Raw genomic sequence first — 41,319 nt, forward strand, 5'->3', positions numbered from 1 at the left:
AACTTCCCTTTACACCGAATAGGTATCTTCTTTACCTTTGGACAAGCCTCACACTTAAATGTCAAAAACCCATTTGATAACTCTCCACAGTGTAAAAACTTTTCCACTTCTTCGATGATGACCGGACGCATCTTATCTTTGTTTTCTTTAAGAAATCTAGACCAATGATCACTGAATATGGCTTTTAAAATATTCATTTGAACTGGAATATTATCTTCATGTGCCATACTATTATCTTAACTCTTTTCCTTACTTAATTTCAACTCCACATAAGACTCTAACCCTTGGTATATCAGCAAAAATTTTATACTTTCCTATACTATAAAATAAGCTTTTCTGACTCCAAAAGCGCCTGTTTAAGCGCCGTGTTATCCTCAAGCCTTAAATCTCTTCTAAACCACATAACAGCTACCATTGTCTTCCTCCTTTGAGTTATCCAATTTATTTTATCACACATCGATTTTCTTATCCTATCATTCACGTTTAGAATTTTTATATCATGGTTTCACTGATTTGGATTGTTATTTCTAATTTGAATCAACTAGTCTCAGACGGCTAATTATGTTAAAGTAACGGAGACAAAAGTAACAGGAAAGAGGAAATACACATGACACATTACGATGTCCTTGTCATTGGTGGCGGAACAAGTGGAATGATGGCTGCAATTTCAGCGGCTGAGCATGGCGCTACTGTTGGACTAATTGAAAAAAACAAATTTGTTGGACGTAAACTTTTAGTGACTGGAAACGGCCGCTGTAACGTCACTAATAATAGAGATAAAGAAGAAATTATTGCACATATACCAGGTAATGGGCGTTTTTTATATAGTGCCTTTTATCAATATGATAATTACGACATCATGAACTTTTTTCGTTATCGAGGTATTGCTTTAAAAGAAGAAGACCATGGGCGTATGTTTCCAACGACAGATAAATCCAGAACAATCGTTAATGCCTTAAAACAGATCATCGAAGACTTGAAGATCGATTTATATACAGAAGCCCCTGTGGAAACCGTTCTATATGATGACGAAAAGGTGACCGGTGTCAAACTCAAAGACGGACGAGAGTTTCATGCGACATCTGTTGTTTTATCTACTGGCGGACGTGCCATGCCAAGAACTGGGTCCACTGGTGATGGTTACAAATGGGCAAAAAAAGCTGGTCATACAATAAAAGAGCTTTATCCTACTGAAGTGCCTTTAACTTCCGAAGAACCCTTTATTGTAGAACGTACACTTCAAGGGTTGTCTTTAAGAGATATTGATTTAAAAGTATTAAATAAAAAGCAAAAAAACGTTGTCACGCATCGAATGGATATGATTTTCACTCACTTGGGTATTTCAGGTCCAGCTGTTTTACGTTGTTCCATGTTTGCACTACAAACCATGAAACGCGACAAGTCGGATGCAGCTACGATGGCAATCGATTCGCTCCCCGATATGACTCTGGGCGAAATGAAACAACGCTTTTCTCAATTAAAAAAAAATGAGGGCGACAGAAGTATTAAAAACGTTCTAAAGCAATTTGCTCCAGAGCGTTACATTCTGTTTGGCTTGGAACGTCATGCGATTGATAGTGACAAGGCCTTTAAAACCTTAACTCCAAAAGAAATTGATCAGATCATTACTTTTTTGAAGGACTTCCGCTTTGATATTCACGGTTCACTACCGATTGAAAAAGCATTTGTTACAGGTGGCGGCGTGCACACAAAAGAAGTAAACCCTAAAACTCTTGAGAGCAAGAAAAAGAAAAATCTTTATTTCACTGGAGAAATCTTGGATTATAATGGGTATACAGGTGGCTATAATATCACAGGAGCGTTTATTACTGGTCGTGTGGCTGGTATGCATGCTGCGGAAACTTCCTTGAGTCATTCATAATAGAAGGGATCGTTGGTATATGGATCATAAGCTCAGAAAATCGTCAAAGGATAAATCTTTACATGGCGTCTGTGGAGGTATTGCAGAATTTTTTGGGATATCCTCTCTTGCCATTAGATTAATTTTTATCTTTTTGCCTGCCAATGTTTTTATCTATATCATTTTGGCAAATACAATGGCTGAGAGTGAACGAACACTTTATTAAATAATCAAAAAGCCCCGTTTGAGATAGATAGTATCTCAAACGGGGCTTTTTGATGATATTAGTTAGATTTAGTGGTGTCAGTCACTTTTAGTTATTAGTGATTTCTGTTGTCAATTCAATAATGCGATCAACAGATTCATCTAGGTAGTTAATGGTGTCTTTCAGCGGTTGGTCCGTTGTGATATCGACACCGGCTACTTTTGTTGCTTCGGCAGGGGCTTTTCTTCCGCCTAGAGCCAGGAATTCCAACCAACCGTCTACACTTGCTTCGCCACTCTTGATTTTAAGGAAAGCTTGCGTTGCAATCGTTAGGCCAGCTGAGTAAGTGTAAGGATACAGCCCCATGTAATAGTGAATTTGACGCATCCAAGTCAGTTCAGCGCCAGCTTCCAATTCTACGGAATCTCCCCAGAATTCTTCCAGCACATTACGTTTCAACTCACTTAATTTATTTGCATCGAAACTTTTTCCTTCGTCAATCAAACGATAGACTTCCCGCTGATAGGCGGCTTCAAGTAAGTGTGTCACAAAATTATGGAAATAGGTTTTGGATATCATTTTTGACAGCACATTACGTTCCATACGCGGATCTTTAGCTTCTTCTTTAAGATAATCAGTAAGCAGCAATTCATTATATGTTGAGGGTGCTTCGATCAGATATAGTGATGGGCTAGCACTTGTTAATGGGTTGTTCTCATTAGACAAAATACCTTGACCCGCATGGCCAAACTCGTGGAAAAGTGTGTATGCATCTGACAATTGCCCGGTGTAAGAAACCATAACAAAAGGATGTTTGCCATAAGTTGTCGAGCAGAAAGCACCTGAGCGTTTACCGTGATTCTGAGCAAAATCAACCCAGCGTTCAGGGTAGGCACGTAGAATCATGTTCACATAGTCTTCTCCGAGTGGAGCCATTGCTTTTTTGACCAAGTCTTTTGATTCTTCCACACTGACAGGTGTTGTATAGTCTGGATCCAGATCCACTTTCAAATCAGCATAAGTCATTTTATCCATACCGTGAACATCTTTCAAATGTGTAACAAACTTGCGCATGACTGGGGCAAAATCAGTCATAATTGTATCAATCTGACGGTTGTATAATTCTTGTGAGACTTCCTGTTCCTCTAATAAATAGTCGAAAATAGAATCGTAGCCACGCATTGTTGCTAATGTTTTTTCGGTTTGAAGCTTTGTATAATAAGCGGTTGCGACAACATTTTTATATTGACCTAAAGTCTCGTTAAACTTATCGTAGGCCGCTCGTCTGATTTTAGGATCTTCAGAGTACATATACACTTCTTCATACAGAACGAAGCTTAAAGGATATTCTTTTCCATCCACTTCAAAGGTTCCATAATCAGCATCAGCAGATCTTGCCTGTTCAAAAATTTCTTCTGGTGAATCAAGGACAGGTGATAACTGAGCTAAAGCTTCTTCCACTTTAGGGTCTAGTTTTGCTAACTTGGACTTTTTAATCTTTCTAACATATGCCTCATAGGTTGGTTCGATTTCAACAATGGCATTAAGCATCGTTTCATCCAAGTCCTCTATTTGTGATTGGAAAAAACTCATCTTAGCACTTGCGCTAGCTAAAATGTTTGATGTATAACGTGCTTGTTCTTGCGCCTTGCTATCTGATATATCGACAGATACTGGAAGGTAACTGTATTGCCCAAGATGAGACGCCTTCGCTATAATTTTTTCATAAGCTTTAAGGGCCTCAACGACCGTATTGACACCCGTTAGATGCCCATCATATTTAGTTGAGAATGCTTCAACCTCTTTAGGTAGGGCGTGAAGTGCCGTTTCAAATGCCTCTTGGCTTTCAAATATCGCACTTAAATCCCACTTTAATTCTTCAGATATATCTGAACGTTTTTTTACTTCTTCTGACATTATTTTCTCCCCTTTATTATTTTCCCATGATGACATTGCGTCATATTCATAGCAAACTATTTCCTAACAGCATTAGTATATCACGATTTATCGCTATTATGTGAGATTTTATTCATTTTATTTCGTCATATTAAATCTGTTTTATCATCTTTTTATAATATTTCCCATTATAAAGTCTCTAGATGTTAAGTCATTAGTCCAGAGACTTTTTTTGGATTGATTAATAACCTGCTTCGTAATCAACTTTATTTATTTCAGGGGTGTTGCCCTCTTTGAATTGACGCAAGTTCTCAATAAAGATTGGAAATACTGCGGCATTATAGCCTTCAAACTTTCCTGCGATATGAGGAGTAAGCAGTACATCTTCTCTTTCGAAAATAGGATGACTCTCTGGCAAAGGTTCTTCATCCACTACATCTAAGGCCGCATAGGCGATGAATTGCTTGTTCAATGCTAAAAGTAAATCTTCAGTGACAACAGATTCCCCACGTCCGACATTTACAAAAACAGCAGAAGATTTCATCTGTTTAAATTTCTCTAAATCAAACAGGTTTTTTGTTTCATCTGTTAGCGGTAGAATATTTACAATAAAATCAGCCTTGGGTAATACATCTAGTAGTTGATTTTGAGTGACCAGTTCATTCATGTAATCAACCATTTCGCCGCTTCTATTTACTCCAATAGTCTTCATACCAAAAGCTTGAGCGACCTTCCCAGTTTGCTTTCCAATAGAACCCGCACCTACAATCAACATCGTTTTCTGATTGGTCACCATTAAATTTTCAGTAGGACTCCAATTCTTTTGACGTTGTTGTATAAGGGAGTAACCAATTTTTCGTGTATAATTCAAAATCATCCCCATTATTGATTCCGCAATTGCATTCTCGTGTATACCACTTGCGCTAGTTAATGTGACCCCTTGTTTCTCCAACTTATTTAAGTCAACATAATCAACACCAGCAGAAGTCAATTGGATCCATTGAAGTCTGTTCTTTGTATCATCGATTAATTCTGTCATTTCTTTTTCATTCCAACCAAGAACAGCTTTAATCTCTGCATTATCTTTTACTTCAGAGATTGATTCAACAATATCATAAGCAGGAGCTATTTCTTTTATTTTCATTCTTTGGTCATCTTCTAGCGAAATATAGGTTAATATTTTGTCAGGCATTATCGCTCTCTCCTTTATTTCGTTTCATTACGTTCCATCATTAATATCTCAAGTGTTAATTCTCTATTTCATGAAAAGCTGCATAGACTAACCGTTTAGGTATTTTTCTAATAAGTGCGACTTCCTTGATTGCTTTTTTACTGGGTAACGCCTCATTTGCCATAACACTCTCAACATGCTCTTTTAATGTCCAATTGTTCCAAGGATTTTCTTCATCATCAATCGTTTCATTCCCTTCGACAATAATGACAAATTCTCCACGAATTTTCTCATGATTTAACCATTCTAAGACTTCACCTATCGTTCCCCGTATAAACTCTTCAAATCTTTTAGTTACCTCGCGAGCCAAGACAACCTTTCTCTCATCACTAAACGCAACTTTCATTGTTTCTACAACTTGTTTGATCCGATGGGGTGATTCGTAGAAGACTAATGTTTCTTTACGTTTATTCAATTCTTTCAACTCAGCAAGGAGATCTTTTTTCTTGCGAGGTAAAAAGCCTAAAAAGTAAAAGGGCTGTGGCGATAAGCCTGACGCAATTAAAGCTGTCAAAGCAGCATTGGGTCCTGGTAAAGGAACGACAGTTAAGCCTTCATCAATGGCTGCTTTTACTAAATCTACGCCAGGATCACTAATTGACGGCATCCCTGCATCACTCACTTGAGCCACTGATTCACCATTTTTCAATTTTTCTATTAGTTGTGGTGTGCGCTCTTTCGAATTATGTTCATGAAAACTAATCTGAGGTGAGTCTATATCAAAATGATTCAGAAGTTTTTGCGTATTTCGCGTGTCTTCTGAAGCTATCAAGGAAACATCTTTCAAAATAGAAACCGCACGGAAAGTCATGTCATCTAGATTTCCAATGGGTGTAGGTACTAGATAAAGAATTCCATGATCCTGTTGTTCAAAGCTTTTCTGAGTGTTTATCATGTTCTTTGGACTCCTCTCTGATGACACATATGTGTTGTTCTTTTAAAGGCTCTTTTACACCTTGTTGTATTAAATATTTATTTTTTTGTGTACGTGTCTGTTTTTTAAAGGCCGCTTCAGCTTTTGTTGCTTCGCTTCGGGTTCTGTAAGCTTCAGCATAAATCATTCTCAATGGCCGTCTCTTTTTAATACGGGTATATTTAGCTCCGACGCCATCATTATGCTCTTTCAGTCGTCTTTCAAGATTTGTTGTATATCCACCATAAAGAGTGCCATCATTACAATACAACACATAAAAATAACTCGTCTTTACTTCACTATTCATTCCCATAAATCATCCTTCTTACTTCAGGAAAATAATTCCCGTTATCATCAAATACGTACAGTGGCGGTAATACTTTTAAGCCCGTTTCTTTTCCATGTTTAATTCCTTCAATGAGGAGCATGTTTGCTTCCTTGCCCTCTTTTGGATAGACAAAACGAACACGTTTGGGAGCAATTCTTTCTGCTCGCATATCATCCATGATTTCCAAAAAGCGCTCGGGTCTATGTACGAAATAAGCTTTCCCTTTAGTTTTTAAAAGATCTGCCGATACCTTCATCAACTCTTTTAATGTCAAATGGATTTCGTGGCGTGCAATCGCTAAATGTGTATTAGGATTCTTTCTACTATCATCGGTAACTTTAAAATAAGGTGGATTACAGGTTAGGACATCCACTGAATCTTTTTTTATGTAGTGCTTCGTTTCTTTTACATCAGCTTGTATCATCTCAACCTGTTCATCCAAGTTATTTAGCTGGATACTTCTTTGAGCCATATCGACTAATCTATCTTGGATTTCTAAAGCTGTTATTTTACTTTTTGTTTTTTGGCTTAACATCAAAGCGACCGCACCGTTCCCTGAGCACAAATCAATTACTTTTGCTCGATTATGCGTCGGGACTTTTGCAAAGTCTCCCAGAAGAACGGCATCGAGTGAAAATGAGAACACTTCGGAACTTTGGATTATTTCTAAACCGTATTGCATAAGCTGATCGATACGTTCATCCTGCTTTAGTTGTATTTCCATCAATGATACCTTTCTTTCTCTATTAATTTTATTAAGTATACCAAAAATCGTGGTTCAGTTTATCTTTTCATATAAAATAATAGCCATAGAATTGACAAAAGCCACTCAAAAGTGAGTGGCTTTCTATGCTTAAAAATAAATATTTCTAAAGTGAATCTTTCTTATTCCTATTCATATCAATACGACTAGGTTTCTCATTTATACGACGTAATCCCTACCTCTATCGCGTCCTTACAACTCTATAGTTGCGCCAGTGTGAATAAATTTCTTTAAAACGTGTTAATATTATATTTCATATTTACTTTCAACGTGCTTTCAATTATATCATTTTTTGGTTTTTTTGCAAATATCAGGCCTCAGACAGATTAATTTGCTTAGAAAATGATAGATTATAGGTCATTTACTGGGATCACCATTAAGACTACCACGAATGTGCGTCCTACTTCGGCTTAATCAGATAACTTGTCGCATCCACTTTACCGTAACATGCTGTATCCTTTTTAGCACTGGCATATTTATGGCTAACTGGCATCTCTTTCAGCGATTTTATTTATATTCTCCATTTTTCCATAATGTCACTGTTCCAGACCCTATCGTTTTCTTAACATCAATAATTCTTTGATTCGCGCTTCCTCTGAAGGCTAAACTCAAGTCCATCTTATCTTTTTCAAATCGTCCATCCACAAGAACATCTATAACTTCCAATAGTTGCTTCTTATCTTCCGTTCCTTTTAAAAGTTCTTCCCATGTGTAACCTGTCCAAGACCAGATATCTTTGGTGTCACCAAAGCGCTCTCGAATTTTTTTACAAAGTGAAAGGGTGACATCTGTATTTAGAAAGGGTTCTCCACCAAGAAGCGTTAATCCTTGGCAATAATCAGCTTCTAAATCAGTTAAAATTTGTTCCTCTAGAGCCTCAGTATATGGGTTCCCATAAGAGAAATTCTGTGCCGCTTTATTGTAACAACCCTTACAGGCAAAAGGGCAGCCACTTACATACAAACTGCACCTGACCCCTTCTCCGTCTACAAAATTATAGGGTTTGTAATCAGCAACATAGTTTTTACTAAAACGTTTTGACGTCCAGGAAATCGGATCAACTGACATCGTGATCAAACCCTTTCATATGCTTGGTACGTGAGGATATCTCTTTATGACGTCCTTCTACCATAGGTCTTTTTTGCGGGTTGCCAAGGTAACCACATGTCCTTTTTACCACATCACATGTTTGTGGATCAGTATTACCACACTGTGGACATTCAAATCCTTTTTCTGTTGGTTTGAAATCTCCCTCAAAATCACATTCGTAGCAATGATCAATGGGCGTATTTGTTCCAAGATAACCCACCCGATCATAGGCATAATCCCAAACAGCTTCTAACGCTTTTCTATTCGCTTGCAATTTAGGATACTCACAATAATGAATAAATCCTCCGCCCGTATATTTAGGGTAATCTTTCTCGAAATCAATTTTTTCAAAAGGTGTTGGACTTTTACGTACATCATAGTGGAAACTATTTGTATAATAGCCTTTATCCGTTATGTCATTGACCCGACCAAATTTTTCAGTATCCAGCTGACAAAAGCGGTCCGTCAAACTTTCACTTGGCGTAGAATAGACACTGACATGTAAATCACTTTCTTCACTCCACTCATCAGCATGAGCTTTCAGTGCTTCTATAATTTCCAATGTAAATAGCTTCGCTTCGTTATTCTCTTCCCACTGACTGCCATAGAAAAATGCAGCCGCTTCATATAAACCAATATAGCCAAGTGATAATGTTGCGCGTTTATTTAGAAAGAGGTCAGATACCTTGTCCTCTTCAGCTAGTCGCTTACCAAACGCACCGTGTTTATATATGATTGGTGCATTGGCAGGTTCTGCTTCGATCACACGTCTTGCCTTATAGAGCAAAGCATCTTTAACAATGGATAAGCGCTCCTCTAGCAATTCATTGAATTTATTTTTATCTCCCTTTGACTCCATAGCAATTCTTGGAATATTTAAAGAGACAACACCTAAATTCATGCGTCCTGCCGATATATCTTCTCCCTCTTCATTCTTCCAACCTTGAAGAAAAGAGCGACACCCCATTGGACATTTGAAACTACCTGTAATTTCAACTATTTTATCATAGCTCAAAACATCCGGATACATGCGTTTCGTTGAACATTCTAAGGCCAACTGCTTAACATCATAATTCGGATCATTTTCGTAAAAGTTTAGTCCTTTTTTCAAAGTAAAAATCAACTTTGGAAAAATAGCCGTACGTTTCTCTTTCCCGAGTCCTTCGATACGTATTCTTAAAATAGACTTTTGTATTTCTCTTTCTATCCATGATTTTCCAAGCCCAAAGCCTAAACTGGTAAAGGGGGTTTGTCCTTGGCTTGTATACAAGGTGTTTATTTCATATTCTAGACCTTGCATGGCATCATATATATCTTTTTTTGTTTTCTCGTATGCAAAAGCCTTTTGTTTTTCTTCAGTACTAATCCATTCTTGCGCTGTTTTTAAATGCTTTTGATAATTTAATTCGGCGTACGGAGCCAACACCTCATCTATCCGGTCAAAGCTACATCCACCATATTGACTTGAGGCTACGTTAGCTATGATTTGTGCGGTTTGTGCTGCTGCAGTCTGGATGGAACGAGGCGATTCAACTTGTGCATTCCCGATTTGAAAGCCGTTCTCAAACATATTTTCAAAGTCAATCAAGCAACAGTTACTCATCGTAGTATAGGGAGTATAATCGAGATCGTGATAATGAATATCTCCTTTTTCATGCGCATTAGCAACATGTGGGGGCATCAAATCCAGGCCAATTGCTTTAGCTACAATACCAGCTGTTAAATCTCTCTGGGTATTAAAGACCTTACTATCCTTGTTAGCATTTTCGTTTACGATTGACTTGTCATTGTTTTGAAGGTTTTTTATCATACTGTTAACATTTCGCCTAGCATCACGTTTTTGTCTTTTATCTTCTCTAAATTGAAGATACTCTTCTAGCAACTTATCGTATTCACATTCTTCTAAAGTATCTATAACTACTGTATCGATCATTTTAGAGTCAATAGTAATTGTGGGAATTCCAGCTAATTTCTCTTCTATTTTTATAACTACCTGGCTTCTTTCTTCAACAATCGAACGATCTCCGTTGATCTTGCCTTCTGCTCGTTTCAATGCATGTATAAATTTATCATGTTCATATTTCTGGAGCCTTCCATCGCGTTTCGTCACTTTTTCTATACTTATACTGCGTGCTTTTTCCTTATCTATAAGTTGGGTATTTTTCATTTGCGATTCCTCCTTCAAAACTGCCGGACTTATTCAAACTTTCACAAAGTTAGTTAAAAAAATATAACATTCAACTCAGTTAGAAGTGAGCGGGACCAAAAGCCCCACCCTCTTTAACCTTTCCATTTTTAAAAATATACTCCAAAAATACTGTCCTGCTGCTTACTTCACGACTAATACACAATAATTTTACACATGCGTCGTGAAATGTAACAGGTCTAACTCCGTGGTATCCCATTTTCTTTCAACGAAAGCGGAATATTACTTCATCCACACTTCATAGTCACTATCTTCCATTGATTCAACCATCCCTACCAAGTAACCATTCCCCACTTGAGAGAAGAAATCATGGTTGCTTGTTCCTGTAGAAATGCCATTCATAATAATCGGATCGACATCTTGGGCCGTATCAGGAAATAACGGATCAAAACCAAGATTCTGCAGGGCTTTATTTGCGTTATATCTTAAAAATACTCCTACATCCTCTGTCCAGCCAATCTCATCATACAAATAACCAGTATATTCTATTTCATTTTCATAGAGTTTGAACAACAATTCATAAGACCAATTCTTAAGTTCTTCCTGCTCGGCCTCATCCAATTGGTTGTAACCTATTTGAAACTTATAGCCAATATACGTCCCATGTACAGACTCATCGCGTAAAATCAGTTTGATGATTTCAGCAACGTTCGTCAGCTTACTATTACCTAGATAGTAAAGTGGCGCATAAAAGCCTGAATAAAATAAGAAGGATTCCAAAAATACACTAGCTACCTTTTTCTGTAGATCTGTTCCATTCTGATAGATATCATTAATTATCTCTGCTTTTTTCTGAAGCATCTCATTCGTATGCGTCCAATCAAAAATATCATCAATCTCAGATTTAGTATTCAATGTACTGAAAATGGCACTATAGCTTTTAGCATGCATAGATTCCATGAACTCAATATTGTTATATACAGCCTCCTCATGTTGCGTTTGGCTGCTTTTCTTTAATTCTTTAATTCCATCTTGGGACTGCAATGTATCGAGTAAGGTCAATCCTCCAAATACTTTTGCAATCATATCTTGCTCATTGTCAGGAAGCTTGTTCCAGTCGTTTATGTCATTTGATAAAGGAATACGTGTGTCTGTCCAAAATTGCTCCACAAGTTTTTCCCAAGTCAATTTGTCAATCATATCATTGATACGATTCCAGTTTATTGCTTGATATGCTTCTGTCATCATTGATTCTCCTTACTTAGGCGCGTTCTATTGAAGGCACGTTAAACTGTTCTTTTTCTTTCTATTAAATCGTACAACTCTCACAGTCATTAGATCCGATTTCTTCTTCATCATCTGTAAATGTACGGACATAATAGATGGACTTAATCCCTTTTTTATGTGCGTAATGTCTTAAAATAGTTAAGTCACGTGTGGTCTGCTTATCTGTACGTCCTTCTTTCCATTCATATACCCCCTCTGGGATAACTGAACGCATAAACAAAGTAAGACTCATGCCCTGATCAATATGTTTTTGTGCAGCTGCGTAAACATCAATAACTTTTCGCATATCCATGTCATAAGCACTCTTATAATAAGGCATTGTTTCATTCGACAAATGCGGGGCAGGATAATATGTCTTCCCGGTCAACTTCTCCTGACGCTCTTCAACTAAGCGTGTGATCGGATGAAGGCTAGCTGAAGTTTCATTAACGTAACTGATAGACCCTGTGGGCGCTACTGCCAAACGGTTTTGATGGTAGAGTCCGTGTTCTTTGACATCTTTTTCAAGTTGTTTCCAATCTTCTGTATTTGGAATTGAAATATTGCGACTACTGAATATTTTTTCAACTTTTAAAGAATCAAATTCAAATGATCTTTCAGTGTATTTATTGAAGTAGTCACCTGAAGCATAAGCTGATTTCTCAAAATTATGAAACGTTGTTTGACGCTCTTTAGCCATTTCATTACTTGCTTTTAAGGTGTAATAGTTGAGAAGCATAAAGTAAGCATCTGTAAACTCAATAGATTCCGGCGACCCATAATGCATCTGATTTAAAGCAAAGAATGTATGCATCCCCATCGCTCCAAGTCCAATCGTGTGATACTTGTCGTTTCCATTTTTCACGGTCGGAACAGCATCGATGTCTGAATGATCCGTTATATGCGTAAGCGCTCGAACCATTGTGTTAATTGATTGCTCGAAATCAGGCGTTTCCATTAGATTGGCTACGTTTGTAGAACCCAAATTACAACTAATGTCTGTTCCCATAACCTCGTATTCCTGATTATCCTTAATTATAGAAGGTTCTTGAATTTGTAACACTTCACTGCATAAATTACTCATAGTGATTGTCCCATGAATCGGGTTTTCTCTATTTGCAGTATCAATATTGATAATATACGGATAACCGGATTCTTGTTGTAATTTTGAAATTTCATTTTCCAATTCACGTGCATCAATTTCTGTTTTCTTGATTTCAGGATTCGCTACCAAGTTTTCGTACTCTTCACTTATATCAACATAAGCAAATGGTTTGCCGTAAATTCTTTCTACGTCATAAGGACTGAAAAGATACATTGATTCATTTTCAGCAGCTAATTCATAAAACTTATCTGGTACAACAAGACCTAAAGACAGTGTTTTAACACGTACTTTTTCATCCGCATTTTCTTTCTTTGTCGATAAGAACCTTAATATATCTGGATGGAAGACACTCAGATAAACGGCCCCTGCTCCATTACGCTGGCCTAATTGGTTGGAGTAACTAAAGCTATCCTCAAGTAATTTCATTACAGGCAAGACTCCACTGGAAGCATTCTCTATTTTCTTGATTGGGTCGCCAGTTGCTCTTAAGTTAGACAAGTTAACCCCAACACCGCCACCAATTCTAGATAATTGAAGCGCCGAATTTATAGCACGCCCAATACTATTCATGTCATCTGTCATCTGAATAAGGAAGCAGGAAACAAATTCACCACGTCGTTTACGGCCCGCATTCAAAAATGTCGGTGTCGCCGGTTGATAGCGTTGGTTAATAATTTCCATCGCAATATGGTGTGCGAGTGTCTCATCCCCGTCTGCTAGGAATAGAGCATTGAACGCCACCCTGTCTTCAATACGTTCAAGATAACGATTATTATCATCTGTTTTAAGTGCATACTGTGTATAAAACTTATATGCCCCCATAAATGATTGGAATTTGAAATTCACTGAATATAATTCATCAAATAACTTCTCAATAAATGACATTGAGTATTTTTCTAGAAACTCTTTTTCAATAAAGTCATTTTCTGTTAGATAAAGGATTTTCTCTTTTAAACTCGCAAATTGAACAGTATTTGGATCAATATGTTCAGCAAAGAAAGCCTTCACTGCTTCTTTATCTTTGTGTAGTGGAATTTGATTATTTATCGGTCGATTAAGTTCATTATTCAATTTATAATAGGTTATTTCTGTGGTCTCTTTATTCATTGTATCTGTTGATGCCAATGTTGTTCACCGCTTTCTTCAGTTTGGAAACGTCCGCTTGATTGCCTTGAAATTCGAATGTATGAAGTAAGGGAACGTTGTAATCTCGCGCAATATCTTTAGCTGTAAAAGCAAAGAGTTTACCAAAATTAATATTTCCCCCACCAGCAACGCCTTTAAACCATTCAATGTTCGATCCGGTTTCTAAAAAGTCGTTCAAAATTTCAGTCACTTCTTTATCATAGGCAGGTGTTACAATAATAAACGGCTCATTTATTTCAACAAAAGGATCTGCTGGATTCAACTCCAGCACATCCATGTTTAGTTTATCTACAAATTTTCTTGTTTGTCCAGTCAACGAAAAATAGATAATGACCATTGATTTACGCCAATCTATTAAGCATTTCAGGTCTAAAACCATTAAATGCTTCAATGCCCTCTGCTATAACAACAGGCAAGGAGCTAAAGCCCATTTTTTTAACTTCGTCAACGGCTTCAACGTCTTGATCGATATCTTTTTCTTTAAATGGAATACCTTTATTTTCAAGATATTTCTTTGTAAATTGACATTGCATACAGTTTGGCTTTGAATAAACGATGATTGATGTGTTTTTCATAAAAATTACCTCCATTAAATTTTACAATAAAACGATAATTTTTTATCGTTTCTAAAAGTTTATCGCAGTTTTTTTCTGCAAACTTTCTTTCAACTGATAATTCTATTTTACATCAGTCAGATTTAAACGCAAGGGGAACATACTACATATATAACATTCGTCTCAAGCAAAACACTACATGTAGTGTTTTGCGCATATAAAAACCTCCCTTTTAATACAGCTTTACTGCATTAAGGAAGGTTCATAATTATTATATTCACATACTTTTTATTCTCTATCTTCTCTCTCCATAAATGACATCTAAGCAAAAGGCACACGGTTCGTCGCCATCTCTTCTTGATCCATAAAATAAATTGCAGACATGAAAACCATCTTCGTATATTTTTTCAAGATTTAATCGAGATTTTGTTAAGCCAGTATCTGTCATTTGTTTTTCAATTGACTGTTGTTTTGTAATTTCTGCCAAACGATCTCTGAGATGTTGGTTCTCCATACGCAGCACATTATTTTCTTCAGTTAATTGAGAGAGTTCTTCTTTGATTGTTTTGACTATCTTCAATGTGGCTTCTGTTTGGGATTCCAACTCAGTAAACGTATCATACAATTCTTTTTTTTCCATTTTTCACCACTTCTTTAATCTACTTAAACTATTTGTCAGTGATGTTTGGACCGAAGAAATGTCCTTTCACATCTTTAACTAGCATACCAGATTACCATGAAAAATCCAAATAGACATTCTCAGTTATTTAACTCTTAAATCGTCTTATTCATGACCGCTAACATCTGTAAAGTAGCCTGTTCAAACACTCCCTGGGCTGCCACATTCCGATCTAAATATTTTTTTCCATTTAAAATAATTTCCATTAAATCTGCTAATGTTCCAGCACTTAAACGCTCGGCTTCAGTATGAATTGTTTTTTGGTGTTTTAAATAACCTACATGATAGTCTTTGGAGATTTGACTATTTAAAATATCTTGTAATATAACTAAAAACAGATCCAAGGCCAAGTGATATTCTGATTTCCCTTTAACTAAAGGCATGATATCTGTATGAACATAAATAAATGCTTGCTCATCTTTCTTTGATAAATGAGTATACCATTTCCACATGGCATCAATAAGGCTAGTAAGTGTTTCATTTTCTGAAAGCTCAATTGCTTGATTAGTATCACTTGTTAGCTGACTGAGAACGGCAGCTTGTTCTTGCGTAAGCCCTTCTTTTAGCAACGTTTGGATACGCTGTTCTTTTGACAATTGAGGAAAGTGAATCAATTGTACTCTAGATAATATCGTTGGTAATAAACGATGCTTGGCTGTTGTGATGAGAATAATAGTAATATCACCATCAGGTTCTTCAAGGAATTTCAATAAGCTATTAGCGGCTTGTGTTGTCATTTTCTCAACATCTTTTACCACAATTAACTTTTTAAGTCCTTCCATACCACTTTTGGTAATTTCCTGTTTCAATTCTCTTATTTGATTTATTTTAATAGAAAGGCCCTCAGCTTCTATTTCTACGACATCAGGATGTTGATGTGATGAAATCCTTTGACAGACATGACAAGTCTGACAGGGCCCTTCAGAATAATTTGGACATAAGAGACTTTGCGCAAGCCATAATGCTGTTTCGCTTTTCCCTGTACCAGCAGCGCCTTCAAAAAGATAGGCATGTTGTATTGTTCCTTTTCCGATTAATTTCGAAAAATTTTCTTGAATTTCTGGTTGCTTAGCTCCCTTGGTAGACATAATCCGTCTCCCTTACTTCTAAAATTGTAAAAACTGATCGATTGGTAATACAAAAATTGTTGCTCCACCGACTTCAACATTGACCGGATAAGTTAAATCTGATTCCAAAGTGAAGTCGTAAGAAGGGGGACTCATCATTGTCTGACTACGAGTTGAGCAGTTCTCTTTTATGAGTTCCAGTGTGTCTTCTACTTTTTTATCATCAACACCCACTAAAAAAGTTGTATTCCCTGCTCTTAAAAATCCGCCTGTCGAAGATAGTTTCGTCGCGCGTACACCCTTTTCAGCAAATCCATCAGCTAGGCGCTTACTATCCTGGTTTTGAACAATTGCAACGACTAATTTCATCTTATTTGCCTCCACTCTTGTTATTATTTTTATACTCTCTTTTCAAGAACATTCCAAACATCTTGGAACACCTCATCTTCAGTTTGACTCGCATCCACACATACAAAGCGGTTGGGTTCCTCTTCAATTAAGGTTAAATAACCTTGCCTCACTTTTTCATGAAAAGCCACTTCTTCTAATTCTAAGCGATCTTGCGTTCTGTTTGAATTTTTATCTTTTATGCGATTCAGTCCTACTTCGGCTTCAATGTCCAAATATATAGTTACATCTGGTTTCTGTCCCTCAATCGCAAATTCATTGATAGCTTTAACTTCCTCAATGCCTATTCCTCTCGCTTGCCCCTGATAAGCTATAGAGCTATCAACAAAACGATCACATAAAACGATATCGCCTCTTTTTAGTGCAGGAATAATTTTATCTATAATATGCTGACGTCGTGCAGCTGCATACAACAACGCTTCTGTTCGATCATCCATCTCTGTATGTATTGGATCTAGCAAAAGAGCCCTTATTTTTTCAGCTATTTCGCCACCGCCTGGCTCTCTTGTAACGACTAACGGTGTTGCTGTGGTTTCCTGTATTTTTTTACTTAATCGTTTAACAATACTCGATTTCCCAGCACCATCTGGTCCTTCAATTGTAATAAATAGTCCGCTCACTAAACTTCCTCCATCTACTATTAAGTTCTATAACCATTATACGTCAGATTACCTCTTTTTTCTATGTTTTAAAACATCGACTTAAAAAGCTGATGCTTGCATCTTATAAACGATCCTTAATTTCTTTGCTAAGACGTATATTTTTATATCAGTCACTACCATTCCACCTAACGTTGATTAGAGGATTTTTCGCAAAAAAACAGGCTGAAGATTATTGTCTTCAGCCTGTCATTCTATTTAATTATTAGTTAGAAAATTTCTTTTTGAACAATATCAACGCTGCGCCAATAGCCGTTGAAAATGCACCTAATAATAAATACATATATGTGTTCGTAGCGGTAGAAGGTAGTGATTCACCATCTTTATCTTCTCTTGGTTTACCGTCAGTTCCGTTGGCTCCGTCAGTTCCGTTGGCTCCATCAGTTCCGTTGCCTCCGTCTTCACCTGGTTTGCCGTCTGATCCATCGTTTCCGTTGGCTCCGTCGTTTCCATCAGCTCCATCGTTTCCGTTAGATCCGTCGTTTCCGTTGGCTCCGTCGTTTCCGTTAGATCCGTCGTTTCCGTCGTCGTCTGGTAAATCTTCACCCATTAAGTCTGTAATTCTTCCTTCGATTTCTGGGTCAACTGTACCACCAAGATAGCGGTCTTCAACCATATAGTCAATCAACTGTTGCCAGTCTTCTTCACCAATGTCTCTGACACGACCATCTGCAAAGGCTTTAGCAAAGGTTTCAAATCCATCTCCACCTTGGCCTGTAAAGCCGTTTGTCGTTACTTGATACATTTTATCAAGTTTAATTTCTGTTAATTCACCGTCTTTATCAACGTACATCTTAACAACACGGTTGCCCGCTTCTTTCTTGCTATCATAGTAATATTTCATACCTGATACGTGCAGGAATCCACCGTTTTCTTCTGGTGCTTGTCTGACTGCGTGCTCAAGCAACTCTTTAATTTCTGCTCCAGAAAGTTCTGCAATCACTGGGTTATTACCGAATGGCAATACTGAGATTACTTCACCTGTTGTAATTGGTCCTTGGTCGATCGAGGTACGAATACCACCACCATTTTGGAATGCAATAACTGCTTCTGGGAATTTTTCTTGAGCTTTTGCAAGCATTGCATCAGTAACAAGGTTACCTAGGCGTGTTTCGTTTGCACGAACACTCATTTCATCGCCTTCACCATGTCTTGGGTTTTCAAGAGCTGTAACAGCGACTGCACCTGTTTCTTCGTTTGCAATTTTATCAACTTGGTCTTTATATTCTTGCATGACTTTGAGTGCTTCTTCATCGTCTTCATAATTTTCCATAGCTAGTAGTTCACCATTATGACTAACGATTTCTCCATCAGCATCAAATTCAACATTTAAAGTCCCTAAGTTTTCTGCATATTGACCACCTTGGACAATAACCGTTGGTGCTTTGTCATTGCCTTTTTCATCCTTCTCTACAACTTGAGGTTTAGGTATTTCTGTATGAGAGTGTCCCCCCACAATGATATCAATACCAGGAACTTCTGCTGCGAGACGCATGTCATTACCAATATCTGGAGCTGTATCATATCCTAAGTGGTTAACTGCCATAACTTTATTAATTCCTGCATCTTCAAAGGCTTGTACTGCCTCTTCTGCAGCTGTAATGAAGTCTGAGAAATCAACATTATTTGGACTAGAAATATTCTTAGTGTCTTCTGTCGTTAAACCAAAGATACCAACTTTTTCACCATTGATTTCTTTGACAATTGTTTCATAAATCTTGCCATCTTCAGGATCTTCTGCCAATGTTTCTTTGGACTCATAACCTTTTAACTTATCATCTTTGGAGAAGTCAGCGTTGGTTCCTAAGAATGGGAAGTTTGCCCCATCTATAAAGTCAGCTAATGCTTGATGCCCTTCGTCTGAGTCGCCTAAGTCAAATTCGTGGTTACCAAAGACCATTGCATCGATATTCATTAAGTTCATTAAAGCTAAATCTGCTTGTCCTTCAAACTCATTGAAATACAATGTGCCTGAGAAGGCATCTCCAGCGTTAACGAGTAAAGCATCTGGATTTGTTCCTCTAAATTCATCGATTGCAGAAATCATACTTGGATAATTCTCAACTCGTGCATGCGTATCGTTCATATGCATGACTGAGAGTGAGTAATTTTCATCAGAAGTCCCATCATCAGGCAGGTTGCCACCTTCTAGATCAGTAATTCTTCCTTCGATTTCTGGATCAACTGTACCGCCAAGATATTCTTCTTCAACCATATAGTCGATTAACTGTTGCCAGTCTTCTTCACCAATATCTCTAACACGGCCATCTGCAAAGGCTTTAGCAAAGGTTTCAAATCCATCTCCACCTTGACCTGTAAAGCCGTTTGTTGTGACCTTATATGTTTTATCTAGCTTGATTTCTTCGAGGTCACCATCTTTATCGATATACATTTTAACAACACGATCACCTGCATCTTTTGTGCTGTCATAGTAGTATTTCATACCTGATATGTGTAAGAATCCACCGTTTTCTTCTGGTGCTTTTCTTACTGCATGCTCAAGTAATTCTTTGATTTCTTCTCCAGATAGGTCTGCTATAACTGGGTTATTACCAAATGGTAATACTGAAATGACTTCACCCGTTGTAATTGGACCTTGATCGATTGACGTACGAATACCGCCACCGTTTTGGAATGCAATAACCGCTTCTGGGAATTTTTCTTGAGCTTTTGCAAGCATTGCGTCAGTAACTAGGTTACCTAGGCGTGTTTCGTTTGCACGAACACTCATTTCATCGCCTTCACCATGTCTTGGGTTTTCAAGATCCGTAACAGCTACTGCTCCTGTTTCCTCGTTTGCAATTTTATCAACTTGGTCTTTATATTCTTGCATGACCTTTAATGCTTCTTCATCTGCGACGTATGGTGTTGTCACTTCACCAGTGTCTCTGTCTTCTTCTGGTAATAACGGTTCTAACATCGCTTCAAACTCAACAATCTCACCAGTATCATTGAATTCAATGTTTAATTTTCCAAGGTTTTCAGCATATTGGCCTGCTTGAACAATGACTGTTGGTGCTTTGTCATTACCTTCATTATCTTTCTCAACAACCTGTGCCTTAGGTAGTGCTGTATGAGAGTGTCCCCCCACGATAATGTCAATACCAGGAACTTCTGCTGCGAGACGCATGTCATTACCAATATCTGGAGCTGAATCGAATCCTAAGTGATTAACTGCCATAACTTTATTAATTCCTGCATCTTCAAAGGCTTGTACTGCCTCTTCTGCAGCTGTAATAAAGTCTGAGAAATCAACATTGTTAGGACTAGAAATATTCTTAGTATCTTCTGTCGTTAATCCAAAGATACCTACTTTTTCACCATTGATTTCTTTGACAATTGTTTCATAAATTTTTCCATCTTCAGGATCTTCTGCCAATGTTTCTTTGGACTCAAAACCTTTTAACTTATCATCTTTGGAGAAGTCAGCATTCGTTCCTAAGAATGGGAAGTTTGCCCCATCTATAAAGTCCGCTAATGCTTGATGTCCGTTGTCTGAATCGCCTAAGTCAAATTCATGGTTACCAAAGGCCATTGCGTCTATGCCCATTAGGTTCATCAAAGCTAAATCTGCTTGTCCTTCAAACTCATTGAAGTACAATGTGCCCGAGAAGACGTCTCCAGCATTAACAAGTAATGCATCGGGATTCTCTCCTCTAAATTCTTTAACGGCTGAAACCATATATGGATAATTCTCAACTCGTGCATGCGTATCGTTCATATGCATGACTGACATTGCAAAGGTTTTTTCTTGTGCTGATGTATCACCTAATACTAGTTGTGCTAAGACAGGATCATGGTCACTTGCTCGACCGTGCATATCCGTATAATCAGAGTTTACATTAATCATGTCAATGTCTGCTGTATCAGCCATATTGTTTGATACTAAAATATGGTCTAGAACTTGTGAGTTACCCTGATAGACATAGCTGTAACGTCTTTCTTCAGGAACTTCTTCCACTAAGTTCGTTAACACACCGCCTTCTAGTATTCGTAATGGTTCAGATGTTTCAAAATCATTCATATCACCAAGAACTACGATATTCTCATCCGGACTATCGGCTAAGATTTCATCTACGAACGTATTAACAGATTGTGCTAACTGCTTACGTTCATCTCTACTTCCCATTACTGGTGGCTGATTTTGACCAAAGAAGCCTTGGTCCCCTCTTTTTGAGTTCAAGTGGTTAGCGATAACAACGACACTATCACCTTTGAATTCAAATTCAGCTGCTAATGGTTTTCTTGTGCCTGGGAAGTCTGTTGGAGAGACACGACCAGGGTTAAGAGTAAGCTCACCGTTTTCATAACCGACAGCATCCGTTGACCCACCTTTGTCTTTATCGATCATTGAAACACGTTTTGGATTGTAAAGGAAGCCTACACGGATATTTCCGCTTGGTTTACCTCCATCTTTATTGTATTCAGGATCAATATTTGCAAATTCATAAATTGGTCCACCAGCTTCAACAATTTTATCAATTAATCGTTGATAACTTTCGCTGGCTTCTGCTGTTTTTGAATCTGAACCTTGGTTAGACATGATCTCAACAATTCCAATTATATCTGGTTCATTCATATCTTTTACGAATGTTTCAGCAATTTTCGTTGCTTTCGTTTCTGATGTTTCACCCACATTTGCTGAGAAGTTCTCAACGTTATATGTGGCAACAGATAGCTTATCTTCATCTTTTTTGATTGTTGTTTCAGTATTAGGCATTTCAGTTTGAACTAAAGCGTCTTCCACATCGCCTAAATCGGCATAAACTTTATAGTTGCCAAACCCATAGTTTACAACACCTGTAAGAGCTTTTGTAAACTTATCTCCAGTTTTAACTTTTAAGTCTCGGGCAGGCCCATTTGGCTGAACTTTAAATGGAATCAACCCAGTATTTGGCGTGTCATCCATTAATCTAATTCCACCGTTAGCTGTAACATTGGAAGGATTGTAATCTTCTGTTACAACAAATAAATCCCCATGATCTTGAGGTGCTACAGCTTTTGAAGGTTGAACTTCAACGCGCATACCTTCTAATGTTTCCCAATAGTCCAGCGCATAAGCTTCAGGATCAAAATTATCTAATGTTCCTTCTTTTATTTTATCCGGTAAATCGGTTGAAGAAAGTTTGATAGCCTTTGGCAATTCAACATTTGATTCTACAACATTAACAATTCCGCCTTTATCATCGCGGGCATTGATTTCTGTAATTGGAAGATCATCTTCTTCTTTACTTCCATATCCATCGATTTGATATTCAGAAACCGTACCCGTTACTTGTACAAGGTCTCCAACTTCATAGTTACTTCCAGTTCCTAAATATACAACGAGCCCTTCTGACGTGTTCTTATCGCCATCATCTTGACCTTCCGGTGTCTGCATATGGAAATATTGAGCACCTTTTATATCATAAACATATGTCACAACACCTTTGACGTTGTAAACTCTTTCCCCTTGCATTGGAGAGTAGTGTTTAGATCCTTGTATTTCATGTATTTTATTTCCTTCTGAAATATCTACCGCAGTATAATTAAATTCAGCAAGCTCACTCATACGATCTTCAACTACAGCAATAGCTTGAATAGTCATATCTTTATCAATTGTAATTGGGCCTGTATACTCTGTACTTGATTTAGTTGGATTCGTTCCATCCGTCGTATAATAAATCTTAGCCTCATCAGTTGAAGAGCTTAAGACTACCTCAGTACCTGCAGGTATATTGCCGCTTTGCGGACTTGCAAATACGGGTTGAACAATACTTGAATCTTGAATCACGTCTTGTGCATCACGTGGAATCAATTGAACACCATTGAAATCAGAAACAATGCCAGTGATTGATTCATAGGTAGTTCCTTCAGTTAAACCAAGAACATCATTCTCGTCATAAATAGTAAATTCTGTTCCAGTTTCGTCTTTTCCTGTATTGTTTTTACCACCAGCTTTTACAATTTCAATATTCTCCATAACAGCTAATTCTGACTGATGAGCACCAAGGTCAGCAGCCTTAAGTTTAATAGGTTCAGGGACGCTCGATTTTTTAACGTCTTCTTCAATTGTAGCCCCTTGAAGTTGTAACAAACCATTATAAGTATTTAAATTCCCTCTAACAGTAATTTCGTCCCCTAATTCTACATCAAGAGAAGTCGGTCTAACTGCAATAGCGCCTGTATCATCCTGAATTTGAATCGAGTTTTTTAACTTAGCAGTTACTACACCCTTTGTTTTAACTTCTCCCGTTTCTTGCTTACGCACTTCTGCAAGTGTTAAAAGGTCTAGCTCTGGTGGTGCAGGAATCTCATCTGGATTAAGGATTTCTATATTTGAAACTTCTTTCAATCCATTTGAATCTCCAAAATATGCCATTAACTTCCCAGAAACTTCAACTTTTGCTTTCCCTTTATATCTAGGGTTGGATGCTAAACCATAATTATTACGGTCAGCGCCATCTAATTTTACTCTGATCCATTTCGACGAATCTGATTCCTCTGGATTATCAGCAAGAACAATATTAGTATCTGATTCAGAACCAGGATCCGCTAATTTGTTACTACCTGTAGCATTCCCAATAATATAGCCTTCAACTTTTGCTTTAGCCTCATCGTTACCACGCGCAATCGCTTCAGCTACAGTGATTGTAGATTCAGCAGCAAGTAACTCTGGCTTACTTTCTTCTTGTTTTGTTTCTTCAGGAGTAACTTCCGGTGTTTCAGTCTCTACTTTTTCTTCATCTTTTTTAACTTCGGTTTTCGCTTTATCCTCGGTTACCTCAGTCGTATTAGACTCTTTCTCTCCTTCAGCATATGCCGATATTGGCGCTGCCGTCTGTGCAAATGAACTCAACAAAAGCATTGTTGCTAGGGAAAAACTATACTTCTTTCTCCAATTCTTGCGCATTCAATTCTCTCCTTAAAGTTATTTACTCTGCTATTTATTATGTACGATTTACTGAACCTCAAAACCCTCCTTTATAGCTATATTGACATAGTAAATATATAGAGTTTATAAAAATACGTACTAATCACAAAACTGTATCCCTTTACATTTAGAAGGTTTCACAGCTTTATTGAAAAGCGATTATATGTACTCATTTAAAAATATAATCGTATAATTACTGTTTATAATCACCCGTATCTAATAGTCTAGTCTACATGCTTATCTTTGTCAACGTTTTCATAAAAATAATTATATAACTCTAATAAAGTTAGACACATTCTTTACGCAAAGTTGAAGTATCATTTTTTAACTAAAAAAGCCGATGATAGTCATCGGCTTCAGTAAACAATGTATTCAATTCAGAATATCTCCATTTATTTTTCTTATCCGAGCCTCTTTAAATAAATAGAAATACAATGATTTTTGTAAATCATAATGTGCTTGCCATTCTGGATGCTTATCAACAATTACTTTTTCGATATGCTGACACTCATCACAGAGTCTTTTTTGCGATTGTATTAAGTCGATAAGCTTTTCGTCGTACGTTTGTTGTAATTTTTTATTTCTATTAAACAATATTCTCTTACACCTACATTTCCCTTCGGCCTTCTACAGCTTTCAATAAGGTCACCTCATCAGCATATTCAATATCACTGCCGATAGATAAGCCATGTGCCAAACGAGTGACTTTAATACCGGATGGTTTAATAAGACGCGAGAGGTACATGGCTGTTGCTTCACCTTCAACTGTGGCATTGGTCGCAAGGATGACTTCTTTAACTTCATCTTTTTGTAGACGCTTAATTAAAACAGGTATATTGATATCCTCTGGCCCAGTCCCTTCTATAGGTGACAATACGCCATGTAACACATGATATAAGCCTTTGAAATCTTGCATTTTTTCCATCGAGATTACATCTTTGGTGTGTTCTACCACTAAAATAACAGATTGGTCCCGGTTTTTATCTTCACAAATATCACAGGGATCATTTTGTGTCATGTTTCCACAAATAGAACAATTCTGTAAATCTCTTTTCACACTGATCAATGATTTTGCAAAGCGTGTAACGTCTTCCTCTTGCATATTGACCGTGTAAAAAGCTAAGCGTGCTGCTGTTTTTTCTCCAATTCCTGGTAATTTCATATAGCTTTCCATTAGTTGTGCGATTGGTTCTGGATAATGCATAGCTGTTTCCTTTCTCAAAGAAAGCCCCAAATTTAATTGAGGCTTTCATTCTTTATCTGAATGTTTACATTCCAGGTATACCTAGACCTTTAGAGTATTTACCCATGGTTTTTTCTGTTTCCGTGTCAATTTTTCCTAAAGCATCATTGACAGCAAGTAAGACTAAATCTTCGATAATCTCTGCATCTTCCGGATCAACGATTTCCTCTTTGATTGAAACATTCTTACATTTCTTATCTCCAGTAAATGTTACGGTTACCAAGTCGTTATTCGCCGTTCCAGTAAATTCTTTCTCATTCAACTCAGCCTGACTTTGTTCCATTTCTTTCTGCATTTTTTGCATTTTTTTCATCATACCTTGCATATTTCCCATTCCACGCATGTTCATCATCCTTTTCTTTAATTTAGTCGGTGATTGTTACGTTTTCTTTCCCAAAGAGATTAACTGCCTCACTAACCACAGCATCCACTTCTTCTGTTTCTTTTGGTGCTTGTTCTTTTTCTTGGTTATCCGTTTCTTCTTGACCATCATTTTTCATTTGATCAATAAATGCCTGACGTACCTCCAACCATTGATTAGAAGGAACGGTTGCCATGTCCGCCCGATGTCCGATAACTTTTTCTAAGTAATCGCCCACCGCATCAATCAATATGGTATCATTGGCGGCTCTCTCACATAGAATATCATAATCGAATGTAACGACCAAACCATTTGGGCTTGCGGCGACTGGCTTAGATGTGTTCATTATTGCTTTTTGACTAGTCGATAAGGCATTAATCAGATCAGGCCAGAGATCTTTCAACTTAGCCAAGTCATTTCTTGTCGCATGCTCTAGTATACCAAAAACCTGATGTCGATTAACTTTAAATACAGTTTGACCTGCATTTTTTCTTGCAGGTTTACGTTTTGGTGTTTTAGTTGCTTCATTGTTTACACCATTTTGCTGCATTTGCTCAATGACTTTTTGCATTTGATTCAATCTGTTTTTAAGCGTTCTTAGTTCCTGACTTTCATCAGTATCTCTTGTAGTCGTTGGGGCAGAGTCCGTTGCTATTTCTGGTTTAACTTGAGCAAGTCGAACCGTTGCAACTTCTAAGTATACCTCTGCATGCGTCGAGATGCGCATTTCTTGCTGTGTTTGGTTCATGATTTCTATAATATCATAAATTTTTTCAGGCTGAGCCTCAGCAATTAGTGTATTAAAACGATCATCTACTTTACTCATTTTCAACAGATTCTCATCTTTTGTTTTCTGGTATATGAGAATGTCACGTGAAAAGAGTATAACGTCGCCGACTAAGCGATTTGCATCTTTTCCTTCTTGCATCATTTGATGAAGCAGTTCCAGTCCTTTTTCAGTGTTATGATTCAAGGCTGCTGAGATATAGTCAATCATCAATTCTTGCGTGACACTTCCTGTTATCCTCAGCGTATCATCAAGGGTAACTGCGCCATCAGAAAATGAGATGACTTGATCTAAAATACTTAATGCATCTCGCATGCCGCCTTCTGCTGCTTTAGCAATACTCATAAGCGCATCAGGATCAAATTCAATATTTTTTTCATTTAATATATAGGTCATTCTTTTAATAATATCTTGAGCTGAAATACGTCTGAAATCAAATCGTTGCGTTCGTGATATGATTGTTAACGGAATCTTATGTGGTTCTGTTGTTGCTAAAATGAAAACAACATTCATGGGTGGTTCTTCAAGTGTTTTCAGTAAGGCATTAAAGGCACCCATTGAAAGCATATGGACTTCATCTATGATGTACACTTTATACTCTGCCTCTGTCGGTGCGTAATTTGCTTTCTCTCTAATGTCACGTATTTCTTCTACACCATTGTTACTTGCGGCATCGATTTCAATAACGTCACCAAGTTTACCTTGTGTAATTGATTGACAAAGGTTACATTCGTTACACGGTTCACCATCTTTTGGGTTTTTACAGTTCATTGCTTTGGCAAATATTTTTGCAGCACTTGTCTTCCCGGTTCCCCGTGGTCCAGAAAACAAATAGGCATGACTCGTATTCCCATGACTCAATGCATTTCTTAAAGTTCTAGTCACTGCTTCTTGGCCGGCAATATCCTTGAATTGCTGAGGCCTCCAGACACGATATAATGCTTGATAGCTCATGTTTCCCCTCTTTTCTCAGTAAATCAGTCTCTTAACCATTATAGGTCAATTTCTGTTTAATTCCAAAGTTTATTTTAATATTTTAATCTTGAAAGTATAAAGTTGATAGTGTCTTTATTTTCCTGCTTTTTTCTATTCTAAAAAATCACTGACTGCTATATACGCAAGGGTTGGCGCTTAATTAAACACACATTCTTTCCCTTTTAGAACATAGTTTGGTAAACTAGTTCCAACTTAAGATCTTAATTAAACTTAATTTCCAAAATAGACTACTGAAGCATAAAGGAGTAACCGCCGATGAAAAAGCATAAAGAATCAAGTCGTTCTCAACTTATCGATTGGCTTCTACGTGTGTTGAAAGGCACACTTATTGGATCTGGAGCGATTCTTCCGGGAGTCAGCGGTGGCGCCTTGGCAGCTGTTTTTGGTTTGTATAAACCGCTTATCTTATTTATTTCAGATATTACCAATCAGTTTATGAAAGGAATAAAGTTCTTTCTCCCTGTTGGTATCGGCGCGGTTCTCGGCGTGTTTGTCTTAGCTTATCCTTTAAATTACGGTCTAGATTACTACCCTGTTCACATTCTTTGGGCCTTTATTGGAACAATTATTGGAACTCTCCCTACCTTGTATCGTGAAGCAGGAAAAAACGGAAGAAAGGCTCATCATATTTATTTAGCTGTTATTTCAAGTGTGGTTATGTTCATTCTATTGTTATGGGCAAATAAAAACCTTGATTTACAGGTTGAGCAAAACAGTGTGACTTGGTTACTATCGGGTGCTATTTTTGCTTCTGGCTTTATTGTTCCAGGGTTAAGTCCTTCAAATTTTTTAATCTATCTGAATTTATATCAGCCTTTAACGAAAGCTATTCGTGTGTTAGATTTTTCAGTTTTAATTCCCGTAGCTGTTGGAGCAATCATTTGTATCTTTCTTTTTGCAAAAGCTATTCAATATTTATTAGATATTGCTTATGCTACTGTTTTTCACTTTGTCTTTGGTGTCGTTGTTGCTTCCACTATAATTATTGCTCCATCAGCTGATATGTACAACGGGCTTTCTGTACTTGATTATGGCGTCGTTATTCTGCTTTTCTTTTTAGGGTTAGCCCTTGGCTTCTGGATGGGACGTTTAGAAGATACTTATAAAAAAGATTAGGCTCGCTATACTAAATGGAAAAGAGATACCCCTAACAATTGTTAGGGGTATCTCTTTCTATGAATATGTTTCAAGTATTCATGGCTATGTAATCACATGACACATGACGGAACGATACTTAGTGCTGCTTCCTTCCGGACCTGACACGGTTCGTATGTCCGCCATTGCCATGTGGCCTCTCGGCAATTACTATAATAGCACAGGTAGGATTTTTTTTCCAGGGTAAATTTAAAAAGAACATCCAAAACCATTGATCGCTCTAATAACTCGCGAACTGCTCTTCGATGCAATAATCGGAATGATTAAAAAGACGGATAATAGTACGAAAACTGCTGTGATAACTGTTTCTGGTAGAAAGTAAGTAATAACTTGAAGGATCATGAAATACAGAATATAAAATCCGATACTAAATACTGGACACATCAATCGTTTCATTCTTGTCACTCCTTATGATAAAACAGTTTACCATCTCTATTCGTCTTTGACCAGTCTTACTAGGCTATAGATAAATAGAATGTTGGAATCTCAAAAGCTATACATTAAATTTAGTAATGACAAACCAAGCCTAGGACTTGGTTTTTTGATTATATATCGTCATTTTTGATTTTCGATATTCTTTTGTACCCTTCGGAGTCTTTTTTAATCCTTGAAGGGCGCGCATTTGCTGTTTATGTGACCTTCGCTACTTTTTACAACTCGGGAAGGGTACACATTTCATGTTTGTGTGACCTTCGCTACTCTTTACAACTCGGGAAGGGTACGCATTTCATGTTTGTATGACCTTCGCTACTCATTACAACTCGGGAAGGGCGCGCATTTCATGTTTGTATGACCTTCGCTACTCATTACAACTCGGGAAGGGCGCGCATTCAAAATAAAAAATCAACTCACAAGAAAAGAGGCTGAAAAATCAGCCTCTTTCCTATTTATATTATTGACTATTATTTTTACGTGCTTTTCTATTACTTTGCATGATACTCCATGATCGTTTGATTGTTCCCAAGAGATTCGTGTCTGAGTATATCAATACATTTGAGCGATAGAACGCTAAGGAAACGAAAGATATTAGTATTGCGAATCCAATTGTTCCAATGATTGATAACCATATACCCAATGTTGAAACGGTTTCCGCAGCTATTCTAAATGGCATAACGAAAGGCGTGAACAATGGAATATATGAAAAGACTTCAACAAATGTATTATCAGGAGAAGTAAAGGCGAATATCCCTATATAAAATCCGATTAATGCCATAAACACAATAGGCGTTACTGCTTTATTTACATCTTCCATTTTAGTAGCTAGTGAGCCAAAGAAGGCAGCTAAAACGACGTACATTAACACGCCTGCGATAAAGAAGATGATTGTAAACCCTAGGAGTTCTTGAAGTATAGAGGCTAAGTCTATTTGGTTAAGAGCACTTTGCACGATATCAGCATCTTTGAAGTAGATATACGCACCGAAACCAATCACAGCATAGATAGTTATTTGTGTTAGGAGCACAAGCATCACTCCGGTTAATTTTCCAAAGAAGTGGTTTGTTGCACTAGCACTCGATAAAATAATTTCCATAATACGCGTGCCTTTCTCATTTGCGACCTCTTCTGCAATAATCCCAGCATATGTCATAATAAATATCATAATAGCTATACTCACAAAGTACGCACTACCTTGCTGCACAATCGTATCTGAAAAATCTTCTTCCGTCAGTGAGCCTTCTTCAATATCCACATGTTGCTCAACCAAAGTCACTGGTTCAGATAATTTTGCTACGTCTTCTTGCCCTAAATTCAATTCATCAGCTCTTAACATTGTCTGAAAATTAGATAAACTTTCTTGAATAATGCTTGACTGATCTGAAAAATCGTCCGTATAAACAAGTTCGGCGTTTACCGTCCCATTTTCTACTTCAGCAGTTAAATAGCCACTAATTGACTCATCAAGCAGAGCTTCTTCTGCTTCGGATTCTTCCTTAATGTCATCATCGATTTGGAAGTCCCAGTCTTGTGATGAAAATATTTGGTTAATTGTTTCGTTTTCAGATATTACAGCAATCTGTGTATCAGGTTCTGTCTGTTCCTCTTGAGAAAAGTAATAGGTTATACCCGCTACCACAGCTACTAGAACTAAAGGAGATAATACCATCGCTATAAATCCAAATGATTTGATATTCTTTTTATAAACCTCTTTAGTGATAACCCAATATTTATTCATTGTTTTCACCAGCCATTCGTTTGAATATTTCTTCTAAGGTAGGTGGTTGTTGACTAAATGTTGGAATATAGCCATTTTTAGTTGCTTCATTAAATATTAATTTACCATCTTCTGTATCCGTCAAGTACACTATATCGATATTATCGCTTGTTTTCTCTACCTGTTTCACTCCTGGGAACTGTTTAAGGTCTTCGTGCGATAAATCAGATTCTAAGAACAACTTAGTTCTCCCGAATTGCTGACGGATATCTTTAACTGTTCCGTTTAGTACAGGCCTACCATCCTTCAGCATGATCAAGCTATGACACAGCTCTTCTACGTTATTCATATTATGACTTGAAAAGATAATGCTTGCCCCATTTGCCTGAGCTTCACGAATGCCATCTTCAAGAAGCTCAGCGTTGACTGGGTCAAGTCCGCTAAAGGGTTCATCTAAAATAATTAATTCCGGCTGATGTATCAACGTCGAGATTAACTGAACTTTTTGCTGGTTACCTTTTGATAATGTTTTGACTTTATCTGTTTTTTTACCTTTTACATCAAACTTTTCCAACCAGTGATCAATTAAAGGTTTGATTTCACTTTTTTTCTTTCCTCGTAATTGTGCAAAATACAGCAGTTGGTTTTCAATCGTTACCTTTGGATACAAGCCACGTTCTTCTGGCAGGTAACCAATTTTATTAAAGGTTTCTGTCGTTAGGTATTTATTATTCCAAAGAACATGACCGTTGTCAGGTGTCAATAAGTTTAGAATGATTCGAAATGTTGTTGTTTTACCAGCACCATTTTGACCGATTAAACCCATGATTTCTCCTGGCTTTATATTGAATTCCAAATCGTCCACTGCCGTAAGCGAGCCAAACGTTTTCTTTATATTTTTTACCTCTAGCATGTCTCTCCTTCTTTCTATTTAAATGTACTTATTTATCTTTGTAAACCATTACTATTATAACATTGTATTATAATTTACGAAACAATTAAGCTAGTAAAAAGCCAAGACTATTTCATTCTTTCATCACTAACTTTTCATATTTTGACTGAATCGCTTCATTCATTGGTGCTGATTTATTTTCCACCCATACGTTTATAATATATCCATCCTGAATAAATGCCAGGGATAGCTATCCATGTAATTATACCATACGTTGCTACGTCGTTTACCTTTACTCCAAGTAAAAATGCCGTCAGCATAATAATGATTATTGGAAATGTAAGATAACCTAACCATCTATGAGCGACTCTCCACGTTTCTTCATCCCTAATCGTCCATGGAAGTCTAAGCCCCATATAACGATTAAATGGTAACTTAGGTGACGTATTACCTATAATTCCCATAATGACTAATACCACTATAAAGGTTATTCCTCTGTCATTATTTGATAATAGTAACTGGGCTTTTGGATACCAGAGTATAAAGGTAAATAATGCGGCGAAAAATAAAATGAAGAATCTGTTTAGTCGTCTCATTGTTTTTACTTTGGGATTAGTTTCAGAAAGCTTGGCAATACGTGGTGTAAAAATATCTAGTAAACCTAACGCGATAATTACCGCTACACCAATCAGGATAATGCTCGATTGACTTTTCTCTTGTATAAATGATAAAGCAATAATTGCTACGGATAAAAGTGTGATCGGCCAAATAATTGTTGTTTTTTTCATATTTACTACTCCTTTTCGAATAAATCCATAAAACCACTTACTGTTTCTTGAAGCACGGTCAGATTAATCGAATATATTCGGTATAATCCCTGTTTCTCTGCACTAACTAACTCTGCTTCTTTTAAAATGTCCAAATGCTTGGATATAGCGGGCTTAGATATTTCAAAGTGTTCAGCTATTTCTCCAGCAGACCTATCTCTATCTCGAAGCAAACTAAGTATTTCTCTTCGAGTCGGATCCCCTAATGCTTTAAATACGCCCCCCATTTTTCTACCTTCTTCCTTGTTTTTATACTCTGTTTAACTATTTAGCTAATTAGTTAAACAAAGTTTAATACTTTACGTAAAATAAGTCAAGCATATCATTACTCTACATAAGCACATTTAAATGCGATAGCATCCTTACTATGAAAAGTTGAATCTGATCTCCTCAATAAAAAAAGAGAGGACGTTTGCCTCTCTCATTTGACTACACAGTTTAATTATCCTTCAAGAATTTTTATATAAAACGTACGGGTTCTAGGTCCATCAAATTCTGCAAAGTAAACACTTTGCCATGTTCCAAAAATAATTTTTCCTTCGTGAATAATCAATGACTCACTCGCCCCGACAAGCGATGACTTCAGATGCCCATCAGAATTTCCTTCCATATGAACAAAATAATCATGGTTTGGGAAAGTGTCATTTAATGCTCGTTTTAAATCTATTCTCACATCAGGATCTGCATTCTCGTTTATTGTTATCCCCGCAGTGGTATGCGGACAATAGACAAGCATTATTCCTTCCTTGATGCCACTATCTTCTAGTGCTTCGTTGAGGTAAGTATCTAACGACTTTAGTTCTTGTTTATCTCGTGTCGATAATGAAACCTTTTTTACATAGCTCATCCTTATTCCCCCCTCTATCTTCTTTATTAATCATAACGAATTTTATAGTTTAATCAAAAAGGAAGGTTTTGTATCATATTAGGATACTGTTTCTATCCATCCCTCTGGAGCCTTTATGTCACCGAATTGTATTCCTGTTAATTCATTATATAATGCCCTTGTTACAGGGCCAACTTCATTTTCTGAATAAAAAACATGAAAATCATTCTCTACTTGGAGGCCGCCTATTGGTGAGACTACGGCCGCCGTTCCACAGGCACCAGCCTCTTTGAAGCGATCCAGTTCATCAATATAAATATCGCCTTCTTTGACTTCCATATTTAATCGATTCTCCGCCAACCACATTAGAGAACGCTTAGTAATACTGTTCAGAATGGACGGGGATTGAGGTGTTATGAATGTATCCTCTTGAGTGATACCAAAAAAGTTAGCCGCACCGACTTCTTCAATTTTAGTGTGTGTCGCCGGGTCAAGATATACGGCATCACTGAACTGACGCTCCTTTGCTTCTTTTCCAGGGAGAAGACTCGCAGCATAATTTCCACCCACCTTGGCTGCTCCTGTACCTTTGGGTGCTGCTCGATCATAAGTACTGACGTAAAAATTTGACGGTTTCAATCCTCCTTTGAAGTATGAACCAACCGGTGTGACGAATATAGAAAAAAGATACTCTTCAGCTGGTTTGAGTCCAATGTTGTCCCCAACCCCAATCATAAATGGACGAATATACAAAGCGCTGCCCGTTCCATAAGGAGGAATAAATTCCTCATTTGCCTTAACAACTTTTTTTACAGCTTCAACGAAGGCATCCTCTGGGTAATATGGCATTAACAACCGTTCACAACTACGCCTCATCCTTTTGGCATTTTCAAAAGGTCTAAATATATTGATTGTCCCATCTTTTGTCCGATAAGCTTTCATCCCCTCAAAACATTGCTGCCCGTAATGTAATGCTGGTGATCCTTCAGAAATATGTAATTTATTATCTGTTGTAAGCGCGCCTTCTTCCCACTGCCCTTCTTTAAAACGGTCTATAAAGCGGTAGTCTGTTTTGATATAAGAAAAGCCTAAAGTATCCCAATCTAATTTTGGTTTGTTGCTATTGTTTTGCATTATGTTTAATTCCACCCTCTCTATTTATACACTTTATAATTATAACAAAAAATTAGCGCGGTTTTCACTTTGGAAATATAATTAAACGAATGACCAAAATTATGATAAACTACAGTAAAAGGGATGATATTATGAAAATTGGTTTTATTGGATTTGGAAACATGGCTAAATCCATCGCATCAGGTTTATTGGCAAATAATATATTGGAAAAAAAAGAACTTTCCTTTTCTACACGTTCAAAAGAAAGCCGAATGGCCATTGAACAAGAATGGGAAATAAATGGTTTAGCGTCAAATCAGGCAGTCTTGGATTGTTCAGATGTTGTTTTACTATCCGTAAAACCTTACCAAGTCGATCAGGTTCTGAATGAGCTTTCTATACCTTCCAATGTTTTGGTACTATCTATTGTTGCTGGTTTTGGAAGCGAACAACTCAATCAATACATTCCAGCGGAGCAAATTATTAGAACAATGCCTAACTTAAACGCACAGGTAAATGAATCAATGACTGCCCTTGTGGAAAATGATAAGATCTCTACTGCAGACATGGAAAAAGCGAAACTAATCTTCAATGCGATAGGTGAAGTGGTCGTCATACCAGAAGACCAATTAGGTATTTTTATTGCATTAGCGGGAAGTTCACCAGCGCTTGTCTTTTTATTTATCGACATTTTATCTCGAACTGCTGTAAAATATGGTATGCCAAAAGACAAAGCAACCCAAATCACTTCTCAAGCCGTTTTGGGTAGTGGCAAAACAGCTAAAGACGCTTCAGACTCGCCTTGGAATTTAATTGATAATGTTTCTTCTCCTGGTGGAATAACTATTGAGGCTATTTTAAATCTACTCGGATCTGACTTTTCTTCTTCACTTATTAAGGCCGTTGATGAAATGGTTCAGAAGAACGATGATATGACTAATAACTCCAATAAATAAGGCAAAGACTCTTTATCTCCAAGGTTTACTCGGATAAAGAGTCTTTATTCTTTCTTTTTTCCAATTTTTTTCTTTCTCTGAGATCTTTGAAAAATGTAGTCAATAAAGATCGGCACTCTTCCTCCATAATGCCACTGTAAACCTCGCACTGATGATTTAGACGATCATCCTCTAAAACATGCATCAAGGTCTTAGCGGCGCCACCTTTAGGATCTTCAGGACCATAATAGACACTTTTTAATCGCGAAAGAACAGCTGCCCCACTACACATAACACAGGGTTCTAGCGTAACGAATAAATGACAGTCCTCAAGTCGCCAATTACCCAATGTTATATTTGCTTCTTCAATAGCTATCATTTCTGCATGAGTCGTTGCACGTTGAGAGGTTTCCCTTTGATTATACCCACGTCCAATTATTTTATTATCCTTAACAACAACTGCTCCTATGGGTACTTCATCAATGGCTTTGGCCTTTTCTGCTTCTTTAATTGCCTCATTCATCCATTTATTTATTTCTATTTCTGTAAATTCTGTCATTTTCTCGCTCCATTTTATACATACTTCTATAGTAATTACGTTTCTAAACATTCTAGATAGTGGTAAACTAAGAATAGCATATTCAAGGAGGAAATACAGTGGATTTTTCCAAGTTAAAAAAATTATATCCTGAAGCAATGTTAAGTAAAAAACCTTTCATAAAAGGGAATACATTCCGTATTTCTTATAAAAACCAATGGATTCATATCCCAACAGAGCATATAAGTCATAGAGAAATGAACATACTAAATCTATTAAAAGAAGAAGCTCAAACAGATAGTTTCCCTATTTCTCAATCAGAATGGTTTCATTTTTTAGATGGCAGCCTAGAACATCCCCCAACAACAGACATCCCAGTGCGCTTAATTCAAATTGTACTGGAAAAAATAAACACTGACTTCGCTTATTCTACTTGGGTAGATGCTGTAGGACATATTTTTGAATCTGTTCTTGACGTCTTCTTTGTTTCTGAAGATACCTGTTTAATTATTCAAAAACATACATCAAAAGCTCTTAAGCAAAAAGAATTATTTGGTATGTTAAAAACACTGGAGGATGATTTTTCAATCCGTGCCAATGCCTACATTGGTCAATTTTGGGAATCTGATCCTCATTTAAAGACTATATTCAGAGAGGAACGTCACATTTTTCAAGAAGAATACCGGCATCTTGATTACCGTATGAATTCTCTTTCAGATGTGGCATTAAGGTATTTCACAAAAGACGCTGTCTCTCATAGCACATTGATGCTCTCCTTGAAAACAAGTATTGAAAAACAACCTGAGTGGAAAGAATTAATTTTTGCTTTATGGGAGAACCAAGGAAATGTCACGGTGGCAGCTAAACAGCTTTTTATTCATAGAAACACGTTGCAGTATCGAATGGATCGTTATTATGATTCAACAGGTTTGTCATTAAAAAATATGAATGACTTACTTTTAAGTTTTTTAATCATTTCATAATTAGTGTAAACAAAGAACAAATCACAAGTTCTTTCCCGGAATCACTGGAATAAATAAGCAGGTGATTACTGTTGTTGTCTATTTTCACTCAACGAAAAGGCTTGTTTACTCTGTGTGGCACATTTGAATTAATACGTCGGAAACGTAAAAGAGGCGGAGACTATATAGTCTCCGCCTCTTTATTTTTTTATCTTTTAAGCTTGTTCATAACTTTTTTTGATTCTTTTTTCTTATCTTGCACATAATCTTTAAGATCATCCGTCATATTTGAAAACTTACTTTCTAAATCCTTCACCTTGTCGGCAGTACCAAGGAGGTTATTGATTTCATCATCAGATAAGTTGTCTACGACATTTCTAGCTTTTTTATTTCCGTTAAATTTACTGCCAACGTAGTGTTTTGCTTTCTGGCGATTAACTACCGACTTTGTTTTTGTCTTGGCTTTATCTGAAGTAAACAAGAGTGTAAGTAAGCCAAATATGAAGGCTACCCCAACACCGATTAATATATTTTTTTGATTATCATCTAACTGCTTATTTTCGTCCATACTCTCTTCATCCTTTCGTCAATTGATTGATTAATTACATCTTAACAAAGATGGCCCTATAAAACTAAACATAACTATTCGTTTTATACAAATTAAATCTTCCACTCAATTGTCTAGTGATCAAACAACTCGTTACAATGCTGATATTCTTCTATTTATTCGCTACAGATTTCTTTCCAGCATTCTTTTTTGATTCCCTAACTTTCAAGGTGATTTCGCCCTTTGTTGCTCCGAGAGTAACTTTATCTCCAAGACTTATATCACCGGCAAGTAAAGACTCACTCAAGCGATCCTCAAAATTGTTTTGAATAGCACGTCTAAGCGGTCGCGCTCCATATTCAGGGTCAAAGCCTTCACTGGCAATAACATCCATTGCAGCTCGCGTAATTTTTAATTCAATCCCTAATTCGTTTATTCGGTCCACAACATTTTTAGTTAGCAATTCAACAATTTCTCTCAGCTCATCTTTTTTCAGCGACTGGAAAACAATGGTGTCGTCTACTCGATTTAAAAATTCAGGACGGAAAGAACTTTTCAATTCTTCACGAATGCGTTTTTCCATAGCATCATGATCAAACCGCTTATCTACAGCACCAAAGCCAACAGATTTTTCATCACGTAGAGCTGTTGCACCTAAGTTTGATGTCATAATCATGATGGTATTTTTGAAGTCTACTTTTCTTCCTTTACCATCAGTTAAAAGTCCATCGTCTAAAACTTGAAGTAAAATATTAAAGACATCTGGGTGAGCTTTTTCTACCTCGTCAAGCAAAATGACTGAGTAAGGTTTTTGACGGATTTTCTCTGTCAACTGTCCTCCTTCATCATAGCCTACATATCCTGGAGGTGAGCCAACTAAACGACTTGTGCTATATTTTTCCATAAATTCAGACATATCCACCCTAATTAATGCTTCTTCGCTACCAAACATTGCTTCAGCAAGTGCTTTCGCTAACTCTGTTTTCCCAACTCCGGTAGGCCCAAGGAACATGAATGAGCCAATTGGTCTATTTGGATCTTTCAAACCACTTCGTGCGCGTCTGATTGCTTTTGAAACAGCAACGACAGCTTCTTCCTGCCCGATAACTCGCTCATGAAGCACCTCTTCAAGTTTCAAGAGACGTTCACTTTCTTTCTGCTCCATTTGGTTAACAGGAATTCCCGTCCATTGAGATACAACTTCGGCTATATCAGAAGATGTCACTTCCAATCGATCATCGGTTTCTTTTTCACCTTTTTTAATAACTTTTTCAAGTTTTTTTCGTTGACGCATTTCTTTTTCTCTAATTTGTGCAGCACGTTCAAAATCTTGAGACTGAATAGCCTCCTCTTTTTGTTTGACTAAATCGTCTAGCTTTTCTGTTTCTTTTGATAAAGTCGTCGGGGTATCGCTATTATCCATTCTTACTTTGGAAGCCGATTCGTCCATCAAGTCAATCGCTTTGTCAGGTAACTGTCTAGACGTTATATAGCGTACCGAAAATTGAACAGCTGCTCGGATTGCAGCATCTTTTATTGAAACATCATGATGCTCCTCGTAGCGTTCTCTTAATCCAAATAAAATTTCTTCTGCTTCCATTTCTGTAGGAGGATCTACTTGAATAGATGCAAATCGTCTTTCAAGTGCAGCATCTTTTTCAATATGCTTTTGGTACTCATCTAATGTGGTAGCACCAATCGTCTGCAACTCTCCACGTGCGAGAGCAGGTTTCAAGATGTTTGAGGCATCAATAGCGCCTTCTGCACCTCCTGCACCTATTAATGTATGCAACTCATCAATAAATAAAATAACTTTGCCATCATGATAGATTTCATCAATGATTTTTTTCATGCGTTCTTCAAACTCACCGCGATATTTCGTTCCGGCTACAAGAGAGCCCATATCTAAAGTCATCAATCGTTTATCTGCTATAACTGGAGGAACTTCTCCTGCGATAATTTTTTGAGCTAAACCTTCAGCAATAGCGGTTTTACCCACTCCAGGTTCTCCTACTAAAACTGGATTGTTTTTTGTTCGACGGCTTAAAATTTGAATAATACGTTTTACTTCCTTATCTCTTCCAACAATTGGATCTAAACGTCCTTCGCGAGCCTGCTGGGTTAAATCTCGGGCTAGCGAATCTAACGTTGGGGTCCCACCATTTGTATCTTGGCTTCCTTTTGAACGATTATTATTTAATTTACTGCGCGTACTTTTCATTTTGGTTCCTAGCTTTTTAAGTACCAGTTGTCTGGCCTTCGCTAGGTTAACATCAAGGTTATTTAAAATTTTTGCAGATAAAATGTTTTCATCTCTCAAAAGCCCTAATAATAAGTGCTCTGTTCCTACTAATGGTCGTTTCATTCTTCTAGCTTCATCTGTAGCATATTTAATAATTTGTCTTGCTCTTGGTGAGTACGGTAAAATTGCTTGTTTTTTTACAAACTGTCTTGAACCATAAATTGAAAAATGTTCGATTTCATCTCTAACATCTTCTTCATTTATACCTAACTCTCTTAACGTTATTCCTGCAATACCTTCATTTTCAATTACTAATCCTAGTAAAAGATGTTCTGTACCAACAGTACTGTGACGGAAAGATTGGGCTTCCTCTTGGGATATCAATAGTGCTTTTTTGGCTTTATCTGTAAATAGTTCATTCATATTGGCTAGTCCGCCTTTCTCTTGTTGGGTTCTTCATAACATAGATTAACTAACATCGATCGTAATAAATTGGCACGAACACGATTATCAGTCACTCGGTTGCCCGTATAAAGTGACTTGTCCATGGCCACTATCATCAATTTCGCTTCACGTTTAGTAATAATCTTGTCATCATATAGTCTCTGGACAACTGATTTTGCATCTCTTTCAGTAATGCTATTTCCTACGATTTCAACCATAGTATTCAACATATCTAACTCATCAAGTACTTGAACTTTGATAATCCGAATATATCCACCACCACCACGCTTACTTTCTACAAGATAACCTTTTTGTATCGTAAAGCGGGTGTTGATAACATAATTGATTTGCGACGGAACACAATCGAAAAGCTCAGCTATTTCACTACGTCTGATTTCTACTTGCTCTTTTTGTTTCAATACTTTTTTCAAATAAGCTTCAATAATATCAGTCATATTTTTATTTTCCATAATTTCAAAGAGATTAACTTCATACTTTCTCTTTAGGCTACCTCCTTTATTTCTAATTTTATTCTTGACTATCTTTGACTAATAGTAATTATACCAAGAAACACTTATAATTAAAAGAGAGATGCTACTCGGAACCGATATACATTATTCCCCTTGTTTAGTTTACAAATTTAGATTACAAAAAAAGCCTTAGAATAATCTAAGACTCTTTTATATCTGTAATAATTAAACGCGCCCTAAAGGACTTGAACCCTCAACCGCCTGATCCGAAGTCAGGTGCTCTATCCAATTGAGCTAAGGACGCATTGTAATGGACTGTTACGCTTAAGAATGAGCCGTGCAGGATTCGAACCTGCGACCCTCTGATTAAAAGTCAGATGCTCTACCGACTGAGCTAACGGCTCTAAAATTAAAATGGAGGTTAACGGGCTCGAACCGCTGACCCTCTGCTTGTAAGGCAGATGCTCTCCCAACTGAGCTAAACCTCCATATTCCTTTTTAAAATAAAAAAAAGAGCTGCACGGCAACGTCCTGCTTTCACAAAGGGAAACCCTTCACTATCCTCGGCGCTGGGAAGCTTAACGGCTGTGTTCGAAATGG

General features: G+C 37.2%; 37 protein-coding genes, 3 tRNA genes, 1 other RNA gene and 1 pseudogene. 5 read left to right on the forward strand and 37 right to left on the reverse strand.

Features of this window, described 5'->3' with window-relative positions; translation table 11 throughout:
- The coding region (locus BMX83_RS05180; RefSeq protein ID WP_177170507.1) for a transposase zinc-binding domain-containing protein at nucleotides 1–227 on the reverse strand (227 nt) is incomplete at its 3' end.
- Nucleotides 228–322: 95 nt separating this feature from the next.
- Nucleotides 323–415, reverse strand: a pseudogene (locus tag BMX83_RS05185) (deoxyribodipyrimidine photo-lyase); the annotation flags it as partial.
- Between the two features lie 192 nt (nucleotides 416–607).
- Here BMX83_RS05185 and BMX83_RS05190 point away from each other — a divergent pair.
- Together BMX83_RS05190 and BMX83_RS05195 are read left to right on the forward strand one after the other, a co-directional pair.
- Nucleotides 608–1,882 carry a BaiN/RdsA family NAD(P)/FAD-dependent oxidoreductase gene (locus BMX83_RS05190; protein ID WP_091634308.1) on the forward strand — a complete coding sequence of 425 codons (1,275 nt, stop codon included), beginning with the start codon at nucleotides 608–610 and terminating at the stop codon, nucleotides 1,880–1,882.
- A 19-nt stretch (nucleotides 1,883–1,901) separates the two neighbouring features.
- On the forward strand, nucleotides 1,902–2,087 hold the full coding sequence (locus tag BMX83_RS05195; protein WP_091634311.1) for a PspC domain-containing protein: 186 nt from the start codon (nucleotides 1,902–1,904) through the stop codon (nucleotides 2,085–2,087).
- A gap of 87 nt (nucleotides 2,088–2,174) precedes the next feature.
- On the opposite strand, the gene pepF is transcribed toward BMX83_RS05195, so the two are convergent.
- The 20 genes from pepF to dnaX form a co-directional block, all read right to left on the reverse strand.
- Nucleotides 2,175–3,983 (reverse strand): oligoendopeptidase F, encoded by a 1,809-nt coding sequence (gene pepF / locus BMX83_RS05200; RefSeq protein WP_091634314.1) that lies wholly within the window; start codon nucleotides 3,981–3,983, stop codon nucleotides 2,175–2,177.
- Between the two features lie 220 nt (nucleotides 3,984–4,203).
- Complete coding sequence (locus BMX83_RS05205; RefSeq protein ID WP_091634315.1) at nucleotides 4,204–5,154, reverse strand: NAD(P)-dependent oxidoreductase; 951 nt, start codon at nucleotides 5,152–5,154, stop codon at nucleotides 4,204–4,206.
- Between the two features lie 55 nt (nucleotides 5,155–5,209).
- Nucleotides 5,210–6,085, reverse strand: a complete 876-nt coding sequence (rsmI, locus tag BMX83_RS05210) for a 16S rRNA (cytidine(1402)-2'-O)-methyltransferase (RefSeq protein ID WP_091634390.1) — start codon at nucleotides 6,083–6,085, stop codon at nucleotides 5,210–5,212.
- Entirely contained in the window at nucleotides 6,063–6,413 is a 351-nt protein-coding gene (locus BMX83_RS05215; RefSeq protein ID WP_091634393.1) for a GIY-YIG nuclease family protein, read from the reverse strand. The genes rsmI and BMX83_RS05215 overlap by 23 nt, the downstream gene beginning before the upstream one ends.
- A complete protein-coding gene (locus BMX83_RS05220) occupies nucleotides 6,406–7,158 on the reverse strand; it encodes a tRNA1(Val) (adenine(37)-N6)-methyltransferase (RefSeq protein WP_091634318.1) in 753 nt (250 codons plus the stop codon). Before BMX83_RS05220 ends, BMX83_RS05215 begins: the two co-directional genes overlap by 8 nt.
- A 546-nt stretch (nucleotides 7,159–7,704) precedes the next feature.
- Complete coding sequence (gene nrdG, locus BMX83_RS05225) at nucleotides 7,705–8,265, reverse strand: anaerobic ribonucleoside-triphosphate reductase activating protein (protein WP_091634320.1); 561 nt, start codon at nucleotides 8,263–8,265, stop codon at nucleotides 7,705–7,707.
- The gene (gene nrdD / locus BMX83_RS05230; protein ID WP_091634322.1) at nucleotides 8,255–10,453 is read right to left on the reverse strand and encodes an anaerobic ribonucleoside-triphosphate reductase; all 2,199 of its coding nucleotides are present in this window, start codon (nucleotides 10,451–10,453) and stop codon (nucleotides 8,255–8,257) included. The genes nrdG and nrdD overlap by 11 nt, the downstream gene beginning before the upstream one ends.
- Nucleotides 10,454–10,714: 261 nt before the next feature.
- Nucleotides 10,715–11,677 (reverse strand): class 1b ribonucleoside-diphosphate reductase subunit beta, encoded by a 963-nt coding sequence (nrdF, locus tag BMX83_RS05235; protein WP_091634324.1) that lies wholly within the window; start codon nucleotides 11,675–11,677, stop codon nucleotides 10,715–10,717.
- A gap of 64 nt (nucleotides 11,678–11,741) precedes the next feature.
- On the reverse strand, nucleotides 11,742–13,910 hold the full coding sequence (nrdE, locus tag BMX83_RS05240) for a class 1b ribonucleoside-diphosphate reductase subunit alpha (RefSeq protein ID WP_091634395.1): 2,169 nt from the start codon (nucleotides 13,908–13,910) through the stop codon (nucleotides 11,742–11,744).
- Nucleotides 13,903–14,286, reverse strand: coding sequence for a class Ib ribonucleoside-diphosphate reductase assembly flavoprotein NrdI (nrdI, locus tag BMX83_RS05245; RefSeq protein ID WP_091634327.1), 384 nt, complete (start codon nucleotides 14,284–14,286; stop codon nucleotides 13,903–13,905). The genes nrdE and nrdI overlap by 8 nt, the downstream gene beginning before the upstream one ends.
- Nucleotides 14,287–14,290: 4 nt before the next feature.
- Nucleotides 14,291–14,524 (reverse strand): glutaredoxin-like protein NrdH, encoded by a 234-nt coding sequence (gene nrdH / locus BMX83_RS05250; protein WP_091634330.1) that lies wholly within the window; start codon nucleotides 14,522–14,524, stop codon nucleotides 14,291–14,293.
- Nucleotides 14,525–14,798: 274 nt separating this feature from the next.
- Nucleotides 14,799–15,143 carry a DNA replication initiation control protein YabA gene (locus BMX83_RS05255; protein WP_091634333.1) on the reverse strand — a complete coding sequence of 115 codons (345 nt, stop codon included), beginning with the start codon at nucleotides 15,141–15,143 and terminating at the stop codon, nucleotides 14,799–14,801.
- Nucleotides 15,144–15,277: 134 nt separating this feature from the next.
- Nucleotides 15,278–16,270, reverse strand: coding sequence for a DNA polymerase III subunit delta' (holB, locus tag BMX83_RS05260; protein ID WP_091634336.1), 993 nt, complete (start codon nucleotides 16,268–16,270; stop codon nucleotides 15,278–15,280).
- 18 nt (nucleotides 16,271–16,288) lie between these two features.
- Nucleotides 16,289–16,618 carry a cyclic-di-AMP receptor gene (locus BMX83_RS05265; RefSeq protein ID WP_091634339.1) on the reverse strand — a complete coding sequence of 110 codons (330 nt, stop codon included), beginning with the start codon at nucleotides 16,616–16,618 and terminating at the stop codon, nucleotides 16,289–16,291.
- A gap of 29 nt (nucleotides 16,619–16,647) precedes the next feature.
- On the reverse strand, nucleotides 16,648–17,277 hold the full coding sequence (tmk, locus tag BMX83_RS05270) for a dTMP kinase (RefSeq protein WP_091634342.1): 630 nt from the start codon (nucleotides 17,275–17,277) through the stop codon (nucleotides 16,648–16,650).
- A 244-nt stretch (nucleotides 17,278–17,521) separates the two neighbouring features.
- Entirely contained in the window at nucleotides 17,522–24,208 is a 6,687-nt protein-coding gene (locus BMX83_RS05275) for a 5'-nucleotidase C-terminal domain-containing protein (RefSeq protein ID WP_091634344.1), read from the reverse strand.
- Between the two features lie 393 nt (nucleotides 24,209–24,601).
- A complete protein-coding gene (locus BMX83_RS05280; protein ID WP_177170508.1) occupies nucleotides 24,602–24,823 on the reverse strand; it encodes a YaaL family protein in 222 nt (73 codons plus the stop codon).
- 13 nt (nucleotides 24,824–24,836) lie between these two features.
- Nucleotides 24,837–25,433, reverse strand: a complete 597-nt coding sequence (gene recR / locus BMX83_RS05285) for a recombination mediator RecR (RefSeq protein ID WP_091634350.1) — start codon at nucleotides 25,431–25,433, stop codon at nucleotides 24,837–24,839.
- A gap of 64 nt (nucleotides 25,434–25,497) precedes the next feature.
- Nucleotides 25,498–25,815, reverse strand: coding sequence for a YbaB/EbfC family nucleoid-associated protein (locus BMX83_RS05290; protein ID WP_218141925.1), 318 nt, complete (start codon nucleotides 25,813–25,815; stop codon nucleotides 25,498–25,500).
- 22 nt (nucleotides 25,816–25,837) lie between these two features.
- Nucleotides 25,838–27,574, reverse strand: coding sequence for a DNA polymerase III subunit gamma/tau (dnaX, locus tag BMX83_RS05295; RefSeq protein WP_091634354.1), 1,737 nt, complete (start codon nucleotides 27,572–27,574; stop codon nucleotides 25,838–25,840).
- 297 nt (nucleotides 27,575–27,871) lie between these two features.
- Between dnaX and BMX83_RS05300 the strand changes: the two genes are divergently transcribed.
- A complete protein-coding gene (locus BMX83_RS05300; RefSeq protein ID WP_091634357.1) occupies nucleotides 27,872–28,732 on the forward strand; it encodes a DUF368 domain-containing protein in 861 nt (286 codons plus the stop codon).
- Nucleotides 28,733–28,819: 87 nt separating this feature from the next.
- Here the strand turns inward: BMX83_RS05300 and ffs are convergent.
- From ffs to BMX83_RS05335, 8 genes are all read right to left on the reverse strand, one after another.
- Nucleotides 28,820–28,909, reverse strand: an RNA gene (gene ffs / locus BMX83_RS05305) — signal recognition particle sRNA small type.
- Nucleotides 28,910–28,960: 51 nt separating this feature from the next.
- On the reverse strand, nucleotides 28,961–29,167 hold the full coding sequence (locus BMX83_RS10740; protein ID WP_143059491.1) for a hypothetical protein: 207 nt from the start codon (nucleotides 29,165–29,167) through the stop codon (nucleotides 28,961–28,963).
- A 496-nt stretch (nucleotides 29,168–29,663) separates the two neighbouring features.
- Nucleotides 29,664–30,944 carry an ABC transporter permease gene (locus tag BMX83_RS05310; RefSeq protein WP_091634359.1) on the reverse strand — a complete coding sequence of 427 codons (1,281 nt, stop codon included), beginning with the start codon at nucleotides 30,942–30,944 and terminating at the stop codon, nucleotides 29,664–29,666.
- On the reverse strand, nucleotides 30,937–31,836 hold the full coding sequence (locus tag BMX83_RS05315) for an ABC transporter ATP-binding protein (RefSeq protein ID WP_091634362.1): 900 nt from the start codon (nucleotides 31,834–31,836) through the stop codon (nucleotides 30,937–30,939). The genes BMX83_RS05310 and BMX83_RS05315 overlap by 8 nt, the downstream gene beginning before the upstream one ends.
- Nucleotides 31,837–32,009: 173 nt before the next feature.
- Nucleotides 32,010–32,603, reverse strand: a complete 594-nt coding sequence (locus BMX83_RS05320; protein ID WP_091634364.1) for an SdpI family protein — start codon at nucleotides 32,601–32,603, stop codon at nucleotides 32,010–32,012.
- Nucleotides 32,604–32,608: 5 nt separating this feature from the next.
- The gene (locus tag BMX83_RS05325; RefSeq protein ID WP_091634367.1) at nucleotides 32,609–32,869 is read right to left on the reverse strand and encodes an autorepressor SdpR family transcription factor; all 261 of its coding nucleotides are present in this window, start codon (nucleotides 32,867–32,869) and stop codon (nucleotides 32,609–32,611) included.
- Nucleotides 32,870–33,084: 215 nt separating this feature from the next.
- Nucleotides 33,085–33,489 carry a secondary thiamine-phosphate synthase enzyme YjbQ gene (locus tag BMX83_RS05330; RefSeq protein WP_091634369.1) on the reverse strand — a complete coding sequence of 135 codons (405 nt, stop codon included), beginning with the start codon at nucleotides 33,487–33,489 and terminating at the stop codon, nucleotides 33,085–33,087.
- Nucleotides 33,490–33,567: 78 nt separating this feature from the next.
- Nucleotides 33,568–34,602 (reverse strand): branched-chain amino acid aminotransferase, encoded by a 1,035-nt coding sequence (locus BMX83_RS05335; protein WP_091634372.1) that lies wholly within the window; start codon nucleotides 34,600–34,602, stop codon nucleotides 33,568–33,570.
- A 131-nt stretch (nucleotides 34,603–34,733) separates the two neighbouring features.
- Between BMX83_RS05335 and proC the strand changes: the two genes are divergently transcribed.
- Nucleotides 34,734–35,537 carry a pyrroline-5-carboxylate reductase gene (gene proC, locus BMX83_RS05340; RefSeq protein ID WP_177170509.1) on the forward strand — a complete coding sequence of 268 codons (804 nt, stop codon included), beginning with the start codon at nucleotides 34,734–34,736 and terminating at the stop codon, nucleotides 35,535–35,537.
- Between the two features lie 25 nt (nucleotides 35,538–35,562).
- Here the strand turns inward: proC and tadA are convergent, their stop codons facing one another.
- On the reverse strand, nucleotides 35,563–36,075 hold the full coding sequence (gene tadA, locus BMX83_RS05345) for a tRNA adenosine(34) deaminase TadA (RefSeq protein ID WP_091634377.1): 513 nt from the start codon (nucleotides 36,073–36,075) through the stop codon (nucleotides 35,563–35,565).
- Between the two features lie 98 nt (nucleotides 36,076–36,173).
- Between tadA and BMX83_RS05350 the strand changes: the two genes are divergently transcribed.
- Nucleotides 36,174–37,037 carry a helix-turn-helix domain-containing protein gene (locus BMX83_RS05350; RefSeq protein ID WP_091634380.1) on the forward strand — a complete coding sequence of 288 codons (864 nt, stop codon included), beginning with the start codon at nucleotides 36,174–36,176 and terminating at the stop codon, nucleotides 37,035–37,037.
- A gap of 187 nt (nucleotides 37,038–37,224) precedes the next feature.
- Here BMX83_RS05350 and BMX83_RS05355 read toward each other — a convergent pair whose 3' ends face one another.
- The 6 genes from BMX83_RS05355 to BMX83_RS05380 all read right to left on the reverse strand — a co-directional run bounded on the left by BMX83_RS05355 (nucleotide 37,225) and on the right by BMX83_RS05380 (nucleotide 41,207).
- The gene (locus BMX83_RS05355; RefSeq protein WP_091634382.1) at nucleotides 37,225–37,584 is read right to left on the reverse strand and encodes a hypothetical protein; all 360 of its coding nucleotides are present in this window, start codon (nucleotides 37,582–37,584) and stop codon (nucleotides 37,225–37,227) included.
- Nucleotides 37,585–37,735: 151 nt separating this feature from the next.
- Nucleotides 37,736–40,228 carry an ATP-dependent Clp protease ATP-binding subunit gene (locus BMX83_RS05360; RefSeq protein WP_091634385.1) on the reverse strand — a complete coding sequence of 831 codons (2,493 nt, stop codon included), beginning with the start codon at nucleotides 40,226–40,228 and terminating at the stop codon, nucleotides 37,736–37,738.
- A gap of 5 nt (nucleotides 40,229–40,233) precedes the next feature.
- Nucleotides 40,234–40,719 carry a CtsR family transcriptional regulator gene (locus BMX83_RS05365; RefSeq protein ID WP_091634388.1) on the reverse strand — a complete coding sequence of 162 codons (486 nt, stop codon included), beginning with the start codon at nucleotides 40,717–40,719 and terminating at the stop codon, nucleotides 40,234–40,236.
- A 230-nt stretch (nucleotides 40,720–40,949) separates the two neighbouring features.
- Nucleotides 40,950–41,023, reverse strand: a tRNA-Arg gene (locus tag BMX83_RS05370).
- Between the two features lie 27 nt (nucleotides 41,024–41,050).
- Nucleotides 41,051–41,123: transfer RNA gene (locus BMX83_RS05375), tRNA-Lys, on the reverse strand.
- Nucleotides 41,124–41,134: 11 nt separating this feature from the next.
- Nucleotides 41,135–41,207, reverse strand: a tRNA-Val gene (locus BMX83_RS05380).
- Nucleotides 41,208–41,319 lie beyond the last annotated feature (112 nt).

Source organism: Alkalibacterium gilvum, assembly GCF_900109085.1.
GTDB classification, from domain to species: Bacteria; Bacillota; Bacilli; order Lactobacillales; family Carnobacteriaceae_A; genus Alkalibacterium; species Alkalibacterium gilvum.

Bases quoted from the DNA above. Each gene is read 5' to 3' on its own strand.
- nrdD (WP_091634322.1), bottom strand. From the start codon at position 10,453: ATGAAAAATACCCAACTTATAGATAAGGAAAAAGCACGCAGTATAAGT.
- nrdF (WP_091634324.1), bottom strand. From the start codon at position 11,677: ATGACAGAAGCATATCAAGCAATAAACTGGAATCGTATCAATGATATG.
- BMX83_RS05365 (WP_091634388.1), bottom strand. From the start codon at position 40,719: ATGGAAAATAAAAATATGACTGATATTATTGAAGCTTATTTGAAAAAA.
- nrdI (WP_091634327.1), bottom strand. From the start codon at position 14,286: ATGGTCATTATCTATTTTTCGTTGACTGGACAAACAAGAAAATTTGTA.
- pepF (WP_091634314.1), bottom strand. From the start codon at position 3,983: ATGTCAGAAGAAGTAAAAAAACGTTCAGATATATCTGAAGAATTAAAG.
- BMX83_RS05335 (WP_091634372.1), bottom strand. From the start codon at position 34,602: ATGCAAAACAATAGCAACAAACCAAAATTAGATTGGGATACTTTAGGC.
- BMX83_RS05360 (WP_091634385.1), bottom strand. From the start codon at position 40,228: ATGAATGAACTATTTACAGATAAAGCCAAAAAAGCACTATTGATATCC.
- BMX83_RS05275 (WP_091634344.1), bottom strand. From the start codon at position 24,208: ATGCGCAAGAATTGGAGAAAGAAGTATAGTTTTTCCCTAGCAACAATG.
- BMX83_RS05310 (WP_091634359.1), bottom strand. From the start codon at position 30,944: ATGAATAAATATTGGGTTATCACTAAAGAGGTTTATAAAAAGAATATC.
- tadA (WP_091634377.1), bottom strand. From the start codon at position 36,075: ATGACAGAATTTACAGAAATAGAAATAAATAAATGGATGAATGAGGCA.
- nrdE (WP_091634395.1), bottom strand. From the start codon at position 13,910: ATGAATAAAGAGACCACAGAAATAACCTATTATAAATTGAATAATGAA.
- BMX83_RS05205 (WP_091634315.1), bottom strand. From the start codon at position 5,154: ATGCCTGACAAAATATTAACCTATATTTCGCTAGAAGATGACCAAAGA.
- BMX83_RS05355 (WP_091634382.1), bottom strand. From the start codon at position 37,584: ATGGACGAAAATAAGCAGTTAGATGATAATCAAAAAAATATATTAATC.
- nrdH (WP_091634330.1), bottom strand. From the start codon at position 14,524: ATGAAAAACACATCAATCATCGTTTATTCAAAGCCAAACTGTATGCAA.
- BMX83_RS10740 (WP_143059491.1), bottom strand. From the start codon at position 29,167: ATGAAACGATTGATGTGTCCAGTATTTAGTATCGGATTTTATATTCTG.
- BMX83_RS05320 (WP_091634364.1), bottom strand. From the start codon at position 32,603: ATGAAAAAAACAACAATTATTTGGCCGATCACACTTTTATCCGTAGCA.
- BMX83_RS05315 (WP_091634362.1), bottom strand. From the start codon at position 31,836: ATGCTAGAGGTAAAAAATATAAAGAAAACGTTTGGCTCGCTTACGGCA.
- holB (WP_091634336.1), bottom strand. From the start codon at position 16,270: ATGTCTACCAAGGGAGCTAAGCAACCAGAAATTCAAGAAAATTTTTCG.
- recR (WP_091634350.1), bottom strand. From the start codon at position 25,433: ATGCATTATCCAGAACCAATCGCACAACTAATGGAAAGCTATATGAAA.
- BMX83_RS05255 (WP_091634333.1), bottom strand. From the start codon at position 15,143: ATGGAAAAAAAAGAATTGTATGATACGTTTACTGAGTTGGAATCCCAA.
- BMX83_RS05195 (WP_091634311.1), top strand. From the start codon at position 1,902: ATGGATCATAAGCTCAGAAAATCGTCAAAGGATAAATCTTTACATGGC.
- proC (WP_177170509.1), top strand. From the start codon at position 34,734: ATGAAAATTGGTTTTATTGGATTTGGAAACATGGCTAAATCCATCGCA.
- dnaX (WP_091634354.1), bottom strand. From the start codon at position 27,574: ATGAGCTATCAAGCATTATATCGTGTCTGGAGGCCTCAGCAATTCAAG.
- BMX83_RS05330 (WP_091634369.1), bottom strand. From the start codon at position 33,489: ATGAGCTATGTAAAAAAGGTTTCATTATCGACACGAGATAAACAAGAA.
- BMX83_RS05325 (WP_091634367.1), bottom strand. From the start codon at position 32,869: ATGGGGGGCGTATTTAAAGCATTAGGGGATCCGACTCGAAGAGAAATA.
- BMX83_RS05220 (WP_091634318.1), bottom strand. From the start codon at position 7,158: ATGGAAATACAACTAAAGCAGGATGAACGTATCGATCAGCTTATGCAA.
- BMX83_RS05215 (WP_091634393.1), bottom strand. From the start codon at position 6,413: ATGAATAGTGAAGTAAAGACGAGTTATTTTTATGTGTTGTATTGTAAT.
- BMX83_RS05290 (WP_218141925.1), bottom strand. From the start codon at position 25,815: ATGCGTGGAATGGGAAATATGCAAGGTATGATGAAAAAAATGCAAAAA.
- BMX83_RS05300 (WP_091634357.1), top strand. From the start codon at position 27,872: ATGAAAAAGCATAAAGAATCAAGTCGTTCTCAACTTATCGATTGGCTT.
- nrdG (WP_091634320.1), bottom strand. From the start codon at position 8,265: ATGTCAGTTGATCCGATTTCCTGGACGTCAAAACGTTTTAGTAAAAAC.
- BMX83_RS05265 (WP_091634339.1), bottom strand. From the start codon at position 16,618: ATGAAATTAGTCGTTGCAATTGTTCAAAACCAGGATAGTAAGCGCCTA.
- BMX83_RS05190 (WP_091634308.1), top strand. From the start codon at position 608: ATGACACATTACGATGTCCTTGTCATTGGTGGCGGAACAAGTGGAATG.